Raw genomic sequence first — 54414 nt, forward strand, 5'->3', positions numbered from 1 at the left:
CGGTCCTGCACACCGCGGGAGTCGCGGTCGACGATCAGCGCGGGGATGACGAAGAACACGGACAGGGTCCGCACCAGCGTCCACAGCAGCCCGACGCCCGCCTTCTCCGGCCGGTCGAGGCGCACGACGCGCAGGCCGAGCAGCACCATCGCGGGCGTCGCGCCGACGATCGCCACGGGCACGACCATGATCAGCGCCCAGGTCAGCAGGCTCCAGTTCTGGGGCAGCGCGGGGTAGGTGAACAGGCCCGCGAGCAGGCTGGCGATCAGCGCGTCGAGCAGGAACTGCGCGCCGCGGCGGCCCAGCGTCGCCACCGAGCCGGGACCGCGTTCGGGCAGGCCGAGGCGCTCGCCGGGGTGGCCCTCGGACTCCGGCGCCCCGCGTGGGGCCGACCCGCGTGCCTCCGGCGGCCGCGTCGCGCGGCGTTCGGCGGTGTCGCCGGGAGCGTCGGACGGAGTGCGGGAGGGCGTGTCGGCGGGAGGGGCGGAGCCGTCCAGCCATTCACGGAACCACGACACCGTGACAGGCTACGGCGGACCGGGAGCGCGGGCGGGCTGGAGACGACGGCGAGACCGCAGCGGTACCGCTGCGTCGCCGCCCGAGCACCCGGTGCGCGTTAACTGCTGTGAAACATGCTGGTGACGACCGAGCAACAGCACCCACCTAGCGTCGGGATCACCTGGACCGGTCACGGTCGATGCCCCCGATCAGTGGGTACGGTGCGATCCGCTGACCACTCGACCCCCGTCGTCACCGGCAAGCGTGTGAAGGAGCCACCGAGGGTGTTCAACAATCAGGACGAGGTCTTCAAGTACATCTCCGACGAGGGGGTGAAGTACGTCGACGTCCGCTTCTGCGACCTGCCGGGGCAGATGCAGCACTTCACCGTGCCGGCGTCGGAGTTCGACGAGGACGTGTTCACCACCGGCTTCGCCTTCGACGGTTCGTCGATCACCGGTTTCCAGAGCATCAACGAGTCGGACATGTCGCTGCTGCCCGACATCGCGACGGCCCGCATCGACCCGTTCCGCGCGCAGAAGACCCTCAACGTCAACTTCTTCGTGCACGACCCGCTGACCCTCGAGGCCTACAGCCGCGACCCGCGCAACGTCGCCCGCAAGGCCGAGAAGTTCCTCTCGACCGTCGACGTCGCCGACACCTGCTTCTTCGGCCCCGAGGCGGAGTTCTACATCTTCGACTCGGTGCGCTACGAGTCGAAGGCCAACGGGACGTTCTACGAGGTCGACTCGGTCGAGGGCGCCTGGAACGCCGGACGCGACGAGCCGGGCGGCAACAAGGGCAACAAGATCGCCTTCAAGGGCGGGTACTTCCCCGTCGAGCCGACCGACCAGAGCTCCGACCTGCGCGCCGCCATCGGCACCAACCTCATCAACGCCGGCTTCGAGCTCGAGAAGCTGCACCACGAGGTCGGCACCGGCGGCCAGGCCGAGATCAACTACAAGTTCAACACGCTGCTGCACGCCGCGGACGACCTGCAGCTGTTCAAGTACATCGTCAAGAACACGGCGTGGCAGGCCGGCAAGAGCGTGACCTTCATGCCGAAGCCGCTCGCCGGCGACAACGGCTCGGGCATGCACTGCCACCAGTCGCTGTTCAAGGGCGGCGAGCCGCTGTTCTACGACGCCAACGGCTACGCGGGGCTGTCGGACCTGGGCCGCCACTACATCGGCGGCATCCTGCACCACGCCCCCAGCCTGGTCGCGTTCACCAACGCCACGGCGAACTCGTACCACCGCCTGGTGCCCGGCTTCGAGGCCCCGATCAACCTGGTCTACTCGAACCGGAACCGCTCGGCCTGCGTCCGCATCCCGATCACCGGCGACAACCCGAAGGCCAAGCGCCTCGAGTTCCGCTGCCCCGACTCGTCGGGCAACCCGTACCTGTCCTTCGCCGCCATGATGATGGCCGGCCTCGACGGCATCCGGAACAAGATCGAGCCGCCGACGCCGATCGACAAGGACCTCTACGAGCTGCCCCCGGAGGAGGCCGCGAACATCGCGCAGGTCCCGGCCAGCCTCGACGCCGCGGTGAACAACCTCGAGGCCGACCACGACTACCTGCTCGAGGGCGGCGTGTTCACCTCGGACCTCATCGAGAAGTGGATCGAGCTCAAGCGCGACGACGTCACGGGCCTGCGCCTGCGTCCGCACCCGTACGAGTTCGAGCTGTACTACAACTGCTGATCAGCGGCTGAGCCACGACGGCCCGGCACCCCGTCACCGGGGTGCCGGGTCGTCGTGCGTCAGCGGGGGTTCCGGCGGATCTGCAGGACCGCGAACGTGACCAGCACGATCCCCGCCACGCCGAGGGCGAAGAGCACGATCCCGATGGCCGGCCGCGGCGTGAACGTGAGCACCAGCCCGGCGACCAGGAGCACGGCGCTGATCACCCACCCGACCACGCAGCGGCGGATGGTGGTGAGACCGAGGGCCGAGAGCATGGACGCCATGCTGGCACGGCCGGGTCAGCGCCCGGACGGACCGTCGGGTGATCTCCTGTCCGGCACGTCCTCCCGCGGGGACAGCGCCGCCGCGACGACGTACTGGTAGACGTAGCGGATCTCCTCGCCGCGCCGCACGGGCAGGCACACCCAGCCCACCCACTCCCCCGTCGTCGTGCGCCGCCAGGCCAGGAGCTCGCCGGGGACCCGGCTCTGGAGGTCGACGCCCTCGGGCATCGGGCGGACGGGGCTCTCCCGCGGGCGCGGGTAGGCGATCGCGAGGTCGACCCAGACGCGCTTGACCTCGTCGCGCTGCAGCGCGCCGGACCGGTCGTTGCGGCGCTGCGCCGGACCTCGCTCATCGAACACGTGTTCGATCGTCGGGGATGGACGGCCCGAACGCCACCCACACGGCCGGGTGTGTCCGCCGACCCGGAGATCACCAGGACGTCAAGCACCTCGACGGGCCCCTCGAGGTGCCTGGCGTCCTCCTGATCTCCCCGCCAGGAGCGCCGTGGCTCAGTCCACCAGGTAGAAGACCCGGTCGACGACCGCCCGGGCGCGGCGGGTGACGCGGCGGTACTCGTCGAGGAACTCGCCGGGGTCGTCGTCGGGGTCGTGGCCCAGCGCCGAGGCAACGGCGGCGAGGTCGCGGCCGGAGCGCGGGACCTCGTCGGTCGGCCGCCCGCGCACGAGCGTGGCGGCGGCGCGGGCGTGGGTGGCCATGGTCCAGCCGGCGACGAGCTCCTCGGCGTCGCCCGCGTCGAGGAGGCCGGCCTTCGCGGCCGCGTCGAGGGCCTCGAGCGTCGAGGGGGTGCGCAGGGACGGCACCGCGCCGGCGTGCTGGAGCTGCAGGAGCTGCACGGTCCACTCGACGTCGGAGAGGCCGCCGGTGCCGAGCTTGGTGTGCAGGGCCTTGTCGGCGCGCCGCGGCAGGCGCTCGTTGTCGACGCGCGCCTTGATCCGCCGGATCTCGACGGCCTTCTCGTCGGGCAGCCCGTCGGCCGGGTAGCGGTACGGGTCGATGGCCTCGACGAACGCCGCGCCCAGCGCCTCGTCGCCGGCGACCGGGCGGGCGCGCAGGAGCGCCTGGTACTCCCAGGTGTCGGCGAGCTTGGCGTAGTACTGCCGGTAGGAGTCGAGGGTGCGCACGAGCGGCCCGCTCTTGCCCTCCGGCCGCAGCTTCGTGTCCACCTCGAGCGGCGGGTCGGGGCTCGGCGCGCCCAGGGCCGACACGGCCGCCTCCGCCACGGCCTTCGCGTACCGGACGGCCTCGGCGTCCTCGACACCGTCGGCGGGCTCGCACACGAACAGCACGTCGGCGTCCGACGAGTAGCCGAGCTCGGCGCCCCCGAGCCGCCCCATCCCGATGACGGCGATCCGGGCGGGCGCCGGGCCCCCGTCGACACCGCCCATCTGCCCGCGCTCGGCGGCGGCGAGGGCGGCCTGGAGCACCGCGACCCAGATGCTCGACAGCGCCCCGCAGACGGCGGGGACGTCGAGCAGGCCCAGCAGGTCGGCGCACGCCACCCGCACGAGCTCGATGCGGCGCATGGACCGCCCGACCTGGCCCGCGGAGCCCGGGTCGGTGTGCCGCGCGACGGCCCGGCGCAGCGACGCGGCGACCTCGTCGGGGCGGCGGGCGACGAGCTCGGCGTTCGGCCCGTCGCCGGCCAGGAGCCGCAGCACCTCGGGGGTCCGCGGCATCATCTCGGCGACCCAGCGCGAGGTCCCGAGCACGCGCATCAGCCGCTCGGCGGCCACGCCCTCGTCGCGCAGGTAGCCCAGGAACCAGGGCGTGTCGGCGAGGGCCTCGGACACCTTGCGGTAGGCGAGCAGCCCGTGGTCGGGGTCGGCGGAGTGGCCGAGCTCGTCGAGCAGGACGGGCAGCAGCGCACGCTGGATGCGGCTCGCGCGGCTGACGCCGCTGGTCAGGGCCTGCAGGTGGCCGAGCGCGCCCTGCGGCGACGTCCACCCCAGCGCCTTGAGCCGGCGCATCGCCGACTCGGAGGTGAGGACGAGGGCCTCGCCCGGCACGCGGGCCACCGACTCGAGCAGCGGGCGGTAGAAGAGCTTCTCGTGCAGGCGCCGCACGCGCACCGTGTGCCGCGAACGCTCGTGCTGGAGCACCCCGACCGCGTCGCGGGACCCGTCGGCGCGCAGCTTGGCCGCGCGCGCGAGCCAGCGCAGGCCCGCGGTGTCGTCGTCGGGCGGGAAGAGGTGGGTGCGGCGCATCTTCTGCAGCTGCACGCGGTGCTCGAGCAGCCGCAGGAAGCGGTACGAGGCGGCGAGGTTCGCGGCGTCGTCGCGGCCGATGTAGCCGCCGTCGGCGAGGGCGGCGAGCGCCTCGAGGGTGTTCTGGCTGCGGATGGTCTCGTCGCCCCGGCCGTGGACCATCTGCAGCAGCTGCACGGCGAACTCGACGTCGCGCAGCCCGCCACGGCCGAGTTTGAGCTCGCGGTCGGCGTGCTCGGCGCGGATGTGGTCGACGACCCGCCGGCGCATGGCGCGGACGTCGGCGACGAAGTCGTCGCGGTCGGCGGCGCTCCACACCATCGGCGCGAGGGCTTCGCAGTACTCGCGGGCCAGGTCCTCGTCGCCGGCCACCGGGCGGGCCTTGAGCAGCGCCTGGAACTCCCAGGTCTTCGCCCAGCGCTCGTAGTAGGAGACGTGCCCGTCGAGCGTGCGGACCAGCGCGCCCTGCCGGCCCTCCGGGCGCAGGTTGGCGTCGACCTCGAGGAACGCCTCGGTGGCGACGCGCATCATCGTCGAGGCGAGCCGGGTGGCGACGTCGGTGGGGCCCTCGGCCACGAAGATCACGTCGATGTCGCTGACGTAGTTGAGCTCGCGGCCGCCGCACTTACCCATACCGATGACGCCGAGCCGGCAGGGCAGCGGATCGTCGGGCTGGCGGTCGTCCTTGCTGCCCAGCGCGTCGGCGACCGTCGCGTCGGCGACCGCGAGGGCGGCCCGCAGGCCGGCGGCGGCGAGGTCGGCGAGCGCGGAGGCGACGACCTCGACGGGCACGACCGGCAGGTCCGGCTCGCACACCGACTGCAGGTCGGCGGCGGCCAGCGCCAGCACCTCGTCGCGGTAGGCCAGGCGCAGCACCCCGATGCCGGCCGGTTCGAGCACCGTCGCGCGGGGCGCGCCCGCGGCGTCACGGGCGTGCTCGGCCCCGACCGCGGCGAACAGCGTCTGCGTGCGCTGCTCGAGGTCGGGCAGCTGCGAGGCGTCGTAGGTGCGCCCGGGGGTGTGCTCGGTGCGCAGGGTGCGCCAGCGGTCGGGGTGGCCGATGAGGTGGTCGCCGAGGGCGGTGGAGCCGCCGAGCACCGAGAGCAGCCGCCCGCGCAGGCCCTGGTCGGTGCGCAGGGCCTCGTCGAGCGCCGACCAATCCTGCTCGCCCATCGCCTCGCGCAGCCGCTCGACGGCGAGCAGGGCGAGGTCCGGGTCGGGGCTGCGCGCCAGCGCCCAGACGACGAGCTCGGCGCCCGCGACCGGGGCGTCCTCGTCCCACCAGCCGAGCGCCCCGAGGCGGGGGCCGGCGTCGGGGTCGGTCAGCCCGAGGCGCGCCGGTGCGCGGTGGGCGCGGGTCATGCGGTCACCGACCCGGTCACAGCGCCGGTCACAGCGTCGGCAGGTACGTCGCCAGCTCGTACGGGGTGACGTTGCGCCGGTAGGCGTCCCACTCCGCGCGCTTGTTGCGCAGGAAGAAGTCGAAGACGTGCTCGCCGAGGACCTCGGCCATGAGCTCGGAGCGCTCCATCGCCGCGAGCGCGCCGTCGAGGTTCTGGGGCAGCGTCTCGTAGCCCATCGCGCGGCGCTCGCCCTCGGAGAGCATCCACACGTTGTCCTCCGCGGCCGGCGGCAGCTCGTAGCCCTCGGCCACCCCCTGCAGGCCGGCGCCGAGGATCGCCGCGTAGGCCAGGTAGGGGTTCGCGGCGGTGTCGATGGTGCGCACCTCGACCCGGCGCGACGACGCCTTGCCCGGCGAGTACATCGGCACGCGGACCAGCGCCGAGCGGTTCGCGTGGCCCCAGCACACCGTCGTCGGGGCCTCGCCGCCGACGATCAGGCGCTTGTAGGAGTTGACGAACTGGTTGGTCACCGCGGAGATCTCGCGCGCGTGGCGCAGCACGCCGGCGACGAACGCCTTGCCGGTCTTGGACAGCTCGTAGGGCTCGGACGCGTCGTGGAAGGCGTTCTGGTCGCCCTCGAAGAGGCTGACGTGCGTGTGCATCGCCGAGCCGGGGTGCTCGGTGAACGGCTTGGGCATGAAGGACGCGTTCACACCCTGGGTGATCGCGACCTCCTTGACGATGTAGCGGAAGGTCATGATGTTGTCCGCCATCGTCAGGGCGTCGGCGTAGCGCAGATCGATCTCCTGCTGGCCCGGCCCGCCCTCGTGGTGGCTGAACTCCACCGAGATGCCCATGGCCTCGAGCGCCTCGATGCAGCGGCGCCGGAAGTGCGGCGCGACGTCGTGGCTGGCCTGGTCGAAGTAGCCGCCGGTGTCGGCGGGCACCGGGGGCGTGCCGTCCCCGGGCAGGTCGCGCAGCAGGTAGAACTCGATCTCCGGGTGCACGTAGCAGGTGAATCCCGCCTCGGCGGCCCGCGAGAGGCTGCGGCGCAGCACGTGACGCGGATCGGCCCACGACGGCGAGCCGTCGGGCATCGTGATGTCGCAGAACATGCGCGCCGAGTAGTGCCCGCCGCCCGCGGTCTCCCACGGGAGCACCTGGAACGTCGACGGGTCGGGCTTGGCGACCATGTCCGACTCGTAGACCCGCGCGAAGCCCTCGATCGCCGACCCGTCGAACCCGATGCCCTCGGCGAAGGCGCCCTCGAGCTCGGCCGGGGCGACCGCCACCGACTTGAGGTAACCGAGCACGTCGGTGAACCACAGCCGCACGAAGCGGATGTCGCGCTCCTCCAGCGTGCGCAGGACGAACTCCTGCTGGCGATCCATGCCGCCGACCCTAGGTCCGGGTACAGATCCTCGAAAGACGGGGCCTGGTCACGTCAGGACGCGGGGCACGTCGCGCCGGGCGGCGCGGGGGTGCCGTCGACGAGGTAGCGGGTCGCGATGTCGTCGACGCACGGCGAGCTCTGGAACACCGCGGTGTGCTCGTCGCCGACCTTCGTCAGCAGCGAGCCGTTCAGCGCGCGGGCCAGCTCCACGCCCGCCTGGTACGGCGTGGCCGGGTCGCCGGTGGTCGAGACGACCAGCGGCGGCGCGAGGCCCGGGACCTGCGGCACGTGCGGCTGGCTCGTCGGCGGGGTCGGCCAGAACGCGCAGCTGTCGCGCGCCGAGGAGACCCCGCGCCCGCTGTCGAGGAACGGCGCGGCCTCGTTGTAGGCCTCGGCGCGGGCCAGGGACTGGGCCGGGTCGGTGACGCGCGGGTCGTCGGCGCAGCGGACCACCTCGAACGCGTCCTGCGACGAGGCGTAGCTGCCGTCGCGGTTCCGCTCGTAGTACTCGTCGGCGAGCGTCATCAGCGCGCCGCCCTGGCCGGCCCGCAGGTCGTTCAGCGCGCGGACCAGCCGGGGCCAGTAGGTCTCGACGTAGAGCGCGTTGATGGTGCCCTGCTGCGCGTCGGCGTAGGACAGCACGCGCCCGTCGGGCAGGGGCAGCGGCGCGTCGATCAGCGGCCGGGTGAGCTGCTGGTAGGCCTGGGTGGTGCGCGCCGGGTCCTGGCCCAGCGGGCAGTTCGGCCGCGACGCGCAGTCGCGGGCGAAGGCGTCGAACGCGCCCTGGAAGCCGCGGCCCTGCTCGATGAGCTCGGTGGTCGGGTCCTGGTCGGGGTCGAGCGCGCCGTCGAGCACCATCGCCCGGACGTTCGCCGGGAACTGCTCGGCGTACGTGGAGCCGATCCGGGTGCCGTAGGAGTAGCCGAGGTAGGTCAGGCGCGGGTCGCCGAGCGCCGCCCGCAGCACGTCCATGTCCCGGGCGACGTCGCGGGTGCCCGCGTTGGCGAGCAGGTCGAGACCGCTGCGCTCGGCGCAGAGCTCGGCGGTGCGGCGCTCCTCGGCCTCCGTCTGGGCGACGCCGGCGGGCGAGGCGTCGGTGTCGTCGTCGCGGCGGTCGGCGTCGCGCTCGGCGGGCTCGAGGCAGCGGATCGCGGGCTCGCTCGCCCCGACGCCGCGGGGGTCGAAGCCGACGACGTCGAAGCGTCGGCCGACGTCGGTCTGCGCCAGCGACGTCGACAGGTACGCGGCGGTCTGGACGCCCGAGGCCCCCGGCCCGCCCGGGTTGATCACCAGCGAGCCGATGCGCTCCGGCGACGCCGGCGCCGCGTGGCGCAGCACGGCGATCGTCCCGGTGCGCTCGTCCGGCCGCGCGTAGTCGAGCGGCACCTCGAGGCGCGCGCACTGCAGCGCGGGGTCGGCGTAGATCTGCCGGTCCTCGTCGGTGGCCGCGAACGGCACGCACGGTCCCCACGCGAGCTGCTGGCCGTAGAACCGCTCCAGCCCCGGCGGCGCCGCGGCGGCCGGGTCGGGCACCGCGACCCCGGGCACCACCTGCGCGCACGCCCCCAGCACGACCGCGGCGACCCCGAGGACGGCGGCGACCAGGGCACTCGGGCGACGGCGGTGTCGGACGGGGGCGGGGCGCACGGCGGCCACCTTCCCACGCGGCCCGTGATCGTCCGGTGACGGGCTCGGCAGCCGGCTCCCGGTGTGCGGATGAGCATTTCTCGGTGCCCGACCCCGACGCGACCCCTGCGGGCCCGGCCGAGGCTCGGGCCATGGACGACGGGCATGTGGTGGTGTGTGGCGCGGGCGTCGTAGGTCTCGCGCTGGCGATGATGCTGGCGGGTGACGGCCGCCGCGTGACCGTGCTGGAGTCCGACCCGGCACCGGCACCCGACGCTGCCGCGGCGGCGTGGTCGGCGTGGTCCCGGCGCGGGGTGGCCCAGTTCCACCAGCCGCACTGCGTCTTCCCCCGGTTCCGCCACATCTGCGACGAGGGCCTCCCGGGCGTGACCGACGCGCTCCTCGGCGTCGGCTGTCGAGCCTTCGACCCCCTGGACGCCTCCCCGCCGTCCCTCGGCGACCATGCACCCCGACCCGATGACGGCCGGCTCCGATGGGTCACCGGCCGTCGCCCGGTGCTCGAGGCCGTGCTGGCGCAGCGGGCCGAGCACCAGCCGATGCTCACCGTCCGCCGCGGGGTCCGGGTCACCGGCCTCCTCGACGGACCCCGTGTCCTCGAGGGCGTCCCCCACGTCGCCGGTGTGATCACCGATCGCGGCGAGCGCCTCCGCGCCGACCTGGTCGTCGACGCCATGGGCCGCCGCACGCCGGCGGACGCCTGGCTGGCCGACCTCGGCGCCGTCCCGCCGGAACGCGTCGCGGAGGACAGCGGCTTCGCCTACTACACGCGCTACTTCTCGGGCCCGCTGCCCGAGTGGCAGTCGGGGCCCCTGACGCCGTACGGGACGGTCACGGTCCTGACGCTGCCGTCCGACAACGACACGTGGTCGGTGACGGTGTTCGGGAGCTCCGGGGACGTGCCGGTCAAAGAGCTGCGACGCCCCGACTGCTTCGACCGCGTCCTTCACGGCTTCCCGCTCCAGGCGCACTGGGTGGACGCGCCGGCGGAGCCGGGTGTCGAGGTCATGGCGGGAGTGCTCGACCGCACCCGCTCGCTCGTCGTCGACGGCTCGCCGGTCGTCACGGGCTTCACCGCGGTCGGGGACGCCTGGGCCTGCACCAACCCGTCGGCCGGCAAGGGCATCAGCGTCGGACTGATGCACGCCGAGCTGCTCCGTGATGTCCTGCGCGTCCACCCCGACGAGCCGACCGCGTTCGCCGCGGCCTTCCACGAGCTCGGGGACGACCGGGTCGCGCCCTACGTGCGGAACCAGCTGCGCGCCGACCGGGCCCGCGTCGCGGAGATGGACGCCCTGCGCCGCGGCGAGGCACCGCCCGCCCCCGATCCCGACGTCGCCGCCTTCGCCGCGGCGGCGATGGAGGACCCCGAAGTCTTCCGCGCCCTCCTCGAGGTCCTCACGTGCCTCGCCCTGCCCTCCGAAGTCCTCGCCCGGCCGCACATCGGCGCCGCCGTCGCCCGACGACGTGGCCAGGCACCCGAGCCACCGCCCGGCCCGGACCGCACGGAGCTGCTGGACCTCATCGCCGGGTGAGCCGCGCCCTTGCGTCGCTTTACACCGGCGGCGTGCTGCCCCGACGCTGGTCGACGCCGTGGTGGTGCGACCCGAGGAGCGCGCGATGGCCGACAGCACGACCACCGCGACGGCGCCCACGGCCGACCGGGTCGACGTCGACGCGATGCTCCGGGACCCCTACGAGACCTACGCCCGGCTGCGGGAGCAGGGACCCGTCGTCCGGGTGCGGCCCTGCAGCGCCACCTCGTCGTCGGGTACGCCGCGTGCCGCGCCGTGGAGGCCGACCAGGACACGTACTCGGCCGACGTCGGCGGCAGCGGGGCGACGATGGCCCGGGCGCTGGGCGCGAAGCCCATGCTGCGCAAGGACGGCCCCCGGCACGCCGTGGAGCGGGCGCCGATCACGCCGGGTCTGCGGGCGAAGAGCATCCGCGCGCTCTGGGCGCCGCGCTTCGAGCACAACGCGCGGGTCCAGCTCGACGTCCTCCGCGACCACGGCCCCGACCGGGCCGAGCTGAACCGCGACTACGCGGCGCCGGTGGCCGCGCGGAACCTCGTCGACCTCCTCGGGCTCCCCGAGGCCACGCCCGACGACGTGGCGCGCTGGTCGCACGCCTTCATCGCCGGGGTCGGGAACCTCGGCCACGACCCGGCGATCTGGGCGCGGTGCGAGGACGCCCGGCGGGAGGTCGACGAGCACCTCGACGCCCTGCTCCCCCACCTGCGCCGCCACCCGGACGCCTCCATGACCTCGGCGCTGGTCAACGCCGACCTCCCCGAGTCCGCGGTGCGGGCGAACGTCAAGCTGACGATCTCGGGCGGGCTCAACGAGCCGCAGCACATGGTCACGAACATCGTCTGGGCGCTGAGCCGGCACCCCGAGCAGCGCGACCGCGTCCTCGCCGACCCCTCGCTCTGGTCGGTCGTGTTCGACGAGGCGCTCCGGTGGCTCTCGCCGATCGGGATGTACCCCCGCGAGACGACCCGGACCACCGTGCTCGACGGCGTCGAGCTGCCGGCGGGGGCGGTGCTCGGCGTCGTGGTCGGCGCCGCCAACCGCGACCCCGCCGTGTTCGACCGCCCCGAGCGCTTCGACATCGCGCGGTCGGAGCGCGCGCACCTCGGCTTCGGGAGCGGGGTCCACCTCTGCCCCGGGCACTGGGCGGCCCGCATCGCGATCGGGGAGATCGCGGTCCCCCTGCTGTACGCGGCGTTGCCCGGCCTCCGCACCGACACCCGCCGGGACGAGGCGTGGTTCGGCTGGGTGTTCCGTGGTCTCACCGACCTCCCGGTGACGTGGGATCCGTCCTGACCCGCTCCCCGTTGTGAGGCTGGTCCCAGCGGGCGGCCGCCGCGTCCGCGCGGTGACACGGTGTGCTCATCCACCCCGACGACCCGGGGACCCGCCGCAGCCGGCGGGCCTCGAGGCAAGGACGGACGACGATGACGTCACCCCAGGGCACCGCTGCGTCGACTCCTTCTGGGCGTCCGAGGCGCACCCGCGTGCACCACCTGCAGGAGATGAAGGCCCGCGGCGAGCGCTGGCCGATGCTCACGGCCTACGACGTGAACACCGCGCGGATCTTCGACGAGGCGGGCGTGCCCGTCCTCCTCGTCGGCGACTCGGCGGGCAACACCGTGCTCGGCTACGACACCACGGTGCCGGTGACCACCGAGGAGCTGCTGATCCTCACCCGCGCCGTGGTGCGCGGGGCCCCGCACGCGCTGGTGGTCGCCGACCTGCCGTTCGGCAGCTACCAGGTCTCGGTCCAGCAGGCCGTCACCACCGCCGTCGACTTCATGAAGTCCGGCGGCGCGCACGCCGTCAAGCTCGAGGGCGGCGCGCACTACGCCGACCGCATCCGCGCCATCGTCGACGCCGGCATCCCGGTGATGGCGCACCTCGGCTTCACCCCGCAGAGCGAGCACGCCCTCGGCGGCTACCGCGTGCAGGGCCGGGGTGACGACGCCGCCGAGAAGCTCCTCGCCGACGCCCGCGCGGTCACCGAGGCCGGCGCGTTCGCGGTCGTCCTCGAGATGGTGCCCGCGCACGTCGCCAAGCGGGTGACGGCCGAGGTGCCGATCCCGACCGTGGGCATCGGCGCCGGCCCGGAGTGCGACGCCCAGGTGCTGGTCTGGACCGACATGGTCGGGCTCTCCGACCCGTCGCGGCGCACCCCGCGCTTCGTCAGGCGCTACGCCGAGATGGGCTCGGTGCTCGCCGACGCCGCGAGCACCTACGCCCGCGAGGTGCGCGAGGGCGTCTTCCCGGGCCCCGAGCACAGCTTCGACTAGGTCGCCACCCGGTCGGCGATCAGGCGCGCCACAGCGGACGGGTCCTCGAGCGGCATGGCGTGCCCGACGCCGGGCAGGGCGATCAGCTCGGCGCCGGGCACCCAGTCGGCGAGCATCCGCGTGGTCTCCTCGTGGGACCGCGTGGCGCCCTCCAGCCCGTAGACGAACGTCGTCGGGACCGCGATCCGGCCCGCAGTGGCCTCGTCGATCGGCCACTCCATGGCGGCGACGACCTCGTCGGTGAGGAAGAACCGCGAGTCGCGGACGATGCGCTCGATCGCGTCGCCCCCGAGGCGGTGCCGGGCGAGGGCGGCCCAGCCCGGCCCGCACACGCCCGTCATGAACGTGTCGACGGCGCCGCGGACGTCGCCGGCCTGCGCCGCGCCGATGGCGGGGCCGACGGACGTGCGGACGAGCTCCTCCGCGGACGGGCCGGCGGGGCTCGGCGCCGGCTCGAGGAGCACCAGCCGCGCGACGGCCTCGGGGGCGTCGAGCGCGCCCTGCAGGGCCATGCTCGCGCTCGACGAGTGCCCGACCCACGTCGCCCGCTCGATCCCGAGTTCGCCGAGCAGCCGGCGGGCGTGCCGGGCGTGGTCGGCGAAGGTGAGGTGGCCCTCGGGGGTCGAGCTGTCGCCGTAGCCGGCGCGCTGGACCTCGACGAGGCGCACGCCGTCGAGGGCGGGCTCGTCGAACACCGGGGCGAACCACTCCCCGGACCCGCCGGCGTGCAGCAGCAGGACCGGGGCCCCGGTGCCGCGCTCGCGGTAGCGCAGTCGGACGTCGCCCAGGTCGACGACGTCGGTGGTGATCTGGTGTGTGTGCGTCATGCCCGGAACGGTGCTCGCCGGGCGCGGCCCGCGACTCCGTGCGCCGCACGGATCCAGCGGGGTCAGGGCGGGATCGCTCTCCGCAGCTCACCCCGGCTCGTCGCGCCCGTCTTGGCGAGCAGGTTGCCGACGTGCGTCTCGACGGTCCGCCGGGACACGACCAGGCGCTCCGCGATCTCCGGGTTCGCGAGCCCCTCGCCGACCAGGCGCAGGACCTCCATCTCGCGACCCGTGACGCCCTGCGCGCGCAGGGTCGGCGGCACGTCGGTGAGGTCGCGCTGCGGGCGCGGCACCGGCGCCCCGAGCGCGCGCAGCCGCGCCCGGGACCACGCGGCGAGCCGGTCCTCGCCGGTGCCCGCGGTCCACGCGAGGATCTCGTGCAGGACGGGGACCGGGTCGCCGAGCACGCGCCCACCGTGCTCGAGCAGGAGGCCGCGCAGCAGGTGGCGGAAGAACGGCCGGGACGTCACGAGGGCGTCGCCGGCGGCGAGCTCGGCGGACGGGTCGTCGCCGCGGTGCGCCGCGGCGATCGCGTCGCAGAAGTGCAGGGCCGCCCGGTTCAGCACCTGGACCAGCACGTCCGAGCCCCGCAGCTCCTCGCGCGGCGCGGGGTCGTCGGGGTCGAGCGCGGTCCGCAGCACGGCGCGCTCGCCCCACGACGGCGTCGGGTTCGCGCTCTCGGCGCGGCGCAGGACGTCGATCGCGGCGTCGTAGCAGGGGAGGGCCGCGGCGACGTCGCCCGCGAGCCAGCGGTCGTGGGCCCGGGCCAGCGCCTCCGCGCTCTCCACGTGCACCGGGTTCGCCGAGAGCGCCGCCGCCTCGGCGAAGAGGGCGTCGACCTCGTCGAACCGGTCGGCGAACACCCGCCCACGCGCCACGAAGGCCAGCGCGTGCCCGCGAAACCCCCGCAAGCCGAGGCGGCCGGCGCGCTCCGCGACGCGCTCGGCCGCGACCGCGCTCGCGACCGGCCCCGCGCTCCCGTTGTCGACCGCCACCAGCTGCAGCTCGAGCATGACGGCCGTCCCGACCATGCCCGCCTCCTGCGCCAGCTCCCGGGCGCGGCGCAGGGACTCGCCGCCGCCCGTGCCGAACATGTCGGCCACGCCGAGCTCGGAGAGCGCGCGGAGGCGCCACGCCGTCAGGCCGTGCCGCTCGGCGATCTCCGCGGCGCGACGGAACGCGGCCGCCGACCGCTCCGGGTCGTCGCGGCGGTGGGCCCGTCCGACCACCTCGAGGGCCTCGCAGGCCGCCTCCGGCGCCCGGGTCTCGGCGGCCGCGACGGCGGGCTCCGCCAGGCGCAGGGCCTCGGAGACCTCGCCGACGCCCAGCGCGACGTGGGCGGCGAGGGCGAGCACGCGCGGGTCGTCGTCCCGCCCCCGGGCGAGCAGGGCCCGGGCCTCGTCGAACCGTTCGGCGGCGACGCACGCGCGGGCCAGGGCGACCGCGAGCGCGGTGCGCGCCGGCTCCGCGGCGCCGGGGAGCAGGTGCCCGCCGACGGCCAGCGCCTCGTCGGTGCGGGCGGCCAGGGCGAGCACCTCGACGCGCTCGAGCGCGACCGGCAGCCGCTGGGCCTCCCCCGCCAGCGCCGTCGCCTGCTCGAGGACACCGAGGGCCGCGGCCGGCGCGCCCGCGGCCCGGTGCTCGCGGGCGTGGCGCAGCAGGAGCTCGGCGGCGCGGTCGGGATCGCCGCCGCGGGCGTGGAGCTCGGCGACGCGGGCGAGCCGCGGGCCGGCGAGGTCGTCGGCGTCGAGGGCCGCGGCGGCCCGGGCGGCGAGGACGGCGCGCTCGGGGCCGGTGAGGGCCGCGAGCACCGCGTCCTGGGTCAGCGCGTGCCGCCAGCGCAGCCCGCCGTCCGCGTCCGGGACGAGCAGGCGGGCCTCCACCGCGCGGCGCAGCGCCGCGGCCGCGTCAGCGTCGTCGACGCCGGCGGCGGTCGGCAGCAGGTCCCACGCCAGGTCGCGCCCGAGCAGGGCCGCCACCCGGACCACGTCCCGGTCGCCCGCGTCCAGGGCGGCGACCCGCGCGGCCACCGCCTCGGCGAAGGCCTCCGGGACCTCGACGGGCAGCGGCCCCGACGCGCGCCAGTGACCGTCACGCCGGGTGATCGCGCCGGCGTCGGCCAGGCGCGTGGCGAGCTCCTCGACCAGCAGCGGCAGCCCGTCGGCGGCCGCCACGACGTGGTCGCGGACGTCGTCGGCGAGCGCGGCCCCGAGCACCGCGCCCGCCAGCGACGCCGCGTCGTCGCGGGCCAGACGCCCGAGCTCCACCACCGGGACCCGCGCGCGACGCAGCGGCGCGAAGCCCTCCGGCGGCCGCTCGTCGGAGCGCACCGAGCCGAGCACCCGGACGCCGCCGCCGAGCCGGCCGGCGAGGTACTCGAGCACGGCGAGGGTGTCGCGGTCGGCCCAGTGCAGGTCGTCGAGCACCACGACCGCGCGCCCCTCCCCCGCGATCACCCCGAGCAGCTCGACGACGGCCTCGCCGAGCACGAGGACCGGGTCGACGAGGTACGGGGCGGTCGCGGTGATCGCCGGGCCCGCCGTCCACGCGGGCAGCACCCGGGCGAGGACCGCGCGGAACGGGGCGAGGCGCGGCTGGTCGGCGAGCGCCGGGCTCGCGACGGCGGCCAGCGCCTCGGCGAGCGGGCGGTAGGGCCCGCCGCCGGGCACGGCGTGCCCGCGCAGCACGCGCGCGCCCGCGGCCGTGGCGCGCACGGCGACCTCGTCGAGCAGTCGGGTCTTGCCGCTGCCCGCCTCGCCGGCGACCAGCGTCACCCCGCCGGGCCCGGACAGCGCCGCCGCGACCAGGGCCGCGACCTCGTCGTCACGCCCGATCAGCGGTGCCGCACCCGGCCCGGCCTGCATCGACCCAGTGTGGGTAACCGCGGCCATGGCCGAGAAGAGCAGCGAGCAGATCCGCTCCGAGTTCGACGACGTCGTGAACATGAGCGCGAAGGAGCTCGAGGACTGGCTGGGCACCGACGAGTCGCAGTCGGTAGGCCAGTCGTCGGGCGACGACGACGAGTCGACGGGCCACTTCATGGGCCGGCGGATCGTCGAGATCCAGAAGAAGGACGAGGGTGAGCTCGACGACGACGACCTCGCGGCGATGAAGAAGGTCCACGGCTACGTCGCGCGGCACACGAAGCAGAAGCCCTCGAAGGAGGACATCGAGACCTCGAAGTGGCGCTACTCGCTCATGAACTGGGGCCACGACCCCCTGAAATGAGGTGCGCTGCGCGCTGGTGAGCAGAAAGGAGGGCTGGAGCACTTCTTTCTGCTCACCTGCGCTGCGCGCACCTCACTGCAGGTCGGTGATCTTGATGCCGGCGTGCACCTTGTAGCGCCGGTTGATCGCGATGAGGTTCGCCGTCAGGCACTCCACCTGATAGGCGTTGCGCAGCCGCCCGCCGTAGATCCCGCGCACGCCCGGGATCGCGTCGGCGAGGGCGCGCACGACGTCGGTGGCCTCGCGGTCGTCGCCCAGCACGAGGACGTCGCAGTCGACCTCGTCCTGCTCCAGGTCGGCGAGCAGCACCGCGGAGACGTTGTGGAACGCGGCGGTGACCCGCGACTCGGGCAGCAGCTGCTCGGCCTGCTGCGCGGCGCTGCCCTCCTCCACCGGCAGCGGGTACGGGCCCCTCTTGTCGAACCCGATCGGCACGACGCAGTCGACGACGATCTTGCCCTTGAGCTGCTCGGCGAGCCCCCGCAGCGTCTCGGCGTGCGACTCCCACGGCACGGCGGCGACGACGACGTCGGCCTCGGCCGCGCAGGTCGCGTTGTCCGCGCCCCGGACGTGGTCGACGCCCGCGGCCTGGCAGTACTCCTGCGCCGAGTTCTCGGCGCGCTCGGCCGCACGGGAGCCGACGATGACCTCGATGCCCGCGCGGGCCCAGCGCAGCGCCAGCCCCTGGCCCTGGTTGCCGGTGCCGCCGAGCACGCCGACGGTCAGGGTGGTCGGGTCCACGGCCCCGTCTGAGGACGAGTCGGACGAGGTCGGTGCGTTCACGGTGCGGGCTCCCAGCACGAACGGTCAGGACGGACGGTCTCTACCACGATCAGCCGGTGACCAACCCGGTGAGCATCCCGGCGAGCTCGGTGTGCAGCGCCGCGACCGCGGCGTCGGCGGCCGGCACGGCGGCGGTGAATCCGTAGAAGCCGTGCACGAGGGCGGGGTGCTCGCGACGGCGGGCGTCCACGCCGGCGGCGGCGAGCGCGTCGGCGAAGGCGTGACCGGCGTCGCGCAGCGGGTCGTAGCCGGCCGTCGCGACGATCGTCGGCGGGAACCCGGCGAGCGTCCCCGCGCGCAGCGGCGAGAGCCGGACGTCGCCGCGCGGGTCGTGACCGGCGAGGTAGAGCTTGGAGCAGGCGCGGACGTCGGACGCGGTGAGCCAGTAGCCCTCGGCGTTCTCCCGCACCGAGGCGTAGCGGCCCTCGAAGTCCGGCGGCGGGTAGACGAGCAGGCAGGCCGCCGGGGCCCGTCCCTCGTCGCGCAGGGCCAGTGCGGTGACCGCCGCGAGGTTCGCGCCGGCGCTGTCCCCGACCAGCGCGAGCGGCCGCGTCCCGTCGTGCAGGGCCCGGACGGCGGCGAGGGTGTCGTCCAGCGGCGTCGGGAACGGGTGCTCGGGCGCGAGGCGGTGGTCGAGGGCGGCGACGTCGGCGCCGAGGTCGCCGGCGAGCCGGGCGGCGACGGCGTCGTAGGCGTCGCCCCCGCCGAGCACCCAGCCGCCGCCGTGCACGAACACGACGAGGGCGTCCGAGGTCCGGTCAGCCGCCCGGTGCCACCGCACCGCGACCCCGCCCGCCTCGTCGACCTCCGGCGCGCGCGCCGGGCGGCCCGCCGCCTCGATCATCTGGGCGGCGAACCGGGCCCGGGCCTCGCGGACACCCTCGACACCCTCGACACCCTCGACACCGTCCGCGCCGCCGGTCGACCCGGGCACGGTGCCGGCGAACATGGCGGGCTGGTCGGCCCACCGGTCGAGCAGCGCGCGCACGCCCGGGTCGAGGGGCGCGCGGTCGGTGTCGGCCTCGGGTCCGTCGGGTACGGCGCTCATCGGCGCCACCCTAGGACTCGGCGCAGGTTCACCTGCTCGGGTCATCCCCGCCATCCGGGTGACCCGGGGATGATGATCGGCGACGACGGGGACCCGCCGTTGCCGAATCGATACCGAAGGCGGGGAACCTCCCGGCCCCCACGGGCGTCATCACCGGTGTCGATCCCCGCGACGCCCCGGAGCTCGCCGGCCTGCCCGGCCGCGAGCGCCGGCGCGGCTCCCCGACGCGCCCCCGCCTGGACCCTCACGACCTCGAAGGACCGACGCACCGCGATGGCTCTCCCCTGGCCGCACAGCACCCCGACCCTGCCCCGTCCCGTCCCCGCGCCGAGTCCGGCCGCGCGCGCCGCGGCGCTCACCGACCGCGTCGGCACCGCCGCGCGTCGCCACCCCGCGCTGGTCCGCCTCGGGGAGATCGCGACCAGCCCGCTCACCGCGCTGGTCGTCATGCTCCTCGGCCTCGCGCTGCTCTTCGTCCTGCCCACCGTCGGGCTGCCGTTCGTGGCGCTCGTGGTCCTGCCGGCGGTCGTGTTCCACCTGCGCCCCGAGCGCCGCACCGCGCTGCGTCGCCCCCTGGGCTGACCGGCGCGCCCCGGGTCCCGCACCGACGGCCCCGCTCCCCACGAGGGGGCGGGGCCGTCGGCGTTCCGGGCCGGGGAGCCCCGTGGTGCGGGTCGGCTCAGCCGTCGCCCGCCGACCCGCTCGTGGGGGTGCCCGACGACGGCTCCGACGACGGGCTGCTCGGCTCCGTCGAGGGCGAGGTCGGCTCCGTGGTCGGCTCGGTGGTCGGCTCGGTGGTCGGCTCCGTGGTCGGCTCCGTGGAGGACCCGGTCGTCGGGGTGGTGCTCGGGGTCGTGCTGGGCGTGGTGCTCGGCGTCGTCGTCCCCGGCCGGGTGGTCGGGCGCCCGCCGGTCGACGAGGTCGGGCGAGGCCGGTCGTCGCCCCGGGCCACGGGCGCCGAGCGGTGCGCGGCGTCGACGCGGGCCGGCGCCGGTGCGGCCGGGCCCGGGTCCGCCGTGGCGGCCGGGGCCGGCGGCACCGGGAGGGGCTGCTGGTCGGCGCGCAGGTCGAGGTCCGCGACGGTCGGGGTGATCGTCGTGGCGGACGGGAGCACCGCGCCGATCGGCGCGAGCGCGGGGGCCGCCCAGGGCAGGGGGCTGTCGTGCTCGGCCTCCGCGACCGGCAGGCCGACGCTGGTCGAGGACTGGGTGATCGTCTGGTAGACCGCCGTGGACAGCGACGCCGCGCCGACGACCCCGACGCCGAGGCCCGCGAGGACCCGGGTCCGCCGCTCCCGTCGCCGGTCCCCCGAGTCGACCTCGCTGGGCGTCTCCGGGACCGGCTCGGACGGCGTCACGGTGATCGGTCTCCTCGTCCCTCGGCGGCCCGGACCGGCGCGCGCCGCGTCTCTGCCACGGCGCCCCGCCGCCCCGGACGATCGACCCGGGGCGGCGCCACCCGATCCAACGCGGCATCGGTGTGATCGTCGTTCTGACGATCGGGCGGAACGACCGAGGCCCAGACGGCCCAACGCGCTGGGCCGGTGATGCCGGCCCGACCTGCGGGAACTCGCCACGGAGCACCCGCCGGGAGTCACCGATCGTGACCGCACCTCACGACGCGTGAGTGACGGCGGCCGCCGCGGGTGCCCGGACGGCCCTAGCATCTCCGCGCGTGACCGCCGAGCAGCAGCCGCCCGCGCCGACGTCCGGGCCCTCGCTGCCCGCCCTCGCCGACGGGCCGGCGCGCACCGTGTCGCGGATCGGCGAGAACCTGTGGGACTGTGTGACCCACGGCCACCTCGCCGACACCCGCCGCATGCCGCGCCTGCCGGTCCTGCTCGGCGACGGCTACACGGTCCACCGCTACGAGCCCACCGTGCCCGTCGATCCCGCGCTCGCCCCGCTGCTGCTCGTGCCGCCGCTCGGCGCCCCGGACTTCGCCTTCGACCTGCGCCGCGGCGCGAGCCTCGTCGAGGACCTGCTCGCCACCGGGCGCGAGATCTTCATCGTCACCTACGACGCCACGGGGCCCGGCGCGGGCCGTCGCGGGCTGGAGCTGTGGGTCGACGAGATCCTCCCGGCCGCCCTCTACGCCGTCGCCGCGAAGCACGACGACGCCCCCGTGCACCTCGCCGGCTGGAGCCTCGGCGGCCTGTTCACGCTGCTCACGGCGGCGAGCGGGGTGTCGGGGGCGCCCATCCGGTCGGTGACGGCCTTCGCGTCGCCCGTCGACGTCTCCGCGGTCCCCCTGGTGGCGCCGTTCCGGTCGGTCGCCGAGTACACCGGCGGCCGGATCTTCTCGACGGCCTACCGCACGCTGGGCTCGTTCCCGGCGACGGCGGTGAAGTGGGCGTTCCAGCTGACCAGCGTCGAGCGCTACCTGACCAAGCCCGTGACGCTCGCGACCCACCTCGACGATCGCGAGCTGCTCGAGCAGATCGAGGCCGTCGACCTGCTCATGGCGAGCATGACCGCCTACCCCGGGCGGGCGTTCGGTCAGATCTACCACCACGTGATCCGCTCGAACGACCTCGCCGAGGACCGGCTGGCCCTCGCCGGGCGCCCGGTGCGGCTGGCCGACGTCGACGTCCCGGTGCTGCTCGTGGCGGGTGCCGACGACGTCATCGCCCCGGTCGCGGCCGTCGAGCGCGCTACCGAGCTGCTGACCGGGAGCCCCGACCTGCGCTTCGTGGTCCACCCCGGCGGGCACCTCGGCGTGCTCGCCGGACGCCGGGCCCGCGAGCACTCGTGGCGGGATCTCGAGGCGTTCCTCGCCGACCACGATCACTGATCGACGAGCAGGGCCCGACTACGAGCAGGCCGGCCAGCGCTACCTGCTCCGCTCGAGGAGATCGAGTCGAGGGGCCCTTCGGTCGTCCGGGGGTCCCGGTGTCTCAGCGCGCCTCGGGCGGGATCTCGTCGGGGTGGTCGTCCTCGGCGAGCGTCACCGACGCGACGACGTCCTTCGGGCTGCCGTACTCCACCGGCGGCATCGCGCGCAGGGCGCGAGCCGTGCGGTCGTCGTCGCGGCGCTGCGCGGCCTCGACCAGCGTGTCGCGGTCGGCGGGGAACGAGACGCCGTCCAGGGCGGCGTCGAGGCGATCACGGGTGGTGGACGCGGACACGGGCGGCTCCTCGGTCGTGACCCGGTCGTTCCGGGACGCGGGCCGTGGTGCCCGCCGCGGCCCGTCGGGCACACCTCGGCCGCGAACCACACGGATGTGGTTCACCCGCCCCTGCCGGAGATCCCGCCCCACACCTCCCGTACGGTCGGCCCCGCTCCCCTGCTCCCCGAGGAAGGACACCGATGGCCGAGACGCTCAAGGCACGCCTTCTCGACTCCGACCGCCGCGGTGCGGTCGTCGAGGACCTCAACGGCCTCGTCGACGCCGAGGTCGCGAACAAGAGCGGCCTGTCCGGCGGCATCGTCAAGACGGGCTACGGCGCCCTCAAGAAGGTCAAGCCGGGCATCGTGCCCGAGGCGATCGACAAGATGCTCGACGAGTTCGTCGACCAGCTCGAGCCCTTCTGGGCCACCTACACCACCGAGGCCACCGGCGACTTCGGCACGTTCCTCGGCACCCGCCCGCACGAGGCGTCCGAGGCCCTCCTGACGGTCACCGACCGGCGCGCGGAGCGCAGCAGCCGTGCGGCGATCACGTCGATCTACGGCAAGCTGCGCCCGAAGGCCCAGGAGAACGTCGTCGACGCCCTCCCCGGTCTCGGCGCGGTGATCGAGAAGCACGCCCGCGTCTGATCTCTCCCGCTCCCCCACCGGCGGCCCCGGCACCGGACCTGCGCGATCGGTCCTGGCTCCGGGGCCGTCGTCCGTGGTGGAGTGATCTGGTGCACATCCTCACCGTCCTGTACGGCCACCCCACCGACCCCGGCGCGTTCGACGAGTACTACGAGAAGACCCACGCGCCGCTCGCCGAGCCCATCCCCGGGCTCCAGTCGTTCACCTACCGACACTGCTCGTCGCTCGACGAGAACCCGCCGCCGTACTACCTCGTGGCCGAGCTCACCTTCGACTCGATGGAGTCGCTGCAGGCCGGACTGGGCAGCGAGCAGGGTCAGGCCGCGGCGGGCGACGTCCCCAACTTCGCGACCGGTGGCGTGACGATGTTCGTGGCCCACGACTGAGCTCCCGCGCGGGCCCGGTCCTTGACCTCGACCGTGGTCGAGGACCGAGGCTCGGTCGCATCGGCGATCACGCCGACGGCCCGAGCCCACGGAGGTCGCCATGAGCACACCCGCCCCGTCCCGCTTCCAGGACGCCTACCTCACCGGTGAGCCGCCGTGGATCATCGGCGAGCCGCAGCCGGCGATCGTCGCCGCCGAGGCCGAGGGCCTGCTGCGCGGCCGGGTGCTCGACCTCGGCTGCGGCACCGGCGAGCACACCGTCCTGCTCGCCGCCCGCGGGTACGACGTCGTCGGGGCCGACTCCGCGCCGGCCGCGCTGGACCGCGCGCGGGCGATCGCGGCGGACCGCGGCGTCGCGGCCACCTTCGTCGAGGCGGACGCCCTGCACCCCGACGACCTGCGCGGCTTCGACACCGTCCTCGACAGCGCGCTGTTCCACATCTTCGACACCGACGACCAGGGCCGGTACGCCGACGCCCTGCGCGACGTGGTGGTCGACGGCGGGCGGGTCGTGCTGCTCGGGCTCGCGCCCGGGCCGGCGTTCGGCCCCGAGGTGACCGACGACGAGATCCGCACGGCCTTCAGCCGCCCGGGCTGGAGGATCGAGGAGCTGCGCGAGAGCACCTACCGCGGCCGGGTGCCCGACGCCGAGCAGGCGGAGCTGCTGCGCGTGCCCATCGGCGGGCACGTCGACCTGCCGGCGTGGCTGGCGGTGGCGCGCCGGGTCTGACTCAGGCCGCGAGGTCCTCCGGCGGCACCGTGTCGGCGATCTCGGCGAGCATCGCGATGTTGAGCTCGAAGGCGTGGCACGCCTCGTCGGCGATCCGGGCGCGCTCGACGTCGTCCCACGCTCCCTCGCCCGCGGCGTCGAGCAGCGCGCGGTAGCGGGTGCGGAAGGGCGGCACGGGGCCGAGGGCGGCGAAGTCGTAGAAGCGCGCGCCGTCCTCGGTCACGCCGTAGGTGCGCCGCAGCAGCCCGCGCACCGCCTGCCCGCCGGCGAGGTCGCCGAGGTAGCGGGTGTAGTGGTGGGCGACCCAGCCGCCGGGCCAGTCGTCGACGGTCGCGCGGATGCGGTCGACGTAGGCGGCGGTCGCGGGCAGCGGGGTGAGGTCGTCGGCCCAGCCCGGGCCGCGGAGGAACGCGAGGTCGGTGGCGATGGCGTCGCGGCGGCGCAGCGCGTCGACCGCGAAGCCGCCGACGACGGGGTGGTCGCGCAGCCGGTCGGTGCCGTCCTCGAGCGCCGAGTAGACGTGCCAGTACTGGACGACGAGCGTCGCGTAGTCGTCGAGCGCGAGGCGCCCGCCGAGCAGGGCGTCCATGTAGGTCGAGTGGTGCGCGCGCTCGTGGGCGGCGGCGGTGGCACGACGCAGGGCCTGGGAGAAGGGCTGGTGCTCGCTCACGGTCCGCCTCCGGTGTCGCTGGGCTACCGACGACGACACTAGGGTCCGCGATCGAGTAAGGCTAGCCTCACTCCAGGCGGCGCCGGCGTCTGCCAGGCTCCCGGGTGTGCGGGTGGCGGTGACGGGCGCGAGCGGCTTCCTCGGGCGCGCGGTGGTGTCCGCGCTGGTCGGCGCCGGTCACGACGTCGTGGGGGTCACCCGCGGCCGGCCCGTCGGCGCGGGCGTCGAGGTGCGCAGCGCGATGCTGGAACGCCCCGAGCAGGTGGCCGCCGCCCTCGCGGGCGTCGACGCCGTGTGCCACCTCGCGGCCGTCGTCCGGGTGCGCGACTCCCTCGCCGACCCGCTCGGCACCTGGCGGACCAACCTCGGCGGCACCCTCGCCGTGCTCGACGCCCTGCCCCCCGGCGCGCGGCTCGTGCTCGCCTCGAGCGCGGCGATCGCCGACGACCGGCCGCCGCCGCACCCCTATGGCGCCGCGAAGCTCGCCGCGGACCTCGCCGCCCGCGACGCGGCCGTGGCGGGCCGGGTGGGGGCGGTGTCGCTGCGGTTCGCCAACGTCGCGGGCCCGGGCGACGGCGACCCCACGCGCCTCGTCCCGGCCGTGCTGGCCGCGGCGGCCGGCCGCACCGGCGCGTTCGTCGTGAACGGCGACGGCGCGGCAGTGCGCGACCTCGTGCACGTCGCGGACGCCGCGCGCGCCGTCGTCGCCGCCCTCACCGTCGCGACCCCGGGGACGTACCGCGCGGTGCCGATCGGGAGCGGGCGCCCGGTGACGGTGCGCGACGTCCTGGACGCCGCCGAGCGGGTGCTCGGGCGCCCCGTGCCCGTGCGCCACCGCGGGGCGGCCCCCGAGGCGCGGGCGGTCACCGTCGACCCGGCCCGCGCCCGCGACGAGCTCGGCTGGGTCGCGGAGTGCTCCGACCTCGACCGCATCGTCCGTGACGCGTGGTCCGGGGAGTCGTGACGCCGCGAGCCCACCTCACTGTCGGGGGTCGGCCCTAGCGTGCGGTGCATGGCTCTCTGGACCGACTTCGCCGCGGCCGCGCCCCGCATCGCCGAGGTGTTCACGCGCCGCCACGCCGCCACCGGGTACCTGTGCATGCTCGGCACGCTGAGACCCGACGGCTTCCCCCGCATCAGCCCGATGGAGCCGCGGTTCCTCGAGGGCGACCTCTGGCTCGTCGGGATGCCCGACACCGCGAAGTTCGCGGACCTGCGCGCCGACCCTCGGTTCGCCCTCCACACCGCGACGACCGACACGCGGGTCACCGAGGGCGACGCCAAGCTCTGGGGCCGGGTCGAGGACGTCCGCGACGAGGCGCTGCACCAGCGCTTCGCCGAGGCGGTCTACGAGGAGATCGGGCTCGACCTGCGCGGCCAGCGGTTCGACCAGTTCCTCCGCGCGGACATCGTCGGCGCGGCGTCGGTGGCCGTCGGCGAGCACATGGACGTCACCACGTGGCGGGAGGGCAGGGCGGAGACGGTCGTCCGCAAGCACTGACCGCCGCGGGGACGGTCAGCTCGGCATGACGAACTGGTAGCCCTGCTCCTGCAGCCAGGGCAGGAGCTCGCGCACGGCCTCGACCGTCTGCTCGCGGGGCCCGCCGCCGTCGTGGAAGAGCACGACGGCGCCGGGGTGCACGCCCTGCTGGACGCTGCCGACGATCGCGCCGGTGCCCGGCTGGGTCCAGTCCAGGGTGTCCACCGACCAGCCGAGCGGGCGCATGCCGGTCTGCGCGGCGACCTCGTCGAGCAGCGGGGTCCAGCGGCCCTCGGGGGCGCGGAAGTAGTCGATGGTCGCCGGCGGCGCGACGACCTCCGAGAGCGAGGTGCGGCTGCGCTGCAGCTGCTGGCTCATGAGGTCCTGGGCGTTGCTGCCCACGGTCGCGTCGTGGGTCATCGTGTGGTCGCAGAGGCGGTGGCCCTCGTTGATGACGCGCTGCACCAGCTCGGGGTGGGCGAGGGCCTGGTCGCCGATCATGCAGAAGGTGGCCTTGGCGCCGTACTCCGCCAGGATGTCGAGCACCTCCGGCGTGTACTCGGGCGTCGGGCCGTCGTCGAAGGTCAGGGCCACGGCCGGGCGATCGGTGCCGGTGTCGGTGACGGTCAGCAGCGACGACGTGATCGCGGGGCGGGCGAAGCCCGGCATGCCGCGCGCGGGCGCGTCCTCGCCGGCGCGGACCGGGCGCCCGGCCGCGTTCACGGCCGCGGGCGCGGTCACGGCCGGGCCGGTCGCGAGGACCTGGCGGGCGCCGACGTCACTGAGCACGACGGCGGTCACGCCGGTCATCAGCGCGATCGTCGTCAACAGCCCGGCCCATCGATAGATGTAGGGCGGGCTGACGATCTGGCGCAGGATGACGCGCTGCCGAGGAGTGAGCATGTATCTCATCCGTCCCATCAGTCACAGGCGTCACAGCGAGAGACACCATAGAGGGCCCCTCTCGTGACGAGCGAGGGACCCTCTACGTCTGATCGAGTGAATGTCGTCGGAGGGCGACCAGATCACCCCGCCGTTCGGGCCGACGGGTGGCCGGGAAGCCCGCCCGCGTGAAGAAGCTGATCAACGCGACCGAGGACGTCGTCCCCGAGGCCCTGACCGGCGTCGCCCGGGTGACCGAGGGCGCCGCCCTGGTGGAGGGCCACCGCGCCCTCGTGCGCACGGACCGGACGGCGGGCCGGGTCGCGGTCCTCTCCGGCGGCGGCTCGGGGCACGAGCCGGCGTTCGCCGGCTACGTCGGGCCGGGGCACCTCGACGGCGCGGTGTGCGGCGAGGTGTTCGCGTCGCCGGGGGTGGACGCCGTGCTCGCGGCGATCCGCGCGGTCGACGACCCCACGCTGCTCGTCGTCATGAACTACACCGGCGACCGGCTCAACTTCGGCCTGGCCGCCCAGCTCGCGCGGGCCGAGGGCCGGGAGTGCGCGATGATCACCGTCGCCGACGACGTCGCCCTCGACGCCGACGACGACGTCACCGCCGGGCGCCGCGGGTTGGCCGGGACGGTGCTCGTGACCAAGGTGGCGGGCGCCGCGGCGGCCGCGGGCCGGTCGCTCGACGAGGTCACCGAGGCCGCGCAGGCCGCCGCCGCGGCGGTGGGCACCATGGGCCTCGCCCTGGCCCCGGCGACCGTGCCCGGCGGCGAGGCCGGGTTCTCGCTCGGCGACGAGGAGATCGAGATCGGGCTCGGCATCCACGGCGAGCCGGGCGTGCGGCGGGAGTCGCTGCGCGGCGCGGACGAGCTCGTCGACGAGCTGGTCGCGACCGTCTGCGACGACCGCGCGATCGGCGCCGGCGACCGCGTCGTCGTCCTGGTCAACGGCACCGGCGCCACCCCGCCGATGGAGCTGTCGATCGTCCTGCGCCGCGCCGTCGAGAACCTCGGCGAGCGGGGCGTCACCGTCGAGCGCGGCTGGTCGGGCACGTTCCTCTCGTCGATCGACATGGCCGGGGTGTCGGTGGCGCTGCTGCCCGTGGACGACGACCGCCTCGCGCTGATCGACGCCCCCGCCCGCTCGGCGGGCTGGCCATCGGGCTCCGGCGTGCTCTCCGGTTCGGCGTCCGAACCCGTGCCGTCGGTCGCCGTGCCCGGCGAGACCACGCCGACCTCCGGCGACGGCACCGGGCGGCTGCGCGGCACGGTCGAGGCGGTCGGCCGGGCGGTCCGCGACGCCGAGGACCACCTCACCGAGCTCGACGCCGCGACCGGCGACGGCGACCTCGGCACCTCGCTGTCCCGCGGGGCGAAGGCGGTGCTCGACGACCTCGACGCCACCGACCTCGACGACCCCGTCGCGACGCTGCGGATGGTCGCCGCTTCCGTGCGACGGGCGATCGGCGGCACCTCCGGTCCGCTGCTCGCGACGGCGCTGCTGCACGCGGCCGAGCACCTCGACGCCGGCGGGTCACCCGACGAGGCGCTGCGCGCGGCCGCGGACGGGATCGCCGACCTCGGCGGGGCCCGGCGCGGCGACCGCACCCTGCTCGACGCCCTCTACCCCGCCGCCGACGCGCTCGCCTCCTCCGGCTCGATGACCGACGCCGCCGATGCCGCGGCCGAGGGCGCCGAGGCCACCGCGACCATGACCCCGCGCCGGGGCCGGTCGAGCTACCTCGGCGAGCGCGCCCACGGCCACCGCGACGCGGGCGCCGAGGCGGTGGTGATCGTGCTGCGGGCGCTCGCCGAGGCCTGACACAGGTCACGGCCAGGCGGCCCCCACATCCCGCTCACGGTGTCGGCGTGCACTCTGCGTCGAGACCACCCGGGAGGCACCGTGGACCACCACCGTCACCAGCGACCGCTCCCCCGCCCCGACGCCGATCTCGAGGACCAGGGCCTCGCGTTCGACCTCGGCACGCTCGACCGGCGCCGGGTGCTCCGCGTCCTGGGGCTCGGGGCGGTGGCGGTGGGCGTCGCCGCGTGCGGGAGCACCACGCCGGCGTCGACGACCAGTCCCGGCGAGATCCCCGACGAGACCGCCGGCCCGTTCCCCGGCGACGGCTCCACCGGCGCGAACGTGCTCACGCGGAGCGGCATCGTGCGCAGCGACATCCGCACCAGCTTCGGCGGGCCGACCGGCGTCGCCGAGGGCGTCCCGATGGTCCTCGAGCTCACCGTCGCCGACCTCGCCCGCGGCGGGTCGCCCTTCGCCGGCGCCGCGGTCTACGTCTGGCACTGCAACCGCGAGGGCGATTACTCGCTCTACTCCGAGCGGATCGCCGGCGAGAACTACCTGCGCGGCGTCCAGATCGCCGACGCGGCGGGCCGCGTGCGCTTCACCAGCATCGTGCCCGCCTGCTACGAGGGGCGCTGGCCGCACGTCCACCTCGAGGTCTACCCCGACGCGCCGAGCATCGTCGACGCGGGCAACGCGATCGCCACCTCCCAGGTCGCCCTGCCCGAGGACACGTGTCGGCAGGTCTACGCGCAGCCGGGCTACGAGCAGTCCGCCACCGCACTCGACGACGTCACCCTGACCTCGGACAACGTCTTCGGCGACGACGGCGGCGCGAGCCAGCTCGCGACCGTCACCGGCGACGTCGCCACGGGCTACACCGTCGCCCTGCCCGTCCGGATCGACACCCGCACGGCCCCGGCGGCCGGCGGGCCGGGCGGACCCGACGGCGCGCCGCCCGGCGTTCGACCCTCCCGCTGAGCTATTGACTTTCGATAGCTATCGCTCGAAGATCGATCCATGAGCCCGGTCGTCATCGGTGCCCTGCGGGCACTCCTCGCCCTCATCGCGCTCGGGGCCCTCGCCGGTCAGGTCGCGATCGTCGTCGCCGTCGTCCTCGGGCTCGGCGACGGCGGGGTGACGGGCCTGGCACTGCTCTACGCCGTGCTCGGCGTCGCGGCGCTCGTCGCCCTCGAGGTGGGTCTGGTCGCCCTGTGGGTGCTGCTGGCGATGGTCCGCCGCGGTGCGATCTTCGACGACGCCGCCTTCCGCTGGGTCCGCGTCGTGACCGTCGCCGGGCTCGTCGCCGCGCTCGTCGTCGCCACCGTGTGCGTGCACTACGGGGAGATCGACGACGCGCCCGGCATGGTCCTCATCGGCGGCGCGGTCGGGGTCGGCGGCGCCGCCTACGCCCTGCTCATGCTCGTCATGCGCGGGCTGCTGGCGAACGCGACGGGGCTGCGTCGCGAGCTCGACGAGGTGGTCTGATGATCGTCGTCGACATCGACGTCATGCTCGCGCGCCGCAAGATGTCGGTCGCCGAGTTCGCCGAGGCCGTCGGTATCACGCCGGCCAACGTCGCCGTGCTCAAGAACGGGCGCGCCAAGGCCGTCCGCTTCACGACCCTCGACGCGGTCTGCCGCGTCCTCGACTGCCAGCCCGGCGACGTCCTGCGCTGGGTGCCCGACGAGGAGCATGCGCACGTCAGTGCAGCGCCTTGAGCCCGATCACCCCGCCGACGATCGCCAGCAGGAACACGATCTTGAGCGCGCTCACCGGCTCCTCGCCCGTCGCCATCGCGTAGGTGACGGTCAGGGCCGCGCCGATCCCGACCCAGACCACGTACGAGGTGCCGGTGGGCAGCGTGCGCATGGCCAACGCCAGCCCGATCATGCTCAGGAGCAGGGCGACGACGAAGACCACCGACGGCACCAGCCGGGAGAAACCGGCGGCTTTGCCGAGGGCGGTCGCCCAGACGGCTTCCAGGACACCGGAGACGACGAGCGCGATCCACGCCATGAGGGGCCTCGCAGGGTCGCCGTCTTGTCGTGGGCTGGGTACGGCGCCGCTCGTCCAGGGAGCCACGATCGCCGGGGCCCGCCGTCATGGTCGCAACGGCGTGCGCCGGTCTCCACGTCACGTGTGGTGGGTCCGGTCTCCCCCCGCCTCCGCGATCCAGGACCGGACGGTGAGCACGGCGTCGGCGAACGCCGCGGGCGCCTCGTAGGGCAGCGCGTGCCCCGCGTCGACGACCCGGTGCTCGTGGCGGGCGGTGAACATCGCGGCGTGGTCGGCGGTGCCGCCGGGCTTGAGGGTGTCGCTCGCCCCGTCCAGCGTCACCGCGGGCACGGTGATCGGCGGGCGCCCGGCCAGCCGGGCCTCGAGGGCGTCGTGGACCGGGTCGCCGTCGGCGTTGCCGAGCGCGTGACGGTAGGCGTGGACGACGACGTCGACGAAGTCGGGGTTGTCGAACGCCACGGCCGTGCGGTCGAACAGGGCGTCGTCGAACGACCATCGCGGCGACCACTGCCGCCACAGCATCCGGCACAGCTCGCGGCGGTGGGCGGCGAGCCCGGCCCGGCCGCGCTCGGTCTGGAACAGGTGCTGGTACCAGAGCGCGTGCTCGAGGGCCGGGTCCGCGGGCGCGCGCTGGGCGGCGACGTCGATGACGTCGTAGCTCGCCAGGGACACGAGCCCGGCCACCCGCTCCGGCCACAGCGCGGCGACGACGCAGGACGACAGCCCGCCCCAGTCGTAGCCGCCGACGACCGGGGCGTCGAGCTCCAGGGCGTCGACCAGGGCGAGCAGGTCGGACCCGAGCGCGGCCTGCTGCCCGCTGCGCATCGTCGTCGCCGACCGGAAGCGCGTCGGTCCGTGCCCCCGCAGGTACGGGCGGACGACCCGAGCGCCCTGTGCGGTCAGGTGCGGGACGACCTCGTCGTAGGCGTGGACGTCGTACGGGAAGCCGTGCACGAGCACGACCGGCCAGCCGTCGGCGGGCCCGTCCTCGAGGTGGGCGGTGGCCAGGACCCCGGCGTCGACCTGCCGCGTGATCGCCACGGTCCTCGACCCTAGAGGTCAGCGCGGCCGCAGCGCGGCGTCGAGCTCCCGGAGCAGCTCGCCCACGCGCCCGCCCCCTGGCGGCGCGGCCGGGTAGCGCTCGAGGACGGCGACGACCACGGGCGTCGCGGCGCGGCGGGCCTCGTCGAGCTGCGCGGCGGCCGCCTCCTCGCCGGCCGCGAGCTCGCTCGACCGGGCCGCGTGGGCCGCGGCGCCGAGGATGTGCCGGACCTGCGTGGCGTTCGCCAGAGGGTGGAGGTACGCCGCCGACGCCGCAGCCATCGCCGCCCGGGCGGCGTGCTCGGCGGCCGGGGTGTCGGTCTCGCCGGCGGCCCGCAGCGCCGCCCACGCCACGTCGCGCAGCGCCTTGCCGCGGCGCCCGCCGTCGGCGAACGCCCGGGCGGCGTCGATCGCGTCGCGCGGGCGGGTGTCGGCGGGGTGGGCGGTCTCGTAGAGGTCGATCACGGACTCGGCACACGCGGCGGCGAAGCCCGTGACGGCGCGGAGATCGTCGGAGGTCAGCGCGACCTCGGGCGTGGCGTCGATGAGGAACCGCTCGCTTGCTCGTCGATGTGCTGGTGGATCGAGGTCTAGCGTCTCCCGCGTCGTCGGGGACAGCGATGTCAGATGGGGGACCTGGTGCACGGGAGAACCGATTATCGGCGACGACTCTTCGTCGGCCTGCTCGCTCTGTTCGTCGCGAGCCTCGTCGTGTTCGTCGTGGCGGTGCTGTTGTCGCCCTCAAAGGACACGCTCGCGTTCGAGGGCGCCAAGATGATCCCGCAGGTCGGACTCGTCGCGGTCGCCGGCGCGATCATCTCCTACCTCGCTTTCGAGTACCAGCAGGCGCACCTGCGGTCGGAGGCCAGGCTGACCCTGCTGCGCGGGGTGTTGTCGACGGCCACCCAGGCGTACCTGGACGTCAAGCGGGCCCGTCGGAGCATGCGAGCCACAGGCGTCGTAATCGTCGACGGATCGCGCCACGTGGACGTCGGGCAGTACGACGACCGGATGGGCGAGATCATCGATGCCGAGCTGAAGATCGAGCAGTTGATCGAAGAGGTGTCATCGTCGGGCGAGTCCTTCAGCGACGTCGACGTCTGCGTCCACCACCTCCGCGACATGGAACGGACCCTGCACGCCGTCATCGCCGAGTACGAGAACGTGCGGCCGAAGATGGGCTCCGCGAAGACCCATCCGCTCGAGGGGCTGCCCTCGTTTCGTCGACTGCTCGCCCGCCCGCGCGACGACCCGGGCGAGTACGGCACCGGCTTCCGCCCAGTCACGGTCGCGATGACGAGCTTGCGCCAGTGTGTCCGCGCGGATCTGAGGGAGAGCACCGGACGCACGCCCACCGGCGGGCCCGTCAGACCCACCGAGCCGGATGCCGGCGGTCGTTTCCCGCGGCCGCTGCCATCGCAGGCGACTCCTGGCGCGAGGTAATGCGGCACTCCTCTCGGGAGGCTCCGAGCTCAGTCAGCTCTCGACCAGCCACGACAGCATCCGGCCCCGCGACCAGCACCGCCCGACCGCGTCGGCGCGCAGCGTCCGGTGCGCGAGCACGGCCACGCCGAGGATGCTGTGCCCGGAGGCGTGGCGGTCACCCATCGTCGGGACGCCCGGCGCGACCCCGACGCCCTCCGCCGAGACCCACGCCACCGTCCGTCGCGCGCCCGCGACGTCGAGCCCCTGCAGGAAGCGCAGCCGCGCCTCGACCGAATACCGCGCCAGCGCCCAGGTCGTCGTGACCACCGGCAGCGCGTCCGGGGGCACGCGCTCGATCGCCTCGGGCAGCAGGTCGATCGGGTCGCCGCGCAGGAGCAGCGGGCGTGCCGCGGCCGTCAGGCCGATCGCCGCCTCGAGCCGTCCCGGCTGGTCCGGCTCGCCGGCGCGCACCCACGCCACGTCCTCGGGATCGGTGACGTCCACCGGCTCGCGGTCCACGCCGATCCGCGCCACGACCGCGGGCACCGCCCGGTCCGGCACCGGCCGCTCCCCCACCACGGTGGCCTCGAGCTGTACCGGCGACGACGGATCGCCGAGCACGAGCCCGGTGCTGTAGGTGACGGCGACGCGATCGAGGAGCAGGTTGAACCCCGCGGAGCAGCCCACGTCGACGAGCCCGACCGCGTCCGCGCCGACCCGGTGGGCGGCCTCGGCGACGAGCGGGTGGAGCACGGTGGCGCGCCCGGTCTCGTCGGGCGGCCGTCGCCGTCGGGCCACGACGCCTCCTGTCGAGCGGCTGCGGTCCACGCCATCCTGCCCGCTGTCGGTGCCCCGTCCTACCGTCCTCGACGACGACCGGAGGAGGCGCCGATGACCGAGGAGACCGACACGGACGACCCGGTGATGGACCGCATCACCGCCGCGATCGAGCAGGGTCACGCGGGCGACCCGACGGGCGCCCGTGCCGGGCTCGAGGCCCTCTGGGAGGAGGTCGGCGCGGACGGCGACCCCTTCCACCGCGTCGTCCTCGCCCACTTCGCCGCCGACGTGCAGGACGACCCGGCGTCGGAGCTCGCGTGGGACGAGCGGGCGCTGGCGGCGGCCGAGGAGGTCACCGACGAGCGCGCTCAGCAGTACCACGCCTCGCTCGCGGTGGCGGGGTTCTACCCGTCGCTGCACCTCAACCTGGCCGACGTCCACCGCCGGCTCGGCGACCTCGACGCGGCACGGCGCCACGTCGCCGCCGCCCGCGAGCGGCTCCCGGACCTGCCCGACGACGGGTACGGCGCGATGATCCGCGCCGGCTTCGAGCGGGTCAGCGCGCTGGTCGAGGCCGGCGACACCGCCGCCGCGAGCGTCGAGACGTGACGGGCCCGCTGTCGCCCGTACGGGGGTGCCGGACGACGCAACGTGGCCTCATCCTGCCCCGACCCCCGCCTGCTCGGCGCCATCGAGGAAGGAGAACCTCCATGTACACGACCGTCCGCTACTACGAGGACGAAGCCCAGGACGTCGTCGAGCAGATCCAGGGGCATGAAGAGCGGCTGCGGGAGCTGATGACCGGCATCGAGGGCTTCGTCGCGTACTACCTCGTCGACACCGGCCGCCGCAGCCTCGTCACCATCAGCGTGTTCGCCGACCGCAGCGGGGCCGAGGAATCGACCCGTGCGGCCACGAAGCTGATCGGCGAGCTCGGGCTGGGCCACGTGCTCCCGAACCCGCCGAAGATCATGCAGGGTGAGGTCGCGGTCCACGTGTGATCCCGCGCAGCGTGGCGACGATCGAGGACGTGCTGTCGCTGGGCTCGTCCCTGGAGCGCTCGTACCCGGTCCACGTCCGGCGCTGCCTGAAGTTCCGCGTCGGGCAGATCGTCTACGTCGCGTTCTCCCTCGACGAGACGGTGATGGGCTTCGCCTTCCCGAAGGAGGAGCGGGCGGCCCTCGTGGCGGCCCAGCCCGACCGCTTCCGCCTGCCGCGGGCCTCGGAGCTGCGGTTCCACTGGGTCGAGGCCGACCTCGCCACCCTCGACCCGGTCGAGGCGCGCGAGTTTGTCGTCGACGCCTGGCGCATGGTGGTGCCGAAGAAACTCACCCGCGCCTACGACCTCGCCCACCCGCACGGGCCGGGCTGAGGCGTCGGGGCGCGCTCACGCGCCGGGAGCCCCCGGGTCGTCGCCGAAGGCGTGGCGGCGCACGAGCGTCTTGGCGACCTCGCTGTTCGGCGGGGCGTCGGCCGCGAGCGCGATGGCCACGTCCTTGGCCTCGTCCTTCTTCTGCTCGGCCTGCTCCTTGCCCGCGGAGCCGACCTGGATGCCGAAGTAGGCGGCGGCGAGCGTGCTGATCGCCGTGGCCACCGACGACACCAGGGCCACCCCGTCGGATGCCGTCGGGTAGCGCAGCGCGGCGATCAGGAAGATCAGCACGATGGCGGCGATGGCCACCACGACGACGATGAGCCCGTAGCGCCACCGGGCGTTCGCGTCCGGGACGGGACTCGGAGCGTTCGGCGTGGCCGGTGGCTGCGGCCGGTCCGGTGTGGCCATGGGTCTCCCCCTCGACGTCAGCCCCGACTCGACCACGGAGCGTAAGCGCCCGCGGGGACGACGATCAAGGAGTGCCGGCCTCACGCCCCGAGGTGCTCGCCGAGGAACGCCGCGAGCGTCTCGCGGTGCCGGAGGTCGGCCGCGTCGTCGTGGGTCGGGTTGTCGGGCACCGCGAAGCCGTGGGCGGCGGGGACGGTCTCGATGGTGGCCCGCACGCCAGCGACGTCGAACGCCGCGCGCAGCCGGCGGTGCTGCTCGTCGTCGAACGCGGGGTCGTCGGTGGCCGCGGCGACGTGGACCGCGGCGCGGATGCGGTCGACGACGTGGTGGGGGCTCGCCGGGTCGTCGTCGGCGGCGAGGCCCCCGCCGTGCACCGTCATGGCCGCCGCCACACGCGCGGGGTGGTGCGCGGCGGCGCGCAGCGCCATCGCGCCGCCGAAGCAGTACCCGACGACGCCCAGCCCGCCGTCCGCGACCTCGGGACGGGCGGCGAGCGCCGCGAGGAGCGCGCCCGCGTCGGCGACCACCATCTCCGGCGTCAGCGTCCGCGTCAGCGCGGTGAGGCGGGCGAACTCCTCCGGGTCGCCGAACAGCGTCGTCGTGTCGAACGGCGCGTAGGGGGTGCGGTGGTAGATGTCGGGCAGCAGGACGGCGAAGCCGAGGGCGGCGAGCCGGTCGGCCATCGCGGCGAAGGTCTCCCGCACCCCGCCGGCGTCGGGATAGCAGAGGACGCCCGGCCGGGGCCCGCCCGTCGGCGGGGTGTGCAGGGTCGTGCGGCAGGGCCCGTCGAGGGTGTCGACGACGACCTCGGTGCGTGCCACGGGGTCCTCCTCGGTGTCCGCGGTCCGGGGTGATCGTGGACGACGGCGCGCGCCGGCGGTGGCGATCTCGCTGTGGGCGGACACGGTCCGCCGCCACGTCGCCCGGTCACCGCCGCGGGGCGAAGGCCAGCACCACCGCGCCGCTCCGCATCTCGGTGACCCCGGTGAGCTGCATCCCCGTCGTGCCGATGCCCGACAGCAGCGACTCGCCGGACCCCGCGACGAACGGGGAGATGCTCACGTGCAGCTCGTCCAGCAGGCCCGCCTCGACGAGCGCGCGGCTGAACGGGCCGTTGCCGTACTTCAGCAACGCGCCGTCGCCGGACTCCTTGAGCCGCGCGACGGCCTCGACGGCGTCGCCGTCGAGCACCTGCGCGTTCCAGGTGGTCTCGGTCAGCGTCGTGGAGGCGACGTGCTTGGGCAGGGCGTTGAGCGTGTCGGCGAGACCGCCGCTCCTGGTCGGCCACGTCGCGGCGAAGCCCTCGTAGGTCTCGCGCCCGAGCACGAGCCCGACGACGTCCGCCAGGAGCCGGAACTGGTACTCGAGGTGGTCGTCGCCCGGCGCGAGCGTCAACTGGGCGCCCCAGAAGGCGTCGCCGGAGGCCATCCCGTCGATCGACAGATGGTCGAACTCGATCAGTCTGCGCATGGCCGGAGCCAAGCAGCGGCGGGAGCCGGCCGTCTTGTACCGAACCGAACGCCGGCCGGCAGTCAGAACGCGAGGAAGGGCACGCCGGAGCGCAGCTCGGCCGGCGTGTGGCCGGTCGCCCACCGCATCGCCCGGGCCAGCTGGGGCTGGTCGTAGTAGCCACCGGCGGCGACGACGTCGCCGATCGCCGCGCCCGCGGCGAGGAGCTGCGCGGCGCGCTGGGCCTGCTCGATGCTCGCGAGCTTGCGGCGGGAGATGCCGACCGCCCGGCGGAACCGCAGCTGCGCCGTCCGCTGGGACATCGCCCGTGGCCGGTCGCCGTGGCGGATGGCGTCGACGAGCGGATCGAACGACAACAGGCCCACGCGCACGAGCCGCTCGAGGAAGACGTCGACGTTCTGCTCGGTCGGCATCTCCCAGTCCCGCCCGTCGAGCAGGATCCGGCCGCCGGACGACGTCGGCAGCAGCGCGTCGTTCAGGTCGGTCAGCCCGGACGGCGGGAACATCGGCAGGTAGGCGCCGAGCTGCAGGTCGACGCCGAAGAACGCGCAGTCCGCGGGGCAGGTCATCCGCGTGGCCCGTGTCTCCGGTCCGCGCAGGTGCACGCCCAGCCCGTCACCGCTCCGCGCGATGACGATCATCGAGGAGCCCTTGACCCCCGAGGTGAACGCGGTCGGGGCGTCGCAGCTCGCCGACCAGACGCGCCGGGCCAGCGGGAGGTCGCCGGCGACGGTGTCGAACACCAACCCCATCGGCGGGAGCGTAGTGCCGACAGTGACCCGGACGAGAGACCTCGCGGGGCGCCGGCCCCTCGACACGGGTGCAGGCCGGAGCTGCTGGACCCAGCTCGGCGGCGGTGGCGACGTAGCCCCCGGGCCGTGCTGCGTCCTTTCGACTGGCCTGCCGTCTGTGGGACTGTCCATCTCTATCCCGCACCCACGTGGGGGTCGGCGTGACAGCATCAACGCACCAGTCCGTGGTCGGTCCGGGCAGCCGGACGAGCGAGGACGTCTGGAGGGAGTTCGGCTCCCAGCTGCGCGCCTTCGTGCATCGGCGGGTCGCCGATCCGCAGCGCGCCGAAGACGTTCTCGGCGAGATCGTGCTGCGCATCCACCGCGGACTCGGTCGGGTCGAGGACGACGAGCACCTGACGCGGTGGGTCTACCGGATCACGCGCAACGCGATCATCGACGAGTACCGGAGGGCCGAGCGTGAACAGGCGCGGGAGCGCACCTTGCCCGACGACGCCGCCGAGCTCGCCGGCGAGGCGGGCTCCGAGGACGAGCCGACGGTGCTCCGGGAACTCGCAGCGTGCATGCGGCCGCTGCTCGAGGGACTGCCGCCGGAGCAGCGCCGAGCGCTGGAACTGACCGACCTGGAAGGGCTGACCCAGGTGGACGCCGCGGGCCGCGAGGGCGTCTCGGTCTCGGGGATGAAGTCGCGGGTGCAGCGTGGCCGACGCCGGCTCGCGGAATTGCTCGGTCAGTGCTGCGAGCTGACCCTCGACGCGCAGGGCACGCCGATGGACTACGCACGGCCGACCGGTTGCCGGTGTGGGTGAGCCCCAGGTCGGGTCCCGCTGACGGCGGGACCCGACCTGGCGCCGTCAGGTGCAGCACGTCCCGCCGACGGCGGCGGCCTTGGCCTCGCACGCGACCGCACACACCGACGTCGATTCCCCCTCGGGGTTGACCGCCGAGTCGTCGGTGACGGCGTAGTACTCCCACCAACCGGTGGGCGTGTCCGGAGCGGTGACGAACACCTTGTCCTGCGCCGCGTGGCAGCACACATCGTGCTCGGCCAGCGTCGCCTCGAGCCCTGCCTCGCGGAAGCGCGCCAGCGCCGCGGTCACGTCTCCGGGGGTGTCGGCCTCGACCCCGAGGTGGTTGAGGTGCTCGCCCTCCCCCGGCTTCTCGATCAGCACCAGCTTGAGCGGCGGGTCCTCGATCGCGAAGTTCGCGTAGCCCTCGCGCTGCTTGTGCGGCGGCACGCCGAACATCGCCTCGTAGAAGGTGGTCGCGGCCTCGATGTCGGTGACGTTGAGCGCGAGCTGGACGCGGGTGGTGGACATGGTCGGTCCTCCTGGTGATCTCGCGGCACCCGGCCGGTCGCCCTGATGGCTTCCGTCGCCTCGGTGTCACCCCTACTGACGGCAGGACCGGGCGAGGGACGCAGCTGCGTCCTTCCCGAGGGTTCGTCGTCAGCACCGACGTCACACGACGTTCGGAGGTGCCGCGATGAACGGACAACTGCAGGTCATGCCGGAGGACTGGCGTCGGGCGATGGCCGTCGTCGCCCATCCCGATGACCTCGAGTACGGCGCGGCCAGCGCGATCGCGCGCTGGACCCGGGCCGGCCGGTCGGTCGCCTACGTGATGGTCACCGACGGCGAGGCCGGCATCGACGGACTCGACCCGACCGAGGCGGGGCCCGTACGGCAGAAGGAGCAGGTCGCGAGCGCCGCGCTCGTCGGGGTCGACGACGTGGCGTTCCTCGGACACCGCGATGGTGTCGTCGAGGGTGGCCTGGACCTGCGTCGCGACATCGCCCGCGAGATTCGTCGGTTCCGCCCGGACGTGCTGGTCACCGCGACCTTCGAGCTGACCTACGGCATGGGCCCGGGGCAGCAGATCCTGAACCAGGCCGATCATCGGGCCGTCGGCGTGGCCGTACTCGACGCCGCCCGAGACGCCGGCAACCGGTGGATCTTCCCGGAGCTGATCGACGAGGGCTACGCGCCGTGGGACGGGGTGCGCCACGTCTACGTGATGGGCTCCAGCACGCCGACCCACGGTGTCGACGTCACCGACGCCCTCGGACCCGGGGTCGCTTCGCTCCGTGCGCACGAGGCCTACCTGCGTGGGCTGGGTCGCGACTTCAATCCCGAGAGGTTCGTGCACGACATGACGGCGATGGCCGGACCGGCGCTCGGCGTCCCCCACGCCGTCGCGTTCGGCCAGATACAGCTCCAGGGCGTGTGACGACGGCTCGGCCCGCCCACATCCCCACCGAAACCCAACATTCGGATGACGGGAACGTGCAGGTCACGGGATGTGGGGCGGACGAGTCGGCCTGTAAGCCGGATCCTGTGCCCACGTCCCTCGCGGGAGCGTGGGTGGCGACCATCCATCTCGGCCCGCCGTCGCCGGCGGGCTCCAGCGGTCTACCCGCAGGTCTCGGGCGGGCAGCCCTCGGACGACCTGCGCGGCCGGTCCTCGCGGACCGACCTTCTTGACCTTGCTCCGGGTGGGGTTTACCGAGCCGTCCTGGTCACCCAGGACGCTGGTGGTCTCTTACACCACCGTTTCACCCTCACCACCGCGGTCGCGATGGCGGTCTGTTCTCTGTGGCACTGTCCCGCGGGTCACCCCGGGTTGCTGTTGGCAACCACCCTGCCCTGTGGAGTCCGGACTTTCCTCGACGGCCCTCGTGGGGCCGCCGCGGTCGCCCGGCCGGCTCGTCCGCACCCGGAATCGTACAGACGCGACGAGGGGCACCGTCCGCAGGCGTCGGCACCTGTCGATCACGCGGACGGTGCCCGTCGCGGGTCACGACCGCCGACCCGTGTCCCCAGGACACGGGTCGCCCCGACCGTTAGCGTCGCGCATCGTGTCGGACCCGTCGATGCTCCAGATCGTGCTGCTGGCGGCTCTCGGGCTCCTGGCCGGCGCGGTCAACGCCATCGCCGGCGGCGGGTCGCTCATCGTCTTCCCCGCGCTGCTGGCCACGGGCATGCCGCCGCTGCCCGCCAACGTCACGAACTCGGTGGCGCAGTGGCCCGGCTACGCGGGCTCCACGGTCACCGCGCGGAAGGACCTGAGGAGACAGCGCCGGCGGCTGATCGGGACCAGCATCGCCGCCGCCCTCGGCTCGGCGCTGGGGTGTGCGCTGCTGCTGATCCTGCCGCAGTCGGTGTTCGACGCCGTCGTCCCCGTGCTCGTCCTGCTCGCGAGCCTGACCCTCGGCGCGCAGCCCTGGATCAAGCAGTGGACCGGGCGCACCGAGCGCACCGCCGACAACCCCAAGGTCCTGCTCCCGACGATCTTCCTCGCCGCGGTCTATGGCGGCTACTTCGGCGGCGCGCTGGGCGTGGTGCTCATCGCGGTGCTCTCGCTGCTCGCCCACGACACGCTGCAGCGGCTCAACGCGGTCAAGGTCCTGCTCTCGCTGGTGACGAGCACGGTGACCGTGGTGCTCTTCGCGTTCTTCGCCCCCGTCGACTGGCTCGCCGTGCTGCTGCTCGCACCGACCACGCTGCTCGGTGGCTTCCTCGGCATGACGGTCGCCAAGAAGATGCCCGACGGCGTGCTGCGCTGGAGCGTCGTGGTGCTCGGCGTCGCGGTCGCGATCTACCTGTTCCTGCGGTGACGTGACCGTCGTCGCCGTCGGCCTGCTGACCGTCGTCCTCGTCGGGGCCGTCACCCGCCCCCGCAACCTGCCCGAGGCGACCGCCGCGGTGCCGGCCGCGGTGATCGTCCTCGTGACCGGGCTGCTCGCGCCGCAGCAGGCGTGGGACGAGGTCCGCGAGCTCGGCCCGACGGTCGGGTTCCTCGCCGCGGTGCTCGTGCTGGCCCACCTCGCCGACGCCGAGGGCGTGTTCCGCTGGGCCGGCGGCCTGCTCGCCCACCACGCGGCGGGGAGCACGCAGCGCCTCTTCGCCCTCGTCGTCCTCGCCGCGACGGCGACGACCGCCGTCCTGAGCCTCGACGCCACCGTCGTCCTGCTGACCCCGGTCGTCCTCGACACCGCCCGGCGCCTCGGTGCGCGCCCGGCACCGCACGCCTTCGCGTGCGCGCACCTCGCCAACAGCGGCTCGCTGCTGCTGCCCGTCGCGAACCTCACCAACCTCCTGGCGCTGCGGGCGAGCGGCCTGACGTTCCTCGGCTTCGCCGGGCTCATGGCGCTGCCGCAGCTCGCGGTGCTGGCCGTCGAGTACCTGGGGCTCCGGCTGACCTTCCGGGGCGACCTCGCCACGCCCGCCGCCCGACCCGCCGAGATCGAGGAGGAGGCCCCGGCCCCCCGCGTCGCTCTCGCCGTGCTGGCGGCGACGCTGCTGGGCTTCGCCGCCGCCTCGCCGCTGGGGATCGAGCCGGTGTGGGTCGCCGTGGTGGGCGCGGCGGCGCTGGCGACGCGCACCCTGCTCACCCGCCGCACGCGCGTGCGGGACGTCGTCGCCTCGGCGTCACCCCTGTTCTGCCTGTTCGTCCTCGCCCTGGGGGTGGTCGTCGCCGCGGTGACCGATCGGGGCCTCGGCGCCGTGGTCGCGGGCCTCCTGCCGACCGGGACCTCGTTCGGCGCCCTGCTCGGGCTCGCGCTGATCGCGGCGGTGCTCGCGAACCTCGTCAACAACCTGCCGGCGACCCTCGTCCTGCTCGCCGCGCTGGGACCGACGCCCGCGGTCGGCGCCGTGCTCGCGGTGCTCATCGGGGTCAACGTCGGCCCGAACCTCACCCCCGTCGGCTCGCTCGCGACCCTCCTGTGGCGGCGGGTGCTCGCGGTGCGCGGCGTCCCCGCCTCGCTGGGGACGTTCACGGTGGCGGGGCTCCCGACCGTCCCGCTCGGCGTCGTCGCCGGGACGGCCGCGCTCTGGCTCAGCCTCGCGGTGACGGGCTGACGTGCATCGACTGCGTGCCCAGCGTCGCCAGCAGGTCCAGGCGGCCGCGGGCGTCGCTGCCCGGGGTGGGCGTGAAGACGAGCAGGCGCAGGTCGTCCTCGGCGGTGGTCAGCGTGTCGCACTCGAGCTCGACCTCGCCGACCTCGGGGTGCTCGACGACCTTGTGGCTCTGGTGGTGTCCGGCGACGACACCCGAGTCCCAGAGCTCGGCGAACTCCGCGCTCGTGGCGTAGAGGTCCGCGACGAGCGCCGACAGCTCCGGGTCGTGGGGGTAGCGGCTGGTGCTGCCGCGCAGGTCGGCGACCAGGGAGCGCGCCAGGGCGTCGCGCTCCTCGGGCGTGTGGCGCACCCGGTCCATCGCCTCGCCCCGCGTGAACATGCGCCGCAGGGTGCTGCGCCCGCCGAGGTCGAGCGCGGACGGGTCGCCCATGAGCGCGGCGTAGAGCGGGTTCCAGGCGATCAGGGTCCAGGTCGCGTCGAGGACGCCGACGGGGCTGTCGTGCAGCGCGTCGACGATGCGGCGCACGCCGGCGGGGACGCGCCGCGAGATGCGGCCGCGGTCGGGGGCGTGGCCGGCGAGCCGGAACAGGTGCGCCTGCTCGGCGTCGGACAGGCGCAGCGCCCGGGCCAGCGACGCGCACACCTGCGCCGACGGCGTGCGGGTCCGGCCCTGCTCGAGGCGCACGACGTAGTCGATGGAGATGCCGGCGAGCAGCGCCAGCTCCTCGCGGCGCAGGCCCGGCGCGCGCCGCGGCGCGTTGACCGCCATCCCGACCTCGGCCGGGTCGGTGCGGTCGCGCCAGGTCCGCAGGGACCTGGCCAGCTCAGCCAGCTCTCCGGTGCTCACACCGCGATCATCCGCTTCGGCACGGCGCCGTGGGGGGTACGCGGGTTACCAGGACGATCCGTCGCTCCCCGACCACCGGCCCCGTGACCAAGGTAGGAGCCATGACCACCCCCGCACTGACCGACCGCCTCGCGCTCGCCGACGACCTCGTCCTGACCCGGATGGGCTACGGCACCATGCAGCTCGCGGGCCCCGGCGTCATGGGTCCGCCGCGCGACCGCGACGAGGCGATCGCCGTCCTGCGCGAGGCCGTCGACCGCGGCGTCACGCACATCGACACCAGCGACTACTACGGCCCGTTCATCGTCAACGAGATCCTCCGCGAGGCCCTGCACCCGTACCCCGCGGACCTGCGGATCGTCACCAAGGTCGGCTGCCGGCGCGGCGAGGACGGTTCGTGGAACCTCGACACCTCGCCCGAGGAGCTGCGCCGCGAGGTGCACGAGAACCTCGACCGGCTCGGCCTCGAGGCCCTCGACGTGGTCAACCTGCGGGTCTCCGACGACCACGGCGAGTCCCTCACCGAGGCGTTCCGCACCCTGGCCGAGCTGCGCGAGCAGGGCCTGATCCGCCACCTCGGGGTCAGCAACGTCTCCCCCGAGCAGCTCGCCGAGGCCCGGGAGATCGCCCCGGTGGTGTGCGTGCAGAACCACTACAACCTCGTGCACCGCACCGACGACGAGCTCGTCGACCACTGCGCCGCCGAGGGCATCGCCTACACCTCGTTCTTCCCGCTGGGCGGCTTCACCCCGCTGCAGTCGGACACGCTGGCGAACGTCGCCGAGCGCGTCGGCGCGACGCCGCAGCAGACGGCGCTGGCGTGGCTGCTGCAGCGGTCGCCGACGATGCTGCTCATCCCCGGCACCTCGTCGCGGGCCCACCTGCGGGAGAACCTCGCGGCCGCCGACCTCGAGCTGCCGGCGGACGCCGTCGCCGAGCTGGACGCCATCGGCTGACCGGCCGGTGCGGGGGCCGGTGGCGTTGCGCGACCGGCCCCCGGCTCGCCACGCTGCTCCGCGTGACCGATCCCGACGCGGAGGCACGCGCCCGGGTGCGCGAGCAGGCGCAGGGCATCGCGGACGGCTGGTCGGGACCGGACGCGCCGCCCTCGTGGGCCCTGACCGCCCAGCTCTTCCGGGCGATCGCCAGCGAGCCCGACCTCCTCCGGCTCGCGGCGGCCGTCCCGCTCGACCGCCTGCCGCCGCTGCTGCTCAGCGCCGCCGTGCGCTACCTCGTCACGCGCCTGCGCCCCGACCCGTTGGTGGGCTACTTCCCCTTCCCCGGCACCGGGCAGCCGCCCCTCGACGACGGCTTCCGCCCCGCGCTGGTCGCGTTCGCCCGCCAGCACGCCGGCGAGCTCGCCCAGCTCTGCGTCGAGCACCGCTACCAGATGAACGAGGTCGCCCGGAGCGCCGACGTCGTCGCCGTGCTGGGTCATCTGTCCGGGCAGCGCCTGGACCCCGACCGGCCGATCGCGCTGGTCGACCTCGGCACCGGCGCCGGGCTCGGCCTGCACCTCGACCGGTACCGCTACCGCTTCGGCGACCGGACCCTCGGCCCCGGCGACGCCGCGCTGACCATAGCCCCCGAGCTGCGCGGACGCCCCGCCCCGCTGCCCGACCGGCTGCCCCCGATCGCCGCGCGCCTCGGGGTCGACGTCGAGCCGCTGGACCTCGAGGACCGGCGCGTCCACGACTGGCTCGCCGCCTGCATCCCGCCCGAGACCTCGGCGGTCGACCGGTTCGCCGCCGCGGCCACGGTCGCCCGCGAGCACCCGGTGACGACGGTGCGCGCCGACCTGGCCGACGACCTGCCCGGCCTCTGCGCGGCGATGCCCGACGACGCGCTGCTCGTGGTCGTCGACACCTACGTGCACGTGTTCCTCACCGCCGACGAGCGCGCCCGCTTCCGCCGCCAGCTCGCCCAGCTCGGCCGCGACGTCGAGTGGATCTCGGTCGACCCGCTCGTGCCGCTGGGCGCCGACGGCCGCGAGAGCACCCAGTACCTGCGGGTCCCGCGGCGGGCGCTCGAGGCGACGCGCGCGGGCGTCACCGGCGTCATCGGGCACCTGTCGGTGCACCGGGACGGCTCGACGTCGGGCGAGGTCCTGGGCCTGGCGCACCCGGGCGGGGCGTGGCTGGAGTGGTTGTGAGGGTCCGGCCGTCGGCGCACGCGCAGGCCGGGCGTCGGTGACCCACGACACGGGGAGCGTCCTTGACCGTGCCGCGGCGGCACGGTTTCCCCTGTGGCCGGGGAACGGCGGACGTCCCGGGAGGAGCCGACCATGGGGTGGAGCACCCGCCAGCTCGCGGAGCTCTCGGGCACGACGCTGCGTGCCGTGCGGCACTACCACGAGGTGGGCCTGCTCGAGGAGCCCGCGCGGCGGGCCAACGGCTACAAGCAGTACGGGGTGGCCCACCTCGTGCGCGTGCTGCGGATCAAGCGCCTCACCGAGCTCGGCTTCTCGCTGGCCCAGATCGCCGAGATGGGCGACACCGAGGAGCACCCCGAGCAGGCCCTGCGCACCCTGGACGCCGAGCTCGCGGCGACGATCGAGCGGCTGCAGCGGGCGCGGGTCGAGCTCGCGACGATCCTGCAGCGCCACGCGCCCGCCGACCTCCCGCCCGAGCTCGGACCGATCGGCGACACCGAGATGTCCGACGCCGACCGCTCACTGGTCGTGGTGCTGAGCCGGGTTCTGGGGGGCGAGAGCCTGCAGGCCTACGCGGACATGATCCGGGAGACGCCGACCGACCCGACCTTCAGGGAGTTCGACGACCTGCACGCCGACGCCGACGAGGCGACCCGGCAGGACCTCGCCGAGCGCATGGCCCCCGGCGCCCACGCCCTGCGCACGGCCTACCCCGGCCTGCGCAGCACCGCGGGCACGCGGATGAGCCCGCGGCGCGCGAAGGAGACCGTCGGCATCGCGCTGCGCGAGCTCTACAACGACGCCCAGCGCGACGTCATGGTGCGGATGGAGGTCGTGCTCGCCGAGAGGTTCCCCGGCTCCGAGGCGGGCGTCCCGCAGCCCGGCGATCAGGCCAGGTAGGACGTGTCGTTCACCAGGCGGACCGACGCCCCGCCGTCGGGCCAGAACTCGACGACCGACAGGCACGCCAGGTCGAGGTGCAGCCGGTAGAGCATCTGCGGGCCGGCGTCGAGGGCCCGGCGCAGGATCAGCTTGATCGGCGTCACGTGGCTGACGACGATCACCGTCTCGCCGGGGTGGCGGCGCAGCAGGTCGTCGAGGGCGGCGTCGACGCGCCGGGAGACGACGTCGAAGCTCTCGCCCCGCGGCGGGCTGACCGCGCTGTCGGAGAGCCACGCCCGGTGGACCTCGGGGTCCTGGGCGGCGGCCTCCGAGAACGTCAGGCCCTCCCAGGTGCCGAAGTCGGTCTCGGTGAGGCGCTCGTCGACGGTGACGCCGAGCCCGAGGACGCCCGCCACCGGGTCCGCGGTCTGCCGTGCCCGGAGCAACGGCGAGCTGATCACCGTGCGGATGTGGCCGTCGGCGCCGACGTGCCGGGCGGCGAGCGCGGTCGCCGCGGCCGCGGCCTGCTCCAGTCCCTGGCGGGTGAGCTCGGGGTCGCCACGGCCCGAGTAGCGCCGCTCGACCGACAGCGGGCTCTGTCCGTGCCGCAGCAGGAGGACCCGGGTCGGCGGGGTGTTCCCCCGACCCGTCCACGACCCGGCGGTGCTCACGCGCCGGCCCCCTTGCCCGTCCGCACCACGATCGCCCCGCACTGCTCGCAGCGCACGACGTCGTCCGGCGCGGCGGCGGTGATGTCGCGCAGCTCGCTGCGGTCCATCTCCAGGCGGCACGCCCCGCAGCGGGCCCCGACGAGCTCGCCGGCGCCGGTCCCCGTCCGCGCGCGCAGCTGGTCGTAGAGCCCGACGAGGTCCGCCGGGAGCTGGCCGGCCAGCGTCGTGCGCTCGGCGCCGCGGCGCTCCTCGAGCACGTCGAGGTCGCCGATCGCGCCGTCGCGGCGCTCGACGGCGTCGGCGAGCGCGGTCTCGGCGGCCTCGAGGCCCGCCTGCTCGTGGGCGAGGTCGGTCTCGGCGGCGTCGAGGCGCTCCATGACCTCGAGCTGCTCGTCCTCCAGCACCCCGCGGCGGCGGGCGAGGGTGTCGAGCTCGTGCGCCAGGTCGGTCATCTGCTTGGCCGACACGCTGCCCGAGTCCATGAGCCCGCGGTCGCGCTCCTCGCGGGTCCGGACCTGGGTGACCTCCTGCTCGAGCTTCGCGACCTCGCGGCCGAGGTCGCTCACCGAGGTCCGCGCCCGCACCACCGCGTCCCGGTGGCCCTGCACGGTCTTCTCGGCGTCCTCCACCGCGGTCTGCTCGGGCAGGGTGCTGCGCCGGTGCCGGGCCCGGGCGAGCTCGGCGTCGAGCGCCGCGAGGTCGAGGAGGCGGCGCTGGTCGGATGGGTCGGCCTTCACGAGATCATCGCTCCTGCTCCGGCGGGCTCGGGCCCGGTGTCGTCGGCGGCGGCCCCGCCGCGCTGCGGATCGCTGGGGTGACCGAGGCTCCAGGCGTCGGTGCGGGCGGTCGAGACGGTGACCTCCAGCCCCGGCACAGCCGCACGCAGCACGTCCGCGGCCTGCGCGCACCAGGGGTGCTCGGAGGCCCAGTGCGCGACGTCGACCAGGGCCGGCGCGTCGGGCTCGGCGAGGTGGTCGGTGGCGGGGTGGTGGCGCAGGTCGGCGGTGACGTAGACGTCGACCCCGGCCGCCCGGGCCAGGTGCAGCATCGAGTCGCCGGCGCCCCCGGACACCGCGACGCGCCGCACCGTGCGCTGCGGGTCGCCGCCGGCGCGAACACCCCACGCAGTCGCCGGCAGCGCGTCGGCGACGCGGCGGGTGAAGGCGGCGAGCGTCTCCGGCGCCGCGAGCGTCCCGATACGCCCGATGCCGACCCTGCCGTCGTCCTGGGGGTCCAACGGGCGCTCGACGGTCACGCCGAGGGCGGCGGCCAGCGCGTCGGACACGCCCGGGTTGGCCGCGTCGGCGTTGGTGTGCGCGCTGAACAGGGCGACGTCGTGGCGGATCAGCCGGTGGACCGCCGAGCCCTTCGGCGCCGTCGTCGCCACCGCGTGCACCCCGCGCAGCAGCAGCGGGTGGTGGGTGACGAGCAGGTCGACGCCCGCCGCGACCGCCTCGTCCACCACCGCGGGCAGCGGGTCGACGGCCACGAGCACCCGGTGCACCGGGGCCGCCGGGTCGCCGACCGTCAGCCCCACCGCGTCCCAGTCCTGCGCCAGGGCCGGCGGGTACGCGGCCTCGAGCGCGGCGACGGCGTCGGCGACGGTGATCGCGGCGGCGGGGTGCATGGCCGCCCATTCTGCCCACCGTGGCGGTGATGCACCGGTGCGGGCGGGCGCCGGCGCGGGGGCGGTCCCCCGGACGGGGCGGCGGGTGCTCCCCCGGCCCGCGGGGGCGCGCCCCCTCGTGCCCGGTGACGCTCGGGCACGGCCAGGCGGTCGCCGAGGTCGTCGCGGTGCGGGACCAGATCGCCGCGGCGTTCGGCGTGACCGGCGTCGGCCTGACGGAACTGCCCGGCCGGCGGCTCGAGATCGCGCTGCGGCCCGAGGTGCCGGCAGACCCCCCGACCCTGGTGGGGGTGCCGACGGAGGACGGGGTGGCCTGAGCGGTCGGGGCGCGCGGGATCATGGCGGTCGTGCACGTCGTCTTCGTCTGTTCGGGCAACATCTGCCGCTCGCCGGTGGCCGAGAGCGTCTTCCGGACGCGTCTGGCCGAGGCCGGCCTCGCCGACGCGGTGACCGTCACCAGCGCCGGGACCGGGGACTGGCACGTCGGCGAGCCGATGGACCGGCGCGCGGCCGCGTCGCTGCGCGACCGCGGCTACGAGACCCGGCACACCGCGCGGCAGGTCGACGACGAGCAGCTCGGCGCCGACCTGCTCGTCGCCGCCACCGCCGACCACGTCCGCGACCTCGTCGCCGCCGGCGCCGACCCCGACCGCGTCGTGCTCCTGCGCGCGTTCGACCCCGAGGCCCCCGAGGGCGCCGAGGTGCCCGACCCCTACTACGGCGGCCCCGACGGGTTCGACGAGGTCATCGGCATGGTCGAGGCCGCGATGCCCGGGCTCGTGGAGCGGGTGCGGCGGTGACCTCGGTGGAGTCCCTGCTCGCCGAGTCCAGCGGCGGGGGCGTGCGGATGGCGACGCTGGACGACGGGACCGAGGTCGTCGTCAAGTCCGGCGAGGCGTCGGCGGTCAGGGCGGAGGCGGCCGGGCTGCGCTGGCTCGCGGAGCCCGCGGTGGTCGGGGTGCCGGAGGTGCTCGGGGAGACCGAGGGCCGGATGGTCTCCACCCGCGTGCCGTCGGGGTCGCCGGACGCCGGAGCCGCCGAGCGCTTCGGACGCGGCCTCGCCGCCCTGCACGCCGCCGGGGCGCCGGCGTTCGGGTCGCCGCCGCCGGGCGGGCCGGTGGAGGCGTGGATCGGCGGGGCCCGGATGGAGAACGTGACCGGCTCGGCGGACCAGGACTGGCCATCCTGGTACGCCGAGCACCGCGTCCTCCCCCACGCGCGGCGGGCCCTCGGGGGTGACGACCTCGCCGTCGTCGAGCGGGCGTGCGCCCGGTTCGCCGCGGTGGCCGGGCCGCCCGAGCCGCCGGCGCGCCTGCACGGCGACCTGTGGACGGGCAACGTGCTGTGGTCGGGCGGGCAGGGATGGGTGATCGACCCGGCCGCGCACGGCGGGCACCGCGAGACCGACCTGGCCATGCTCGCCCTCTTCGGCGCCCCGCAGCTCGAAACGATCCTCGCGGCCTACGACGAGGCCGCCCCGCTCGCCGACGGCTGGCGCGACCGCGTGGACCTGCACCAGCTCTGGCCCCTGCTCGTGCACGCCGAGCTGTTCGGGGGCGGGTACGGCCGGCAGGCCCTGGCGGTCTGCGCGCGCCTGGGCGGGTAGCGCGGTGCCGGTGTCGACCCGTGTCCTCGGGACACGGGTCCGCCGCCCCGACCCGGGGCCTCCCGACCGCGGGCACCCGCGAGCCCGACCCGCGTCCTCGGGACACGGGTCTCGCGGTCCGCACGGGTCCGGACCGACCACGGCACCGACACGACCCACGTAACCTGACCCCGTGCGGTTCCTGCTGCGACCCGGGTGGATCGCGCTGACGCTCGTGGTGGTCGCCTTCGCGTTCGCCTGCTACTACCTGCTCGCGCCCTGGCAGTTCCACCGCAGCGACGAGCGCGACGGGGTCAACGCCGCGCTGACCCGCGGGGTGGCCACGGCGCCCGTGCCGCGTGGCGAGCTCGTCGCCCCGGGCACGGCGCCGGGCGCGGACGCGGCGTGGCGCCAGGTCTCGGTCACCGGGACCTACCGGCCCGAGGGCGAGGTCCTCGTCCGGCTGCGGGTCGTCGAGGGGCACCCGGCCAGCGAGGTGATGACCCCGCTGGTCACGACCACCGGCGAGACCCTCCTCGTCGACCGCGGCTACGTCCGCACCGACGCGCAGGGCGCGCTGCCGCCGATCCCGGCGCCGCCGCAGGGCGTCGTCACCGTCGTCGGTCACCAGCGCCTCGACGAGGGCCCGACGAACCGCCCGACCACCGTCGAGGACGGGCAGCGCCAGGTCTACGCCGCGGACGCCGGCACCGTCACCGCGGCCAACGGGATCCCGACGAGCCCGGGCTACGTCCAGCTGGTCGCCGACCAGCCCGGGGTGCTCGCCGCCGTCCCGCTGCCCCCGCCCGACCCGAACCCGTCGTACTCCTACGCCTGGCAGTGGCTGATCTTCGGGCTGATGGCGATCGGCGCGTGGATCTACTTCGCGCGGCTGGAGTACCGCCGCGCCCACGGGCTCGAGCCGCGGCGGCGCGACGACCAGGACCCGCGCGACGCCGCAGACGGCACCTACTGGGACGCGCAGCCGACGAGCAGGGACAGCGGCACCGACGCCCACGCGGGTACCGACGCGAGCACAGGTACCGGCGCAGGTAGCGGTGCAGGTACCGGCGCCGGCGCCGGCGCCGGCACCGACCAGGAGCTGGCCGACCGCCACGGGCGCCGCTGACGCGTGATCGTGGGGGCTTTCCTGGCGTTCAACGCCAGCGTGGACGCCAGGCTGAGACACCCACGGCGAGCACGGCCGTCGCGAGCCCCACGAGGCGGGAGAGGCGGACGGCGCGGGGCAGGTCGGCGACGGCGGGCGGGCGACCGTCGCCGAGCACCGGGCGGTCCTGCACGCCGTAGGGGTAGACGGTCCGCCCGCCGAGGCGCAGCCCCAGGGCGCCGGCGAACGACGCCTCCACGGGGCCGGCGTTCGGGCTCGGGTGCGCGGGGGCGTCCCGGCGCCACGCCCGCCACGCCGCCGCCGGCGAGCCGCCGACCAGGGGCGCGACAGCCGTCGTGACCAGCGCCGACACGCGCGCCGGCACCACGCCCGCCACGTCGTCCGCGCGCGCCGACGCCCACCCGAAGTGCCGGTACCGCGCCGAGCGGTGCCCGACCATCGCGTCCAGGGTGTTCACCGCCCGGTGCCCGAGCAGCCCGGGCACCCCGGCGATCGCGCCCCACACGAGCGGCGCGACGACGGCGTCGGCGGTGTTCTCGGCGACCGACTCCAGCGCCGCCCGCGCGAGGCCGTCGGGGTCGAGCGCCGACGGGTCGCGCCCGCACAGGTGCGGCAGCCGCTCCCGCGCGGCGTCGACGTCGCCGGCGGACAACGACGCCGCCATCGCCGCACCCTCGGCCGCCAGCGAGGTCCCGCCCAGCACCGTCCAGGTCGCCGCCGCCGTCAGCCCGGCGTGCAGCACCGGGTGCCGCGTGCGCTCGGCCAGCGCGCCGAGACCGACCGCCCCGCCGACGAGCACCGCCGCGTACGCCACGCCCGGGCCGCGCCGGTCGGCCCACCACCGGCGCTCGAGCCACGCGGCCACGGCCCCGAACGCCGCGACCGGGTGCCCGCGCCGCGGGTCGCCGAGCACCGCGTCGGCGAGCACCCCCAGCGCGAGGCCCGTGGCGCGACCGAGCGGGAGCCCGCTGAGAACGACCCGGCACGCCCGCACCCCGTGATGATCTCACCCGCGCGTGACAGGGTGCTCGCCATGGGGTTCAGCGACGACCTGTGGGCCGCCGGCGCCGACGTCTACGCCCGTATCCGGGAGCACCCGTTCCTCACCGGCCTCGCCGACGGGACGCTGCCCCACGACGCGTTCCGGCACTTCGTCGTGCAGGACGCCCACTACCTGCGCGGCTACGCCCGGGCCCTCGCGCTCCTCGCGGCCCGCGCGCCGTCCGAGGCGGACACGGTGATGTTCAGCGAGCACGCCGCCGGGGCGATCGCCGCCGAGCAGGAGATGCACGCCGGGCTCGCCGACGCCCTGGGGCTCTCGGGCGCCGAGGCCGCCGCCGTCCCGGTCGCGCCGACCACCACCGCCTACACGTCCTACCTGCTCGCCACCTGCCACGGCGGCTCGTTCGCCGAAGGACTCGGCGCGGTCCTGCCCTGCTACTGGATCTACGCCGAGGTCGGCGAGGCCCTGCTCGCGGCCTCCTCCCCCGACCCGCTCTACGCCCGCTGGATCGCCATGTACGGCGGCGAGGAGTTCCGGGCCGTCGTCGACGCGGTGCTCGCGCTCACCGACCGTGTCGGGCCGACCCTCGGCGACGTCGAGCGCGAGCGCGTCCGGGCGCGCTTCGTCACGACGTGCCGCTACGAGTGGATGTTCTGGGACGCGGCCTGGCGGCAGGAGACCTGGCCCGTCTAGGGCGTGTCTCCCTAGTTCGTGGGCTGGGCCGGTCCACGATCCGTGGATGGGTCGTGGACCGATGCTCTCGGATGAGGTGTGGGCGCGGATCGAGCCGTTGCTGCCTGCCCAGTACGGCAAGGGACGGCCGTTTCGTGATCATCGGCAGGTGATCGAGGGGATCGTGTTCCGTTACCGCTGTGGGATCGCCTGGCGTGATCTGCCCGAGCGGTTCGGGCCGTGGCAGACGGTGTGGAAGCGCCACCACCGCTTCAGCCTGGACGGCACCTGGGACGAGGTGCTGGCGATCCTGCAGGCCGAGGCCGACGCCGCGGGTGCGATCGACTGGCGGGTCTCGGTGGACTCCTCGACCAGCCGGGTCCATCAGCACGGCGCCACCGCCGCGAGGTCGTCGGAGTCGCCCTCGAGCTACACAGGGGGCGAGGTCGAATCACAAGAAACGATCTCGGCAGGGCGGTCGGCAGGGGCGGTGGCACCGGCTGGGGCCGTGGCCGGCGGCTCAGCGCCGTGACGACGAACCCGCCGATCACGCCATCGGCCGCTCCCGCGGCGGGCTGACCACCAAGACCCACACCCTGGTCGACGGGGCGGGCCGGCCGTTGGTGATCGCGGTGACCCCCGGCCAGGCCGGTGACTCCCCGCAACTGGTGCGCCTGCTCGACGAGCTCGCCATCGACCGGCTCGGTCCCGGCCGGGCCCGCACCACCCCGGTCGCGCTGCGGGCGGACAAGGCCTACTCCAGCCGCGCTCACCGCGCGCTGCTGCGCCGCCGCCACGTCCACGTGGTGATCCCCGAACCCGACGACCAGAAGCGCAACCGGGCCCGCCGCGGCTCGCGCGGCGGGCGCCCGGTCGCCTTCGACGCGGCGGACTACAGGAACCGCAACGTCGTCGAGCGCGGCTTCAACCTGCTCAAGGGCTGGCGCGGGCTGGCCACCCGCTACGACAAACACGCCCTGGTCTTCCGCGGCGGCCTGGTCCTACGAGCGATCCTGCTCTGGCTCCAGACCACCACTTGAGAGACACGCCCTAGGGCGCCGGGCGCCGCAGCACGAACCGCGTCTCGACGACGTGCGGCGCGGCGCCGGGCGCCCGGCCGGGCGCGCTCGGCACCAGCGCGCCCTGCGGCCCCGCGAGGACGACGAGCTCCCAGCCCTGCCGGCCCAGGTGGTTGAGCTGCTCGGCGTACACGCGCGCCCAGG

61 protein-coding genes, 1 other RNA gene, 1 pseudogene and 1 riboswitch (2 of these 64 cut by a window edge) are annotated in these 54414 nt (G+C 75.1%); of the genes and pseudogenes, 33 read left to right on the plus strand and 30 right to left on the minus strand.

Features of this window, described 5'->3' with window-relative positions; genetic code table 11:
* Window positions 1-518, minus strand: partial view of an RDD family protein gene (locus tag PH190_RS11035; protein ID WP_274231551.1) — the 5' portion only. It extends 34 nt beyond the left edge of the window; the window shows 518 of its 552 coding nt (coding positions 1-518); it begins with the start codon at window positions 516-518; its stop codon lies beyond the left edge, outside the window.
* Between the two features lie 264 nt (window positions 519-782).
* Between PH190_RS11035 and glnA (PH190_RS11040) the strand changes: the two genes are divergently transcribed.
* Window positions 783-2204 (plus strand): type I glutamate--ammonia ligase, encoded by a 1422-nt coding sequence (gene glnA / locus PH190_RS11040; protein WP_274231552.1) that lies wholly within the window; start codon window positions 783-785, stop codon window positions 2202-2204.
* Between the two features lie 59 nt (window positions 2205-2263).
* On the opposite strand, the gene PH190_RS11045 is transcribed toward glnA (PH190_RS11040), so the two are convergent.
* From PH190_RS11045 to PH190_RS11065, 5 genes are all read right to left on the minus strand, one after another.
* Window positions 2264-2461: a hypothetical protein gene (locus tag PH190_RS11045; protein WP_274231553.1), complete on the minus strand. Its 198-nt coding sequence runs from the start codon at window positions 2459-2461 to the stop codon at window positions 2264-2266.
* A gap of 24 nt (window positions 2462-2485) precedes the next feature.
* A complete protein-coding gene (locus tag PH190_RS11050; RefSeq protein ID WP_274231554.1) occupies window positions 2486-2830 on the minus strand; it encodes a hypothetical protein in 345 nt (114 codons plus the stop codon).
* A 150-nt stretch (window positions 2831-2980) separates the two neighbouring features.
* The gene (locus PH190_RS11055; protein ID WP_274231555.1) at window positions 2981-6058 is read right to left on the minus strand and encodes a bifunctional [glutamine synthetase] adenylyltransferase/[glutamine synthetase]-adenylyl-L-tyrosine phosphorylase; all 3078 of its coding nucleotides are present in this window, start codon (window positions 6056-6058) and stop codon (window positions 2981-2983) included.
* A 28-nt stretch (window positions 6059-6086) separates the two neighbouring features.
* Window positions 6087-7430 carry a type I glutamate--ammonia ligase gene (gene glnA / locus PH190_RS11060; protein ID WP_274231556.1) on the minus strand — a complete coding sequence of 448 codons (1344 nt, stop codon included), beginning with the start codon at window positions 7428-7430 and terminating at the stop codon, window positions 6087-6089.
* 53 nt (window positions 7431-7483) lie between these two features.
* Complete coding sequence (locus PH190_RS11065; RefSeq protein WP_274231557.1) at window positions 7484-9079, minus strand: alpha/beta hydrolase; 1596 nt, start codon at window positions 9077-9079, stop codon at window positions 7484-7486.
* Between the two features lie 131 nt (window positions 9080-9210).
* On the opposite strand from PH190_RS11065, the gene PH190_RS11070 reads away from it, so the two are divergent.
* The 3 genes from PH190_RS11070 to panB all read left to right on the plus strand — a co-directional run bounded on the left by PH190_RS11070 (window position 9211) and on the right by panB (window position 12887).
* A complete protein-coding gene (locus PH190_RS11070; RefSeq protein ID WP_274231558.1) occupies window positions 9211-10611 on the plus strand; it encodes an NAD(P)/FAD-dependent oxidoreductase in 1401 nt (466 codons plus the stop codon).
* Between the two features lie 255 nt (window positions 10612-10866).
* Window positions 10867-11904, plus strand: a complete 1038-nt coding sequence (locus tag PH190_RS11075) for a cytochrome P450 (protein ID WP_274231559.1) — start codon at window positions 10867-10869, stop codon at window positions 11902-11904.
* A 131-nt stretch (window positions 11905-12035) separates the two neighbouring features.
* Window positions 12036-12887, plus strand: a complete 852-nt coding sequence (gene panB, locus PH190_RS11080; protein WP_274231560.1) for a 3-methyl-2-oxobutanoate hydroxymethyltransferase — start codon at window positions 12036-12038, stop codon at window positions 12885-12887.
* On the opposite strand, the gene PH190_RS11085 is transcribed toward panB, so the two are convergent.
* Both PH190_RS11085 and PH190_RS11090 read right to left on the minus strand, forming a co-directional pair.
* Complete coding sequence (locus PH190_RS11085; RefSeq protein ID WP_274231561.1) at window positions 12884-13714, minus strand: alpha/beta fold hydrolase; 831 nt, start codon at window positions 13712-13714, stop codon at window positions 12884-12886. The genes panB and PH190_RS11085 overlap by 4 nt on opposite strands.
* 62 nt (window positions 13715-13776) lie before the next feature.
* On the minus strand, window positions 13777-16578 hold the full coding sequence (locus PH190_RS11090) for an ATP-binding protein (protein ID WP_274231562.1): 2802 nt from the start codon (window positions 16576-16578) through the stop codon (window positions 13777-13779).
* Window positions 16579-16603: 25 nt separating this feature from the next.
* On the opposite strand from PH190_RS11090, the gene PH190_RS11095 reads away from it, so the two are divergent.
* Complete coding sequence (locus PH190_RS11095) at window positions 16604-16942, plus strand: DUF3140 domain-containing protein (RefSeq protein WP_274231563.1); 339 nt, start codon at window positions 16604-16606, stop codon at window positions 16940-16942.
* A gap of 72 nt (window positions 16943-17014) precedes the next feature.
* Here the strand turns inward: PH190_RS11095 and npdG are convergent, their stop codons facing one another.
* Together npdG and PH190_RS11105 are read right to left on the minus strand one after the other, a co-directional pair.
* The gene (npdG, locus tag PH190_RS11100) at window positions 17015-17683 is read right to left on the minus strand and encodes an NADPH-dependent F420 reductase (RefSeq protein ID WP_274231564.1); all 669 of its coding nucleotides are present in this window, start codon (window positions 17681-17683) and stop codon (window positions 17015-17017) included.
* 91 nt (window positions 17684-17774) lie between these two features.
* Complete coding sequence (locus PH190_RS11105; protein WP_274231565.1) at window positions 17775-18773, minus strand: alpha/beta hydrolase; 999 nt, start codon at window positions 18771-18773, stop codon at window positions 17775-17777.
* 273 nt (window positions 18774-19046) lie between these two features.
* Here PH190_RS11105 and PH190_RS11110 point away from each other — a divergent pair, with 273 nt between their 5' ends.
* Window positions 19047-19355, plus strand: a complete 309-nt coding sequence (locus PH190_RS11110) for a hypothetical protein (RefSeq protein ID WP_274231566.1) — start codon at window positions 19047-19049, stop codon at window positions 19353-19355.
* A 97-nt stretch (window positions 19356-19452) separates the two neighbouring features.
* Here PH190_RS11110 and PH190_RS11115 read toward each other — a convergent pair whose 3' ends face one another.
* Window positions 19453-20130 (minus strand): hypothetical protein, encoded by a 678-nt coding sequence (locus PH190_RS11115; RefSeq protein ID WP_274231567.1) that lies wholly within the window; start codon window positions 20128-20130, stop codon window positions 19453-19455.
* A 317-nt stretch (window positions 20131-20447) separates the two neighbouring features.
* Between PH190_RS11115 and PH190_RS11120 the strand changes: the two genes are divergently transcribed.
* The gene (locus PH190_RS11120; RefSeq protein WP_274231568.1) at window positions 20448-21566 is read left to right on the plus strand and encodes an alpha/beta fold hydrolase; all 1119 of its coding nucleotides are present in this window, start codon (window positions 20448-20450) and stop codon (window positions 21564-21566) included.
* Between the two features lie 103 nt (window positions 21567-21669).
* On the opposite strand, the gene PH190_RS11125 is transcribed toward PH190_RS11120, so the two are convergent.
* On the minus strand, window positions 21670-21900 hold the full coding sequence (locus PH190_RS11125; RefSeq protein WP_274231569.1) for a DUF2795 domain-containing protein: 231 nt from the start codon (window positions 21898-21900) through the stop codon (window positions 21670-21672).
* A gap of 182 nt (window positions 21901-22082) precedes the next feature.
* Here PH190_RS11125 and PH190_RS11130 point away from each other — a divergent pair, with 182 nt between their 5' ends.
* From PH190_RS11130 to PH190_RS11140, 3 genes are all read left to right on the plus strand, one after another.
* The gene (locus tag PH190_RS11130; RefSeq protein ID WP_274231570.1) at window positions 22083-22532 is read left to right on the plus strand and encodes a DUF6918 family protein; all 450 of its coding nucleotides are present in this window, start codon (window positions 22083-22085) and stop codon (window positions 22530-22532) included.
* Between the two features lie 89 nt (window positions 22533-22621).
* Window positions 22622-22918, plus strand: a complete 297-nt coding sequence (locus tag PH190_RS11135; RefSeq protein WP_274231571.1) for an EthD family reductase — start codon at window positions 22622-22624, stop codon at window positions 22916-22918.
* Between the two features lie 100 nt (window positions 22919-23018).
* A complete protein-coding gene (locus tag PH190_RS11140; RefSeq protein WP_274231572.1) occupies window positions 23019-23648 on the plus strand; it encodes a class I SAM-dependent methyltransferase in 630 nt (209 codons plus the stop codon).
* 1 nt (window position 23649) lies between these two features.
* Here PH190_RS11140 and PH190_RS11145 read toward each other — a convergent pair whose 3' ends face one another.
* Window positions 23650-24318, minus strand: a complete 669-nt coding sequence (locus PH190_RS11145; protein ID WP_274231573.1) for a biliverdin-producing heme oxygenase — start codon at window positions 24316-24318, stop codon at window positions 23650-23652.
* A gap of 106 nt (window positions 24319-24424) precedes the next feature.
* Here PH190_RS11145 and PH190_RS11150 point away from each other — a divergent pair, with 106 nt between their 5' ends.
* The gene (locus PH190_RS11150) at window positions 24425-25282 is read left to right on the plus strand and encodes an NAD-dependent epimerase/dehydratase family protein (protein WP_274231574.1); all 858 of its coding nucleotides are present in this window, start codon (window positions 24425-24427) and stop codon (window positions 25280-25282) included.
* Between the two features lie 48 nt (window positions 25283-25330).
* Window positions 25331-25819, plus strand: a complete 489-nt coding sequence (locus PH190_RS11155) for a pyridoxamine 5'-phosphate oxidase family protein (protein ID WP_274231575.1) — start codon at window positions 25331-25333, stop codon at window positions 25817-25819.
* 15 nt (window positions 25820-25834) lie between these two features.
* On the opposite strand, the gene PH190_RS11160 is transcribed toward PH190_RS11155, so the two are convergent.
* Window positions 25835-26701: a polysaccharide deacetylase family protein gene (locus PH190_RS11160; RefSeq protein WP_274231576.1), complete on the minus strand. Its 867-nt coding sequence runs from the start codon at window positions 26699-26701 to the stop codon at window positions 25835-25837.
* 167 nt (window positions 26702-26868) lie between these two features.
* Between PH190_RS11160 and PH190_RS11165 the strand changes: the two genes are divergently transcribed.
* The 4 genes from PH190_RS11165 (at window position 26869) to PH190_RS11180 (ending at window position 30212) form a co-directional block, all read left to right on the plus strand.
* A complete protein-coding gene (locus PH190_RS11165; RefSeq protein WP_274231577.1) occupies window positions 26869-28509 on the plus strand; it encodes a dihydroxyacetone kinase family protein in 1641 nt (546 codons plus the stop codon).
* Between the two features lie 81 nt (window positions 28510-28590).
* Window positions 28591-29472, plus strand: coding sequence for an intradiol ring-cleavage dioxygenase (locus PH190_RS11170; protein WP_274231578.1), 882 nt, complete (start codon window positions 28591-28593; stop codon window positions 29470-29472).
* 39 nt (window positions 29473-29511) lie between these two features.
* Window positions 29512-29979 carry a DUF2975 domain-containing protein gene (locus PH190_RS11175; RefSeq protein ID WP_274231579.1) on the plus strand — a complete coding sequence of 156 codons (468 nt, stop codon included), beginning with the start codon at window positions 29512-29514 and terminating at the stop codon, window positions 29977-29979.
* Window positions 29976-30212, plus strand: coding sequence for a helix-turn-helix domain-containing protein (locus PH190_RS11180; protein WP_274231651.1), 237 nt, complete (start codon window positions 29976-29978; stop codon window positions 30210-30212). Before PH190_RS11175 ends, PH190_RS11180 begins: the two co-directional genes overlap by 4 nt.
* On the opposite strand, the gene PH190_RS11185 is transcribed toward PH190_RS11180, so the two are convergent.
* The 3 genes from PH190_RS11185 to PH190_RS11195 form a co-directional block, all read right to left on the minus strand.
* Window positions 30196-30510, minus strand: coding sequence for a DMT family transporter (locus PH190_RS11185; protein ID WP_274231580.1), 315 nt, complete (start codon window positions 30508-30510; stop codon window positions 30196-30198). The genes PH190_RS11180 and PH190_RS11185 overlap by 17 nt on opposite strands.
* Window positions 30511-30522: 12 nt before the next feature.
* Window positions 30523-30593: riboswitch (guanidine-III (ykkC-III) riboswitch) on the minus strand.
* A gap of 34 nt (window positions 30594-30627) precedes the next feature.
* The gene (locus tag PH190_RS11190) at window positions 30628-31551 is read right to left on the minus strand and encodes an alpha/beta fold hydrolase (protein ID WP_274231581.1); all 924 of its coding nucleotides are present in this window, start codon (window positions 31549-31551) and stop codon (window positions 30628-30630) included.
* An 18-nt stretch (window positions 31552-31569) separates the two neighbouring features.
* Entirely contained in the window at window positions 31570-32097 is a 528-nt protein-coding gene (locus PH190_RS11195; protein ID WP_337993808.1) for a putative immunity protein, read from the minus strand.
* 81 nt (window positions 32098-32178) lie between these two features.
* On the opposite strand from PH190_RS11195, the gene PH190_RS11200 reads away from it, so the two are divergent.
* Window positions 32179-32994, plus strand: a complete 816-nt coding sequence (locus PH190_RS11200; protein ID WP_274231583.1) for a hypothetical protein — start codon at window positions 32179-32181, stop codon at window positions 32992-32994.
* Window positions 32995-33027: 33 nt separating this feature from the next.
* Here the strand turns inward: PH190_RS11200 and PH190_RS11205 are convergent, their stop codons facing one another.
* Entirely contained in the window at window positions 33028-33774 is a 747-nt protein-coding gene (locus PH190_RS11205) for a DUF2332 domain-containing protein (protein ID WP_274231584.1), read from the minus strand.
* A gap of 93 nt (window positions 33775-33867) precedes the next feature.
* Between PH190_RS11205 and PH190_RS11210 the strand changes: the two genes are divergently transcribed.
* From PH190_RS11210 to PH190_RS11220, 3 genes are all read left to right on the plus strand, one after another.
* Window positions 33868-34365 (plus strand): hypothetical protein, encoded by a 498-nt coding sequence (locus PH190_RS11210; protein ID WP_274231585.1) that lies wholly within the window; start codon window positions 33868-33870, stop codon window positions 34363-34365.
* A 101-nt stretch (window positions 34366-34466) separates the two neighbouring features.
* The gene (locus PH190_RS11215; protein WP_274231586.1) at window positions 34467-34757 is read left to right on the plus strand and encodes a hypothetical protein; all 291 of its coding nucleotides are present in this window, start codon (window positions 34467-34469) and stop codon (window positions 34755-34757) included.
* Window positions 34758-34768: 11 nt separating this feature from the next.
* Window positions 34769-35128: an MmcQ/YjbR family DNA-binding protein gene (locus PH190_RS11220; RefSeq protein ID WP_274231587.1), complete on the plus strand. Its 360-nt coding sequence runs from the start codon at window positions 34769-34771 to the stop codon at window positions 35126-35128.
* A 15-nt stretch (window positions 35129-35143) separates the two neighbouring features.
* Here the strand turns inward: PH190_RS11220 and PH190_RS11225 are convergent, their stop codons facing one another.
* The 4 genes from PH190_RS11225 to PH190_RS11240 form a co-directional block, all read right to left on the minus strand.
* On the minus strand, window positions 35144-35539 hold the full coding sequence (locus PH190_RS11225; RefSeq protein WP_274231588.1) for a hypothetical protein: 396 nt from the start codon (window positions 35537-35539) through the stop codon (window positions 35144-35146).
* A gap of 80 nt (window positions 35540-35619) precedes the next feature.
* Window positions 35620-36360 (minus strand): dienelactone hydrolase family protein, encoded by a 741-nt coding sequence (locus PH190_RS11230; RefSeq protein ID WP_274231589.1) that lies wholly within the window; start codon window positions 36358-36360, stop codon window positions 35620-35622.
* A 106-nt stretch (window positions 36361-36466) separates the two neighbouring features.
* On the minus strand, window positions 36467-37009 hold the full coding sequence (locus tag PH190_RS11235) for a dihydrofolate reductase family protein (protein ID WP_274231590.1): 543 nt from the start codon (window positions 37007-37009) through the stop codon (window positions 36467-36469).
* A 62-nt stretch (window positions 37010-37071) separates the two neighbouring features.
* Window positions 37072-37761, minus strand: a complete 690-nt coding sequence (locus PH190_RS11240) for a helix-turn-helix domain-containing protein (protein WP_274231591.1) — start codon at window positions 37759-37761, stop codon at window positions 37072-37074.
* Between the two features lie 188 nt (window positions 37762-37949).
* On the opposite strand from PH190_RS11240, the gene PH190_RS11245 reads away from it, so the two are divergent.
* Entirely contained in the window at window positions 37950-38570 is a 621-nt protein-coding gene (locus PH190_RS11245; protein ID WP_274231592.1) for a sigma-70 family RNA polymerase sigma factor, read from the plus strand.
* Between the two features lie 45 nt (window positions 38571-38615).
* Here the strand turns inward: PH190_RS11245 and PH190_RS11250 are convergent, their stop codons facing one another.
* A complete protein-coding gene (locus PH190_RS11250; RefSeq protein ID WP_274231593.1) occupies window positions 38616-39080 on the minus strand; it encodes an ArsI/CadI family heavy metal resistance metalloenzyme in 465 nt (154 codons plus the stop codon).
* 166 nt (window positions 39081-39246) lie between these two features.
* Here PH190_RS11250 and PH190_RS11255 point away from each other — a divergent pair, with 166 nt between their 5' ends.
* Window positions 39247-39990: a PIG-L deacetylase family protein gene (locus tag PH190_RS11255; RefSeq protein ID WP_274231594.1), complete on the plus strand. Its 744-nt coding sequence runs from the start codon at window positions 39247-39249 to the stop codon at window positions 39988-39990.
* 78 nt (window positions 39991-40068) lie between these two features.
* On the opposite strand, the gene rnpB is transcribed toward PH190_RS11255, so the two are convergent.
* An RNA gene (rnpB, locus tag PH190_RS11260) (RNase P RNA component class A) lies at window positions 40069-40469 on the minus strand.
* A 149-nt stretch (window positions 40470-40618) separates the two neighbouring features.
* On the opposite strand from rnpB, the gene PH190_RS11265 reads away from it, so the two are divergent.
* Together PH190_RS11265 and PH190_RS11270 are read left to right on the plus strand one after the other, a co-directional pair.
* Window positions 40619-41377: a sulfite exporter TauE/SafE family protein gene (locus PH190_RS11265; RefSeq protein WP_274231595.1), complete on the plus strand. Its 759-nt coding sequence runs from the start codon at window positions 40619-40621 to the stop codon at window positions 41375-41377.
* 1 nt (window position 41378) lies between these two features.
* Window positions 41379-42623: an ArsB/NhaD family transporter gene (locus PH190_RS11270; RefSeq protein ID WP_274231596.1), complete on the plus strand. Its 1245-nt coding sequence runs from the start codon at window positions 41379-41381 to the stop codon at window positions 42621-42623.
* Here PH190_RS11270 and PH190_RS11275 read toward each other — a convergent pair.
* Complete coding sequence (locus PH190_RS11275) at window positions 42601-43470, minus strand: helix-turn-helix domain-containing protein (RefSeq protein WP_274231597.1); 870 nt, start codon at window positions 43468-43470, stop codon at window positions 42601-42603. The two genes, PH190_RS11270 and PH190_RS11275, sit on opposite strands and share 23 nt — an antisense overlap.
* A gap of 101 nt (window positions 43471-43571) precedes the next feature.
* Here PH190_RS11275 and PH190_RS11280 point away from each other — a divergent pair, with 101 nt between their 5' ends.
* From PH190_RS11280 to PH190_RS11290, 3 genes are all read left to right on the plus strand, one after another.
* Window positions 43572-44426, plus strand: coding sequence for an oxidoreductase (locus PH190_RS11280; protein WP_274231598.1), 855 nt, complete (start codon window positions 43572-43574; stop codon window positions 44424-44426).
* Window positions 44427-44488: 62 nt separating this feature from the next.
* Window positions 44489-45622: a DUF2332 domain-containing protein gene (locus tag PH190_RS11285; RefSeq protein ID WP_274231599.1), complete on the plus strand. Its 1134-nt coding sequence runs from the start codon at window positions 44489-44491 to the stop codon at window positions 45620-45622.
* A gap of 132 nt (window positions 45623-45754) precedes the next feature.
* Window positions 45755-46522, plus strand: a complete 768-nt coding sequence (locus PH190_RS11290) for a MerR family transcriptional regulator (RefSeq protein ID WP_274231600.1) — start codon at window positions 45755-45757, stop codon at window positions 46520-46522.
* Here the strand turns inward: PH190_RS11290 and PH190_RS11295 are convergent.
* From PH190_RS11295 to PH190_RS11305, 3 genes are read right to left on the minus strand one after another with little or no spacing between them, the layout of a single operon-like run.
* Complete coding sequence (locus tag PH190_RS11295; protein ID WP_420791627.1) at window positions 46510-47175, minus strand: histidine phosphatase family protein; 666 nt, start codon at window positions 47173-47175, stop codon at window positions 46510-46512. The genes PH190_RS11290 and PH190_RS11295 overlap by 13 nt on opposite strands.
* A complete protein-coding gene (locus tag PH190_RS11300) occupies window positions 47172-47912 on the minus strand; it encodes a zinc ribbon domain-containing protein (protein ID WP_274231601.1) in 741 nt (246 codons plus the stop codon). Before PH190_RS11300 ends, PH190_RS11295 begins: the two co-directional genes overlap by 4 nt.
* Entirely contained in the window at window positions 47909-48802 is an 894-nt protein-coding gene (locus tag PH190_RS11305; RefSeq protein ID WP_274231602.1) for a Nif3-like dinuclear metal center hexameric protein, read from the minus strand. The genes PH190_RS11300 and PH190_RS11305 overlap by 4 nt, the downstream gene beginning before the upstream one ends.
* 125 nt (window positions 48803-48927) lie before the next feature.
* Between PH190_RS11305 and PH190_RS11310 the strand changes: the two genes are divergently transcribed.
* The 4 genes from PH190_RS11310 to PH190_RS11325 all read left to right on the plus strand — a co-directional run bounded on the left by PH190_RS11310 (window position 48928) and on the right by PH190_RS11325 (window position 51516).
* Window positions 48928-49119 carry a hypothetical protein gene (locus PH190_RS11310; RefSeq protein WP_274231603.1) on the plus strand — a complete coding sequence of 64 codons (192 nt, stop codon included), beginning with the start codon at window positions 48928-48930 and terminating at the stop codon, window positions 49117-49119.
* A gap of 21 nt (window positions 49120-49140) precedes the next feature.
* Window positions 49141-49602: a low molecular weight protein-tyrosine-phosphatase gene (locus PH190_RS11315; protein WP_274231604.1), complete on the plus strand. Its 462-nt coding sequence runs from the start codon at window positions 49141-49143 to the stop codon at window positions 49600-49602.
* 47 nt (window positions 49603-49649) lie between these two features.
* Window positions 49650-50408: a fructosamine kinase family protein gene (locus tag PH190_RS11320; RefSeq protein WP_274231652.1), complete on the plus strand. Its 759-nt coding sequence runs from the start codon at window positions 49650-49652 to the stop codon at window positions 50406-50408.
* A 172-nt stretch (window positions 50409-50580) separates the two neighbouring features.
* Window positions 50581-51516 (plus strand): SURF1 family cytochrome oxidase biogenesis protein, encoded by a 936-nt coding sequence (locus PH190_RS11325; RefSeq protein ID WP_274231605.1) that lies wholly within the window; start codon window positions 50581-50583, stop codon window positions 51514-51516.
* Between the two features lie 28 nt (window positions 51517-51544).
* Here the strand turns inward: PH190_RS11325 and PH190_RS11330 are convergent, their stop codons facing one another.
* Window positions 51545-52510: a cobalamin biosynthesis protein gene (locus PH190_RS11330; RefSeq protein WP_274231606.1), complete on the minus strand. Its 966-nt coding sequence runs from the start codon at window positions 52508-52510 to the stop codon at window positions 51545-51547.
* A 39-nt stretch (window positions 52511-52549) separates the two neighbouring features.
* On the opposite strand from PH190_RS11330, the gene tenA reads away from it, so the two are divergent.
* Both tenA and PH190_RS11340 read left to right on the plus strand, forming a co-directional pair.
* Entirely contained in the window at window positions 52550-53212 is a 663-nt protein-coding gene (gene tenA / locus PH190_RS11335) for a thiaminase II (protein WP_274231607.1), read from the plus strand.
* A 46-nt stretch (window positions 53213-53258) separates the two neighbouring features.
* Window positions 53259-54231: pseudogene (locus tag PH190_RS11340) on the plus strand (IS5 family transposase).
* A gap of 10 nt (window positions 54232-54241) precedes the next feature.
* On the opposite strand, the gene PH190_RS11345 reads toward PH190_RS11340, so the two are convergent.
* On the minus strand, window positions 54242-54414 hold the 3' portion of the coding sequence (locus PH190_RS11345; RefSeq protein WP_274231608.1) for a hypothetical protein. The gene runs 154 nt beyond the window's last position; only the last 173 of its 327 coding nucleotides appear in the window; the start codon falls outside the window, past its right edge; the stop codon is at window positions 54242-54244.

Source organism: Actinomycetospora straminea (assembly GCF_028737255.1).
In the GTDB taxonomy this organism is placed as follows: Bacteria; Actinomycetota; Actinomycetes; order Mycobacteriales; family Pseudonocardiaceae; genus Actinomycetospora; species Actinomycetospora straminea.

What these genes read in the sequence shown, in the direction of transcription:
- PH190_RS11045 (WP_274231553.1), bottom strand. Translation starts at nt 2,461, where the DNA reads ATGCTCTCGGCCCTCGGTCTCACCACCATCCGCCGCTGCGTGGTCGGG.
- PH190_RS11055 (WP_274231555.1), bottom strand. Translation starts at nt 6,058, where the DNA reads ATGACCCGCGCCCACCGCGCACCGGCGCGCCTCGGGCTGACCGACCCC.
- glnA (WP_274231556.1), bottom strand. Translation starts at nt 7,430, where the DNA reads ATGGATCGCCAGCAGGAGTTCGTCCTGCGCACGCTGGAGGAGCGCGAC.
- PH190_RS11070 (WP_274231558.1), top strand. Translation starts at nt 9,211, where the DNA reads ATGGACGACGGGCATGTGGTGGTGTGTGGCGCGGGCGTCGTAGGTCTC.
- panB (WP_274231560.1), top strand. Translation starts at nt 12,036, where the DNA reads ATGACGTCACCCCAGGGCACCGCTGCGTCGACTCCTTCTGGGCGTCCG.
- PH190_RS11085 (WP_274231561.1), bottom strand. Translation starts at nt 13,714, where the DNA reads ATGACGCACACACACCAGATCACCACCGACGTCGTCGACCTGGGCGAC.
- PH190_RS11090 (WP_274231562.1), bottom strand. Translation starts at nt 16,578, where the DNA reads ATGCAGGCCGGGCCGGGTGCGGCACCGCTGATCGGGCGTGACGACGAG.
- PH190_RS11095 (WP_274231563.1), top strand. Translation starts at nt 16,604, where the DNA reads ATGGCCGAGAAGAGCAGCGAGCAGATCCGCTCCGAGTTCGACGACGTC.
- PH190_RS11105 (WP_274231565.1), bottom strand. Translation starts at nt 18,773, where the DNA reads ATGAGCGCCGTACCCGACGGACCCGAGGCCGACACCGACCGCGCGCCC.
- PH190_RS11110 (WP_274231566.1), top strand. Translation starts at nt 19,047, where the DNA reads ATGGCTCTCCCCTGGCCGCACAGCACCCCGACCCTGCCCCGTCCCGTC.
- PH190_RS11130 (WP_274231570.1), top strand. Translation starts at nt 22,083, where the DNA reads ATGGCCGAGACGCTCAAGGCACGCCTTCTCGACTCCGACCGCCGCGGT.
- PH190_RS11140 (WP_274231572.1), top strand. Translation starts at nt 23,019, where the DNA reads ATGAGCACACCCGCCCCGTCCCGCTTCCAGGACGCCTACCTCACCGGT.
- PH190_RS11155 (WP_274231575.1), top strand. Translation starts at nt 25,331, where the DNA reads ATGGCTCTCTGGACCGACTTCGCCGCGGCCGCGCCCCGCATCGCCGAG.
- PH190_RS11160 (WP_274231576.1), bottom strand. Translation starts at nt 26,701, where the DNA reads ATGCTCACTCCTCGGCAGCGCGTCATCCTGCGCCAGATCGTCAGCCCG.
- PH190_RS11175 (WP_274231579.1), top strand. Translation starts at nt 29,512, where the DNA reads ATGAGCCCGGTCGTCATCGGTGCCCTGCGGGCACTCCTCGCCCTCATC.
- PH190_RS11185 (WP_274231580.1), bottom strand. Translation starts at nt 30,510, where the DNA reads ATGGCGTGGATCGCGCTCGTCGTCTCCGGTGTCCTGGAAGCCGTCTGG.
- PH190_RS11200 (WP_274231583.1), top strand. Translation starts at nt 32,179, where the DNA reads ATGGGGGACCTGGTGCACGGGAGAACCGATTATCGGCGACGACTCTTC.
- PH190_RS11210 (WP_274231585.1), top strand. Translation starts at nt 33,868, where the DNA reads ATGACCGAGGAGACCGACACGGACGACCCGGTGATGGACCGCATCACC.
- PH190_RS11215 (WP_274231586.1), top strand. Translation starts at nt 34,467, where the DNA reads ATGTACACGACCGTCCGCTACTACGAGGACGAAGCCCAGGACGTCGTC.
- PH190_RS11225 (WP_274231588.1), bottom strand. Translation starts at nt 35,539, where the DNA reads ATGGCCACACCGGACCGGCCGCAGCCACCGGCCACGCCGAACGCTCCG.
- PH190_RS11235 (WP_274231590.1), bottom strand. Translation starts at nt 37,009, where the DNA reads ATGCGCAGACTGATCGAGTTCGACCATCTGTCGATCGACGGGATGGCC.
- PH190_RS11240 (WP_274231591.1), bottom strand. Translation starts at nt 37,761, where the DNA reads ATGGGGTTGGTGTTCGACACCGTCGCCGGCGACCTCCCGCTGGCCCGG.
- PH190_RS11250 (WP_274231593.1), bottom strand. Translation starts at nt 39,080, where the DNA reads ATGTCCACCACCCGCGTCCAGCTCGCGCTCAACGTCACCGACATCGAG.
- PH190_RS11255 (WP_274231594.1), top strand. Translation starts at nt 39,247, where the DNA reads ATGAACGGACAACTGCAGGTCATGCCGGAGGACTGGCGTCGGGCGATG.
- PH190_RS11280 (WP_274231598.1), top strand. Translation starts at nt 43,572, where the DNA reads ATGACCACCCCCGCACTGACCGACCGCCTCGCGCTCGCCGACGACCTC.
- PH190_RS11290 (WP_274231600.1), top strand. Translation starts at nt 45,755, where the DNA reads ATGGGGTGGAGCACCCGCCAGCTCGCGGAGCTCTCGGGCACGACGCTG.
- PH190_RS11305 (WP_274231602.1), bottom strand. Translation starts at nt 48,802, where the DNA reads ATGCACCCCGCCGCCGCGATCACCGTCGCCGACGCCGTCGCCGCGCTC.
- PH190_RS11315 (WP_274231604.1), top strand. Translation starts at nt 49,141, where the DNA reads ATGGCGGTCGTGCACGTCGTCTTCGTCTGTTCGGGCAACATCTGCCGC.
- PH190_RS11320 (WP_274231652.1), top strand. Translation starts at nt 49,650, where the DNA reads ATGGCGACGCTGGACGACGGGACCGAGGTCGTCGTCAAGTCCGGCGAG.
- tenA (WP_274231607.1), top strand. Translation starts at nt 52,550, where the DNA reads ATGGGGTTCAGCGACGACCTGTGGGCCGCCGGCGCCGACGTCTACGCC.